Annotated in this window: 47 protein-coding genes (2 of these 47 running past the window's edge); 41 read left to right on the top strand and 6 right to left on the bottom strand. The window is 29.4% G+C overall.

Going from position 1 to position 57,671, the window contains the following annotated elements; genetic code table 11:
* Positions 1-143: the final stretch of a Na+/H+ antiporter NhaC family protein gene (locus tag G594_RS0103020; protein ID WP_027097206.1), read on the top strand. It extends 1,141 nt beyond the left edge of the window; the window shows 143 of its 1,284 coding nt (coding positions 1,142-1,284); its start codon lies beyond the left edge, outside the window; its stop codon occupies positions 141-143.
* A 38-nt stretch (positions 144-181) separates the two neighbouring features.
* On the opposite strand, the gene ispF is transcribed toward G594_RS0103020, so the two are convergent.
* Positions 182-652: a 2-C-methyl-D-erythritol 2,4-cyclodiphosphate synthase gene (ispF, locus tag G594_RS0103015; protein WP_027097205.1), complete on the bottom strand. Its 471-nt coding sequence runs from the start codon at positions 650-652 to the stop codon at positions 182-184.
* A gap of 381 nt (positions 653-1,033) precedes the next feature.
* On the opposite strand from ispF, the gene G594_RS0103005 reads away from it, so the two are divergent.
* Positions 1,034-2,065 (top strand): anti-sigma factor domain-containing protein, encoded by a 1,032-nt coding sequence (locus G594_RS0103005; protein ID WP_027097204.1) that lies wholly within the window; start codon positions 1,034-1,036, stop codon positions 2,063-2,065.
* Positions 2,052-2,813: a 23S rRNA pseudouridine(2604) synthase RluF gene (gene rluF, locus G594_RS0103000; protein ID WP_242829691.1), complete on the top strand. Its 762-nt coding sequence runs from the start codon at positions 2,052-2,054 to the stop codon at positions 2,811-2,813. Before G594_RS0103005 ends, rluF begins: the two co-directional genes overlap by 14 nt.
* Before the next feature lie 96 nt (positions 2,814-2,909).
* Here rluF and G594_RS0102995 read toward each other — a convergent pair whose 3' ends face one another.
* Positions 2,910-3,800, bottom strand: a complete 891-nt coding sequence (locus tag G594_RS0102995) for a polysaccharide deacetylase family protein (RefSeq protein ID WP_034865808.1) — start codon at positions 3,798-3,800, stop codon at positions 2,910-2,912.
* A 219-nt stretch (positions 3,801-4,019) separates the two neighbouring features.
* Here G594_RS0102995 and G594_RS18260 point away from each other — a divergent pair, with 219 nt between their 5' ends.
* The 7 genes from G594_RS18260 (at position 4,020) to G594_RS0102960 (ending at position 17,873) form a co-directional block, all read left to right on the top strand.
* Positions 4,020-4,754 carry a DUF3298 and DUF4163 domain-containing protein gene (locus G594_RS18260; RefSeq protein WP_051195895.1) on the top strand — a complete coding sequence of 245 codons (735 nt, stop codon included), beginning with the start codon at positions 4,020-4,022 and terminating at the stop codon, positions 4,752-4,754.
* 20 nt (positions 4,755-4,774) lie between these two features.
* The gene (locus tag G594_RS0102985; protein ID WP_027097201.1) at positions 4,775-6,151 is read left to right on the top strand and encodes an aldehyde dehydrogenase; all 1,377 of its coding nucleotides are present in this window, start codon (positions 4,775-4,777) and stop codon (positions 6,149-6,151) included.
* A 15-nt stretch (positions 6,152-6,166) separates the two neighbouring features.
* Positions 6,167-7,024 carry an ROK family protein gene (locus tag G594_RS0102980; RefSeq protein WP_027097200.1) on the top strand — a complete coding sequence of 286 codons (858 nt, stop codon included), beginning with the start codon at positions 6,167-6,169 and terminating at the stop codon, positions 7,022-7,024.
* A 108-nt stretch (positions 7,025-7,132) separates the two neighbouring features.
* The gene (locus G594_RS18255) at positions 7,133-15,511 is read left to right on the top strand and encodes a glycoside hydrolase family 94 protein (RefSeq protein WP_051195894.1); all 8,379 of its coding nucleotides are present in this window, start codon (positions 7,133-7,135) and stop codon (positions 15,509-15,511) included.
* A 117-nt stretch (positions 15,512-15,628) separates the two neighbouring features.
* Positions 15,629-16,444 carry an SGNH/GDSL hydrolase family protein gene (locus G594_RS0102970; RefSeq protein WP_027097199.1) on the top strand — a complete coding sequence of 272 codons (816 nt, stop codon included), beginning with the start codon at positions 15,629-15,631 and terminating at the stop codon, positions 16,442-16,444.
* A gap of 18 nt (positions 16,445-16,462) precedes the next feature.
* On the top strand, positions 16,463-17,227 hold the full coding sequence (locus G594_RS0102965) for a Cof-type HAD-IIB family hydrolase (protein WP_027097198.1): 765 nt from the start codon (positions 16,463-16,465) through the stop codon (positions 17,225-17,227).
* A gap of 91 nt (positions 17,228-17,318) precedes the next feature.
* Positions 17,319-17,873 carry an AAA family ATPase gene (locus G594_RS0102960; protein ID WP_027097197.1) on the top strand — a complete coding sequence of 185 codons (555 nt, stop codon included), beginning with the start codon at positions 17,319-17,321 and terminating at the stop codon, positions 17,871-17,873.
* A 125-nt stretch (positions 17,874-17,998) separates the two neighbouring features.
* On the opposite strand, the gene G594_RS0102955 is transcribed toward G594_RS0102960, so the two are convergent.
* Together G594_RS0102955 and G594_RS0102950 are read right to left on the bottom strand one after the other, a co-directional pair.
* Entirely contained in the window at positions 17,999-18,223 is a 225-nt protein-coding gene (locus G594_RS0102955; RefSeq protein ID WP_027097196.1) for a hypothetical protein, read from the bottom strand.
* Between the two features lie 60 nt (positions 18,224-18,283).
* Positions 18,284-19,093, bottom strand: a complete 810-nt coding sequence (locus tag G594_RS0102950; RefSeq protein ID WP_027097195.1) for a Cof-type HAD-IIB family hydrolase — start codon at positions 19,091-19,093, stop codon at positions 18,284-18,286.
* Between the two features lie 109 nt (positions 19,094-19,202).
* Between G594_RS0102950 and G594_RS0102945 the strand changes: the two genes are divergently transcribed.
* Complete coding sequence (locus G594_RS0102945) at positions 19,203-20,795, top strand: peptide chain release factor 3 (RefSeq protein ID WP_027097194.1); 1,593 nt, start codon at positions 19,203-19,205, stop codon at positions 20,793-20,795.
* 120 nt (positions 20,796-20,915) lie between these two features.
* Here the strand turns inward: G594_RS0102945 and G594_RS19510 are convergent, their stop codons facing one another.
* Positions 20,916-21,344, bottom strand: coding sequence for a hypothetical protein (locus G594_RS19510; protein ID WP_051195893.1), 429 nt, complete (start codon positions 21,342-21,344; stop codon positions 20,916-20,918).
* Between the two features lie 769 nt (positions 21,345-22,113).
* Between G594_RS19510 and G594_RS0102935 the strand changes: the two genes are divergently transcribed.
* The 30 genes from G594_RS0102935 to G594_RS0102790 all read left to right on the top strand — a co-directional run bounded on the left by G594_RS0102935 (position 22,114) and on the right by G594_RS0102790 (position 55,599).
* Complete coding sequence (locus G594_RS0102935) at positions 22,114-22,791, top strand: YveK family protein (RefSeq protein ID WP_027097193.1); 678 nt, start codon at positions 22,114-22,116, stop codon at positions 22,789-22,791.
* An 11-nt stretch (positions 22,792-22,802) separates the two neighbouring features.
* Positions 22,803-23,462 carry a CpsD/CapB family tyrosine-protein kinase gene (locus G594_RS0102930; RefSeq protein WP_051195892.1) on the top strand — a complete coding sequence of 220 codons (660 nt, stop codon included), beginning with the start codon at positions 22,803-22,805 and terminating at the stop codon, positions 23,460-23,462.
* 12 nt (positions 23,463-23,474) lie between these two features.
* Positions 23,475-24,239, top strand: a complete 765-nt coding sequence (locus tag G594_RS0102925) for a tyrosine-protein phosphatase (protein WP_027097191.1) — start codon at positions 23,475-23,477, stop codon at positions 24,237-24,239.
* A gap of 47 nt (positions 24,240-24,286) precedes the next feature.
* Complete coding sequence (locus tag G594_RS0102920; RefSeq protein ID WP_034865859.1) at positions 24,287-26,152, top strand: polysaccharide biosynthesis protein; 1,866 nt, start codon at positions 24,287-24,289, stop codon at positions 26,150-26,152.
* Between the two features lie 48 nt (positions 26,153-26,200).
* Complete coding sequence (locus G594_RS0102915; RefSeq protein ID WP_027097189.1) at positions 26,201-27,472, top strand: DegT/DnrJ/EryC1/StrS family aminotransferase; 1,272 nt, start codon at positions 26,201-26,203, stop codon at positions 27,470-27,472.
* An 18-nt stretch (positions 27,473-27,490) separates the two neighbouring features.
* Entirely contained in the window at positions 27,491-28,132 is a 642-nt protein-coding gene (locus G594_RS0102910) for a sugar transferase (protein ID WP_027097188.1), read from the top strand.
* Positions 28,133-28,154: 22 nt separating this feature from the next.
* Entirely contained in the window at positions 28,155-29,126 is a 972-nt protein-coding gene (locus G594_RS0102905; protein ID WP_034865807.1) for an ATP-grasp domain-containing protein, read from the top strand.
* 30 nt (positions 29,127-29,156) lie between these two features.
* Entirely contained in the window at positions 29,157-30,371 is a 1,215-nt protein-coding gene (locus tag G594_RS0102900; RefSeq protein ID WP_027097186.1) for a glycosyltransferase family 4 protein, read from the top strand.
* Positions 30,372-31,505 carry a glycosyltransferase family 4 protein gene (locus tag G594_RS0102895; protein WP_027097185.1) on the top strand — a complete coding sequence of 378 codons (1,134 nt, stop codon included), beginning with the start codon at positions 30,372-30,374 and terminating at the stop codon, positions 31,503-31,505. It abuts the gene before it with no gap.
* Between the two features lie 490 nt (positions 31,506-31,995).
* Positions 31,996-32,862: an ATP-grasp fold amidoligase family protein gene (locus G594_RS18245; RefSeq protein ID WP_051195891.1), complete on the top strand. Its 867-nt coding sequence runs from the start codon at positions 31,996-31,998 to the stop codon at positions 32,860-32,862.
* Positions 32,863-32,866: 4 nt separating this feature from the next.
* On the top strand, positions 32,867-33,391 hold the full coding sequence (locus G594_RS0102885) for a serine O-acetyltransferase (RefSeq protein ID WP_051195890.1): 525 nt from the start codon (positions 32,867-32,869) through the stop codon (positions 33,389-33,391).
* 4 nt (positions 33,392-33,395) lie between these two features.
* On the top strand, positions 33,396-34,619 hold the full coding sequence (locus tag G594_RS0102880) for a glycosyltransferase (RefSeq protein WP_027097183.1): 1,224 nt from the start codon (positions 33,396-33,398) through the stop codon (positions 34,617-34,619).
* A complete protein-coding gene (locus tag G594_RS0102875; protein WP_027097182.1) occupies positions 34,619-35,764 on the top strand; it encodes a hypothetical protein in 1,146 nt (381 codons plus the stop codon). Before G594_RS0102880 ends, G594_RS0102875 begins: the two co-directional genes overlap by 1 nt.
* Positions 35,761-36,789, top strand: a complete 1,029-nt coding sequence (locus tag G594_RS0102870; RefSeq protein WP_027097181.1) for a glycosyltransferase family 2 protein — start codon at positions 35,761-35,763, stop codon at positions 36,787-36,789. The genes G594_RS0102875 and G594_RS0102870 overlap by 4 nt, the downstream gene beginning before the upstream one ends.
* Complete coding sequence (locus G594_RS19505; protein WP_081663527.1) at positions 36,789-37,544, top strand: polysaccharide deacetylase family protein; 756 nt, start codon at positions 36,789-36,791, stop codon at positions 37,542-37,544. Before G594_RS0102870 ends, G594_RS19505 begins: the two co-directional genes overlap by 1 nt.
* Positions 37,513-38,682, top strand: a complete 1,170-nt coding sequence (locus G594_RS18235) for a glycosyltransferase (protein ID WP_051195889.1) — start codon at positions 37,513-37,515, stop codon at positions 38,680-38,682. Before G594_RS19505 ends, G594_RS18235 begins: the two co-directional genes overlap by 32 nt.
* A 2-nt stretch (positions 38,683-38,684) precedes the next feature.
* On the top strand, positions 38,685-39,608 hold the full coding sequence (locus G594_RS0102855; RefSeq protein WP_027097179.1) for an ATP-grasp fold amidoligase family protein: 924 nt from the start codon (positions 38,685-38,687) through the stop codon (positions 39,606-39,608).
* Complete coding sequence (locus G594_RS18230) at positions 39,601-40,335, top strand: aspartate/glutamate racemase family protein (RefSeq protein ID WP_051195888.1); 735 nt, start codon at positions 39,601-39,603, stop codon at positions 40,333-40,335. The genes G594_RS0102855 and G594_RS18230 overlap by 8 nt, the downstream gene beginning before the upstream one ends.
* Positions 40,336-40,347: 12 nt before the next feature.
* A complete protein-coding gene (locus G594_RS0102845; RefSeq protein ID WP_081663524.1) occupies positions 40,348-41,643 on the top strand; it encodes an oligosaccharide flippase family protein in 1,296 nt (431 codons plus the stop codon).
* Positions 41,644-41,663: 20 nt separating this feature from the next.
* Entirely contained in the window at positions 41,664-42,719 is a 1,056-nt protein-coding gene (locus G594_RS0102840) for a nucleoside-diphosphate sugar epimerase/dehydratase (RefSeq protein WP_027097177.1), read from the top strand.
* 42 nt (positions 42,720-42,761) lie between these two features.
* On the top strand, positions 42,762-43,964 hold the full coding sequence (locus G594_RS0102835) for a capsular polysaccharide biosynthesis protein CapF (RefSeq protein ID WP_027097176.1): 1,203 nt from the start codon (positions 42,762-42,764) through the stop codon (positions 43,962-43,964).
* A 25-nt stretch (positions 43,965-43,989) separates the two neighbouring features.
* A complete protein-coding gene (wecB, locus tag G594_RS0102830; protein ID WP_027097175.1) occupies positions 43,990-45,159 on the top strand; it encodes a non-hydrolyzing UDP-N-acetylglucosamine 2-epimerase in 1,170 nt (389 codons plus the stop codon).
* Positions 45,160-45,233: 74 nt separating this feature from the next.
* Positions 45,234-46,466, top strand: a complete 1,233-nt coding sequence (locus G594_RS0102825; protein WP_034865853.1) for a nucleotide sugar dehydrogenase — start codon at positions 45,234-45,236, stop codon at positions 46,464-46,466.
* A 240-nt stretch (positions 46,467-46,706) separates the two neighbouring features.
* On the top strand, positions 46,707-47,813 hold the full coding sequence (locus tag G594_RS0102820; protein WP_027097173.1) for a phosphotransferase enzyme family protein: 1,107 nt from the start codon (positions 46,707-46,709) through the stop codon (positions 47,811-47,813).
* A gap of 124 nt (positions 47,814-47,937) precedes the next feature.
* Positions 47,938-48,822: an LCP family protein gene (locus G594_RS18225; RefSeq protein ID WP_051195887.1), complete on the top strand. Its 885-nt coding sequence runs from the start codon at positions 47,938-47,940 to the stop codon at positions 48,820-48,822.
* Positions 48,823-48,984: 162 nt separating this feature from the next.
* Complete coding sequence (locus G594_RS18220) at positions 48,985-50,934, top strand: glucosaminidase domain-containing protein (protein WP_051195886.1); 1,950 nt, start codon at positions 48,985-48,987, stop codon at positions 50,932-50,934.
* Between the two features lie 56 nt (positions 50,935-50,990).
* Entirely contained in the window at positions 50,991-51,842 is an 852-nt protein-coding gene (locus G594_RS0102805) for a hypothetical protein (protein ID WP_027097172.1), read from the top strand.
* A gap of 291 nt (positions 51,843-52,133) precedes the next feature.
* Positions 52,134-53,024: an ATP-grasp fold amidoligase family protein gene (locus tag G594_RS0102800; protein ID WP_027097171.1), complete on the top strand. Its 891-nt coding sequence runs from the start codon at positions 52,134-52,136 to the stop codon at positions 53,022-53,024.
* A gap of 279 nt (positions 53,025-53,303) precedes the next feature.
* The gene (locus G594_RS18215; RefSeq protein WP_034865850.1) at positions 53,304-54,614 is read left to right on the top strand and encodes a UDP-glucose dehydrogenase family protein; all 1,311 of its coding nucleotides are present in this window, start codon (positions 53,304-53,306) and stop codon (positions 54,612-54,614) included.
* A gap of 25 nt (positions 54,615-54,639) precedes the next feature.
* Complete coding sequence (locus G594_RS0102790) at positions 54,640-55,599, top strand: N(5)-(carboxyethyl)ornithine synthase (protein ID WP_027097170.1); 960 nt, start codon at positions 54,640-54,642, stop codon at positions 55,597-55,599.
* Positions 55,600-55,638: 39 nt separating this feature from the next.
* On the opposite strand, the gene G594_RS0102785 is transcribed toward G594_RS0102790, so the two are convergent.
* Positions 55,639-57,671 carry the 3' portion of a cohesin domain-containing protein gene (locus G594_RS0102785; protein ID WP_027097169.1) on the bottom strand. The gene runs 805 nt beyond the window's last position, so 2,033 of the gene's 2,838 nt are visible here — the last part of the coding sequence; its start codon lies beyond the right edge, outside the window; it ends in the stop codon at positions 55,639-55,641.

The raw sequence follows: 57,671 nt of genomic DNA, 5'->3' as shown, positions 1-57,671 counted from the left end.
CTTACGGAGCACAACTTATTTCAGCATCAGGATTAGCTATGATATCACCATTTGCAATAATAAGATATTCGGTTTATCCATATTTAATGGGTATTTGTGCTTTAGTATCAATTTACCTTTACTGGAGAAAAAGAAATGAATAAATAAATAATAAGAGAAATTGCAAATGCAATTTCTCTTATTATTTATAAAGAAGGCAAATGCTTTGAGAAGATATTCCAAGTCCCTCTCCTGTAAATCCAAGTCCTTCTTCAGTTGTAGCTTTTACATTTATTTGATCAATGTCTATGTTTAAGGCATTAGCAATATTTTTTCTCATTAATTGGATGTGAGGTGCCATTTTGGGTTTTTGTGCTATAATTGTTGAATCTATGTTGGAAATTTTATAACCATTTTCATATAAAAGCTTTCCTACTTCTTTTAACAAAGCTATACTTGATATTCCCTTATATTTAGGATCAGTATCAGGAAAGTGTTTTCCTATATCGCCTAAAGCAGAAGCACCCAATAAAGAATCCATTATAGCGTGCAATAATACATCAGCATCTGAATGACCAAGTAATCCATATTCATATGGAATTTCAACACCGCCAAGAATAAGTTTTCTATCAGTAACTAATTTGTGAACATCATATCCAAGTCCAATTCTCATATAATCATCTCCTGTAAAAAATGTATATAAGAATTATATCATTATTGAACCTTTTTTACTCTAATATTTACATTAGAATTTCTTTCTTCTGTTAAAAAAAGAAATTTAAAATATCTAACAAAGGAAAAAGATTTTGTAGTAATAAGGAATCTGATATAACTTACTCTCTTACGCTTATAGATAAAATCAACGTAAATAACATTTCCTTTCATAGATAAACCTCACTTTCAAATTATATGGGTTCAGTAAAATATATTTGCAAAACCTTTGATATATACAGAGTAGGTGTAGGTTTTTATATGGTATAATACATTATATGTGAGGTAGTATAATTTGATAATATGGCTTAAATTGTCGTATTGCCATGAAAGGATGATAAGCATGGAGGAGTTTAATAGAAATAAATATATTTTTTCAAGTAGCCCAGCTATTATTGAAGTTGGCGAAGAAGTAAGAAGAATAAGAGAAAAGCAAATATCATTTATGCTTAAGGAATTATTTTTATATAAAATACTTGTAAAAGACTTGGTTAATATATTTCCAACATATAGAGATAGAAATTTAATTTTGAATATAGCAAGTTATATATATGAAGACTATGAACTTTTTGAGAAAGTTCAAAAGAAAAGAGAGTTACCAATAGCAATGGTGGCTAAGAGAACGCGAGTATCGAGAACATTTTTGGAGATATGGCAGGATTATATACTAGTTTATGTAATAATTCTTTCTAATCCTAATTATAAGTACATACAAGATTATATACGAATAGAAGAGAGAAGTAAGACTACTGCATTAGTTCCAAAAGAGAATAAAAATAATGATATAAAAAAGGGAATAGTTCTTAAAGTAAATAAAAGAAGTGTCATTGTATTTACAAGTGCAGGGGAATTCTTGAAGTTAAAAAAGGAAGGCGATTTAAAAGTAGGACAAGAATATAGAGGGAAAGAGAAAAAAGGAATTAGAAATTATAAGTTACAAATATGCATAGGAGCTGTATTTTTAATTTTTATTTTGGCAGGTGGAATTTATCAATATACTAAGGCTGTGAGGACTGTTGTTATAGATACAACATCTCAGTTAAAGTATGAACTTAATAGATTTAATAAAGTAATATATACTTATTCACCAACTCAAAAGGGTAAAGACCTTATAAATGCTGTAAATCCAAAGTATAAAAATATAGATAAAGCTTTAGAAGAAAGTATAAGGTATGCTAAGGAAAATGATATGATACCAAATCAAAGTATATTAATTACTATAAGTGGAGAAGCTTTAAAATATGGACTGTTAGAGGATACAGCAAGGTATGTTAAGGAAGAAAAAGTAAGGGTATTAGTAAATAATTCGGGTAAGGAACATAATATTAAAGAGATGGTAAATGATGAAAAGGAATCGAAGGATGAACAGAAATAATAATGTAATAGTACATAATGATAGAAAAGAAGAGATAAGATTAAATAAATACATAAGCGAGACTGGAATTTGCTCTAGAAGGGAAGCTGACAAGCTTATAGAAAATGGGAAGGTAACAATAGATGGAGTAAAGGCCACTATGGGTATGAAGGTAGGAAAAGGGCAAATAGTTAAAGTAAATGGGAAAGATATAACCAAGGAAGAGGAACTTGTCTATATAGCATTAAATAAACCAGTAGGTATAACTTGTACAACTGAGCATAAAGTAAAAGGAAATATTGTTGATTTCGTTGGGCATAAAAAAAGAATATTTCCTATAGGAAGATTAGATAAAGATTCCCAAGGATTAATTTTATTAACTAATGATGGAGATATAGTTAATAAAATTTTACGTGCAGGAAATAATCACGAAAAGGAATATGTGGTAACTGTTAATAAGGCAATTACTGATGATTTTATTAAGAAGATGTCATCTGGGGTTAGAATTCTAGGTACTGTTACGAAGAAATGTTTTGTTAAAAAAGAGGGAAGCAAGGTATTTAGAATAATATTAACTGAAGGAATGAATAGGCAAATAAGAAGAATGTGTGAAGTCTTTGGGTATAAAGTAGTTAAACTTGAAAGAGTTAGAATAATGAATATTCATTTAGGAAATTTAAAGAATGGTAATTGGAGAGATTTAACTATAAAGGAGTTAGAAGGTATAAATGATCTTATAAAAGATTCTCAAAAGGTTTATAAAGAATAGTAGGCAAGGAAAATAGTTTTATAGTTTCCTTACTTTCATATGAATGGAGTGAATATTTGCTTTCTGTGACTTAAAGTAAATATCCACTCCACTTTTTTATTTATTTGTATTAATTAATCTACTTTTAAATCTTTCCATTGTATATCTAGAACTTACATAAATTCTATCCAGTTTTACAGGAGTATCATCTCTATCAGAATAACCTAAATTAGTAGTGAAAGCTAATGAATAGCCAGCCTCCTTTACAGCTTTAGTGCTATCTTCATTTAAGTCACCATATGGATAAGCCACAGATAGAACTTTCTTACCAGTAATAGATTCTATCTTTTCTTTTGAGTCTTTTAGTTCTTTTAATTGTTCTTCGTAAGTAAGTTGATCTAAATGACTGTGGGTTGCTGTATGGCTCTCTATATCTATTCCATAGTCAGACATTTCTTTAATTCTTTCACTTGATAAGTAGTAACTACCTTCGTCAATTACAGAAGTAATAACAAAAATTGTTGCTTTCATATCTAATTCTTTAAGTATTGGAAAAGCATTTGTATAGTTGTCCATATAACCATCATCAAAGGTTATGAGTATGCTTTTCTCTGGTATTGATTTTTTATTAATAATATAGTCATTAAACTCACTAATAGTTAGGGTAGTGTATCCTGAATCTTTAATAAATTGAAGTTGCTCTCTAAGTCTATCAGGAGAAATAATAACTTCATTTTTCTCTGAAGGCTCTACTGAGTGATAATACAGGACAGGAACCCCACGATTATCGTTAATAAGTGTTAAACCTTCAAATCTATTAATTTCTACTGGTTCAATTTTAGGTTCCTCTTGTTCTTCATTTAGTTGTAAATCTTCAATGTTTTCATTACTTGCAATGTTTTTTTCTTCTTTTTCTCTAATGTAAATAGCAAATATAACTCCTACTAGAATTATTATAAGTGCTATTAAGATAATATTTTGTAGCTTTTTATTGGAAAATTTTCTCATAATATTCACCTTTAAAAATATATTTGTTGTATATGAATTTTATCATACCAAGATATGTAAAGTAAATAATCAAATGAAAATATAGAAAAAAATGGATACTATCCACATTGTCCACATTTAGGTGTGGATAAGTTGTTAAGAAAATGTGAATTATAATGTTGATAAATGTAGAAAAAAGAGAATACTATATAAAAAAGCACGAAAGGAATGATTTTTGTTATGAGTAGTAAAGTTTTGTTAAGTTTTTCTTTAATAGTTATCAACATTATAAACAGTTTTTGTCCACAGGTATTGTTGGCAAGTGAAACGTCGAAAAATGAAGAAGAAGTTAGAATTGTGGATAAAGTTATAAAAGAGAAAGATGATTACGTGGATGTGGATGTAATTATACCTCAGATAAGTGGTATATCTAATAAGAGTAAAGAAGCTCAGATAAATAAAGAAATAGAAAATTGGACTCTAGAATGGATTAAGGACATTAGACTGATTGCAAAAGAAAATTTCGATACAAATGTTAAACCATTGGGGCCTTATGAAGCAAATGCTAGATATGAAGTTAAGAGTACTAGAAACCCATTAAGTTTTTATATAGATTACTATCAATTTACAGGTGGTGCTCATGGAATCACCACAAGAAAGTATTATAATATCGATAAAAGAAGTGGAGAGATTTTAAAGCTTAATAATTTATTTAAAGAGAAATATGATTATGCAAGTTTGATAAACAAGCAAATTCAAAGCGAAATAGATAAGAATAAAGATATGTACTTTACAGGTAAAGAGGGATTTCAAGGAATAAAGGATAATCAAGGCTTTTTCATAGAAGGAAGTAATTTAGTAATATTTTTTGCACAATATGAAATTGCACCATATGCTGGAGGAATGCCTGAATTTAGGATTCCTTTAGAAATATTTAAAAAGGGCTATGTCTATGATAAAATTAATAGTAAATAGTTAGGGTGAAAGGAAATAATATGAATAATATAAAAGATATTATATTAAAACAAAAGAATTATTATTTATCCGGGAAAACAAAAGACATTAATTTTAGAATAGATAATCTAAAAAAGTTAAAAAGATTAATAAAAGAGAATGAAGAAATTATTTTAGATGCTTTAAAAAAGGATTTAGGAAAATCAAATTTTGAAGGATACATAACAGAAATAGGAATGGTGTATGAAGAAATAAACATCATGATTAAAAGTATAAAAAAGTGGTCTAAAAGAGAAAGAGTGAAATCTTCAATTAATTATTATCCTAGTAAGTGCTATGTATATAAAGAGCCTTATGGAGTAGCATTAATTATAGGACCATTTAATTATCCTTTTCAGTTAATATTATCACCTTTAATAGGAGCAATTGGGGCAGGAAACTGTGCAGTTATAAAGCCTTCTGAGTATTCTGTTAATACATCTATGTTGATTGAAAAGATAATCAATAATAATTTTAAGGATGAATATATTAAGGTAGTTAATCCAATGGGAGGCAAAGAGGTTGTTTCTGAATTATTAGAGCAACCTGTAGACTATATCTTTTTTACAGGTAGCGTAAGAGTAGGAAAGATAGTTATGGAAAAGGCCTCTAAGTCTTTAATTCCTGTTACTTTAGAGCTTGGAGGTAAAAGTCCATGTATTGTAGATAAAGATGCTAATATAAAGATGAGTGCAAAGAGAATTGCTTGGGGGAAATTTTTAAATGCTGGTCAAACATGTGTGGCACCAGATTATCTTTGTGTACATAAAGATATAAAAGCAGAATTTTTAGAAGAGTTAGTTAAGGAAATAGAAAAGCAATTAGGAAAAGAACAAAAAGAAAGCCCTGATTATCCAAGAATAATTAGTGAAAGAGAAGTTAGAAGACTTTCTGAGTATTTAAACGAAGGAGAACTATTCTATGGAGGAGAAGTATCTATAGAAGAAAAATATATATCTCCAACTATATTGGTTAATATAAAAGAAAAGTCAAAAATACTTGAAGAAGAGATATTTGGACCGATTTTCCCTGTATATGAATTTAATAAATTAGAAGAGGTAATGTATAAGGTTAATAATGGAGATAAGCCACTAGCATTATATTATTTTTCTGAAGATAAAAATAAAATTGAATATGTGTTAAATAATACATCATCAGGTGGAGTTACAATAAATGATACTGTAATACATGTTGCATCAACATATCTTCCCTTTGGTGGAGTAGGTAATAGTGGCATAGGTTCTTATCATGGAAAGGCTAGCTTTGATACATTTAGTCATAGAAAGTCTGTTTTAAAAAGAGGAACATTTATGGAATTGCCTTTTAGGTTTGCTCCATATAATGATAAATTAAAGCTAATAAAGAAAATATTAAAATAAAGGGGTTTTTGATTTATGAAAAAATATTTAGCTTTTGATATTGGTGGAACAAGAATTAAATGGGGAATATTAAATGAAGAAGGAGCTATTTTAGAAAAGTCTAGCTTTGATACAAGTACAGAAAGTGAAGAATTATTTTTAGAAAATATAATAAAAATAGCTTTAGAAAGAAAAGATGAAGTTGAGGGTGTAGCTCTAAGTATGCCGGGATTTATTGATTCTATAAATGGTATACCAAAGGTTTGTTATGCAATAAGATGTATTGAAGGAAAGTGCATTACTAAGATAATAGAAGAGAAGACTGGTCTAAAGACTTCAGTAGAGAATGATGGAAAATGTGTAGCTTTAGCAGAAAAGTTTAATGGAAATGCTACTGAATGTTCTGATTTTGTGTGTGTTACTATTGGAACAGGCATAGGTGGGGGAATCTATATAAATAATAAATTACTTAGAGGAAGTACATTCCAAGGTGGGGAGTTTGGATTTATGAGATGTAATGAAAAAGGAATGTATAGTAATACAGCATCAACTTTAGCATTGATAAAAGAATATATGAAATATAAGAATTTAGATAAAGCAGTAGATGGACAAGTTGTATTTAATGATGGAGAAAAAGATTCTAAGGTAAAAGAAATTATAAATGAATGGTATGGATTAATTGCTACAGGAATATATAATTTAAGTGCCACTTTAAATCCAGAAAAAATACTTATTGGTGGAGGAGTAAGTGAAAGAGAAGAGTTTATAGAAGAAGTAGTAAATGCATTGGAAAAGATAGAAGCTTGGAATGATGTTAAGTGTGTTATTGAAAGATGTAAGCATAAAAATGATGCTGGAATGATAGGAGCTGTTTATAATTTACTTAATGAGTAACAAATAATTGGTTAGGAAGCTTTGCTTAGGCAAGGCTTCTTTTCTTTGGAATTAAATATAAAATCTTGGGAAAACTATTTTAAGAATTATTTGTAAGGAGTGAAGACCTTGAGAGGTAGAGAAGTTTTAAGTGAACTAAATAATGGTTTTTCTAAGATAAAAAATAATTATAAATATATTAAATCTTTGTCAAAGCAGGGGGAAGAGGTCTTAAGTTCTGGTGAATGGCTATTAGATAATATATATCTAGTAGAAAAGGAGTATAAGTCAATAAAGGAAAATATGCCTCATGATTATTTTTATAATTTACCTTATTCAGATAAAAATTTAGATGGTAATGTTCAAAGAATATATTCTTATGCTAAAGAATTTATCAAGAAGTATGAAGGAATAGTTACTGAAGATAAAGCAATAAGCTTTATACAAAGTAAGGACGAAAAGTTTACTATGGGAGAACTTTGGGCATTTCCAATAATGCTACGAATAGCTATTATACTGGAATTATCAGATGTGACTGATATGCTTAAAAATGTTCAAAATGAGAAGAAATTAGGAAAGGATATTGCTTACAATATTATAGATTCTATAAATAAAAATGATTTAGAAAATATATTAGCTTATATTAATGAACATTATGAAAATATAGAAGGATTGTTTAAAGATGAGTTATTAAAAGTATTAAGAGATAATTCTATAGAAGAGAAAAGAGTATATGATTTAATCGAACAAAAATCTAGTGGATCTAGTGATAAGGAATCAGTAAAAAAGTATTTTATAGAAGGAAGCATTGAGCAAAATATAAGTACATATATAAGTGCATTAAGAAGTATAGAGAGTATAAGTTGGAAGAATTTCTTTGATTCTACATCAATAGTAGAAAAAAAGTTGCAAACAGACCCCTATGGAACATATGAAAAAATGGACTTTAAGTCTAAGGATTATTATAGACATAGTATAGAAAAATTAGCTAGAAAGTTTCAGGTAGATGAAATAACATTAACGGAAAAAGCACTTTATCTTGCAACTAGAGCTAAAGAGGAGGGAAAGAGAGCTTATAGGACTCATGTTGGATATTATATTATAGATGATGGAGTTAAAGATATATCAAATGAGTTGAATTTACATGTTAAAGTAAATAATAAGTTTTCAGAAGGGCTATACATTACTATAAACATAGTATGTACCATGATGATTGTTTCATCAATTTTAGCATTCAGTTACATTCTAGGAGCACATTTTTCTACAGGACAACTGATTGTATCTGCTTTACTTATGATAGTTCCAGCTAATGAGATAGTTGTAGCTCTTATTAATTGGTCTGTTAGCAAGTTAAAGCCAATAAGACATGTTCCTAAGATAGATTTATCAGAAGGAATTCCAGATAATAAGAAGACAATTATAGTAATACCAGCTATATTACCTAATGCAAAGAGAACTGAAGAGTTAATGAAACAGCTTGAAGTATCTTACCTAGGTAATAAGGATAAAAACTTATACTTTGCTTTGTTAGGAGATTTTAAAGATAGTAAGATTGAAAAAACTTCAGATGAAGAAGAAATAATAGAAGCTGGATTTAAAGAAGCATTAAGAATGAACAATAAGTATTTTAGTGGTGAAAAGCACTTTTTCTTTTTAAGCAGAAAAAGGATATATAACTCAAAAGAAGGGGTATATATGGGTAAGGAAAGAAAAAGAGGCAAACTTATGGAGTTCATGAATCTCCTTAGAGGGGAAGAAAACCATACTTTCAGTGTAATGAGTAGTTATATAGGAAGCTTAAAGGATATAAAATACATAATTACATTAGATGCAGATACTTTTATGCCAAGAGATTCAGCTATTAAATTAGTTGGAGCAATGAGTCACATTCTTAATAGAGCATGTGTTAAAAATAATTTTGTAAAACATGGATATGGGATTATGCAACCTAAGGTAAGTATATCTTTAGAAAGTAAAGATAAGTCTGATTTCTCTAGAATTTTTGCTGGAGAAGGAGGAATCGATGGATATTCAATTGCTTATTCAGATACATATGAAGATTTATTTGGGGAAGGCAGCTTTACAGGTAAAGGAATAATAGATATAGATGCCTTTAAAGAAGTTCTTGAAGGAGAAATTCCAGATAATACTGTATTAAGTCATGATTTGCTAGAGGGAGCTTATGCAAAGTGTGCTTTGGTTACAGATGTAGAATTTATTGATAATTATCCATCTAGTTACGAATCAAGCTGTAAGAGAATACATAGATGGGTAAGAGGAGATTGGCAAATTTTTAAGTGGTTATTTTCTAAAAAGATATCAGTATTATCTAAGTGGAAGATATTCGATAATTTGAGAAGAAGTTTATTAGCTCCAGTTTTACTTTTGTCTATAATATTAAATCTTACATTTTTAAATGGAAGCAATCAGATAACATTTTTATGCTTTTTAGGAGCTATAGTACCATTAGTATTTACAGTAACAGATTTTGTTGTTACTCCTAAGAATATGATTAGAGGTACCTTTAAAAGTATGCAACAAATACTTTTAATAATTAGTTTTATACCATATCAAGCCTATCTTATGGCTGATGCTATACTAAGAACTATTTATAGAATGACAATATCTAAAAAGCATAGGTTACAATGGCAAACAGCAGAAGATGCAGAAAGAACAACTAATAATTCATTAAGTTCTTATTCAAAGAGAATGTGGTTCTCTATTTTTTGTGGAATATTAGTAGTTGTATTAGCCTTAGATGAAAGATTTTTAATAAGTATAATAAATTTACCTTTAGCCGTTTTATGGATAGTAAGTCCATACATAGCCTACTATATAAGTATTCCTGTGAAAGGGGAAGTGTTTAAGCTTAAAGATGAGGATAAGGAATATTTAAGAGATAATACAAGAAGAATATGGGCATATTATCAGGATTTTGTTAATGAAGAAAATAATTTTCTTGCACCAGATAACTATCAAGAACAACCATATAAAGGGGTAGCTCATAGAACTTCTCCTACTAATATTGGGATGGGCTTAATTAGTAATGTTGTAGCCTATGACCTAGGTTATATAACTTTAGGAGAAGTTATTGATAGGATAGAGTTAATTTTAGATGGAATGAAAAAACTAGAAAAGTGTGAAGGACACTTTCTTAACTGGTATGATACCCAAAGCTGTGAACCACTATGGCCAAGATATGTTTCCACAGTAGATAGTGGGAATTTATTAGGATATTTGTGGGTTATTAATACAACCTTAGAGGAATATAAAAATAATCCTTTAATAAGACTTCAAGAAATATTGGCATTAAGGGATTCTCTTAAAATAATTGGGTTAGAAGGTTTAATTAATAAAGAGTCACTAAATAAGATGGAAGTAAAAGATTATATTCCAACCTTGGAGAAACTTCTGTTGAAGTTAGAAGAAATTGATATAGAAAATGAAGAAGATAATGAAAAAATATATTGGATAGGAAAAACAAAAAAAGAAATAAAGTTGAAAATATCATATTATCAATACTTTTTAGATGGAGTAGAAAAATTATTAGATAATAAGTCAATAAAGAAAGCACCATCTATAGAAGAATTCCTAAATCACTTAGATGAGATTTTAGGTTCCTCTGGAGAGGAGTTTAAGGAGGCTATAGAGGATAAGGTAAATAGCTTAAAGGTACTTAAGGAAAGAATGGATAACATCATGTTAGATATTAATAATATGATGAATGATATGAACTTTAAGTTTTTATACAACAATGAAAGAGGCTTGTTTGCTATTGGATATAACTTAGAGGAAAATTCATTGGGAAATTCCTACTATGATTTGTTGGCATCAGAATCAAGAGCTACTTCATTTATTACAATAGCAAGAGGAGAGGTTCCTAGTTCACATTGGTTTAATTTAAGTAGAGCTATGACTAATGCTTTTGGTGGCAAGAGCTTAGTTTCATGGAGTGGAACTATGTTTGAGTATTTCATGCCAGCATTAATAATGAAAAGTTATCCTAATACCTTATTACAAATGACATATGATTCAGTAATAAAGGCACAGAAAAATTTCACAAAGACAAAAGAAATACCTTGGGGAATTTCAGAATCAGCATATTATCAGTTTGATGTAGCAGATAATTATCAATATAAGGCTTTTGGTGTGCCTGGAATAGGACTTAAAAGAGGGTTAGAAGATGAGTTGGTTATTTCTCCATACTCAACATTAATGAGTTTACCTTATTCTAAAGATATAGGAATTAGTAATCTTAGAGAATTAGAGAAAAAGGGCGCTTATGGTAGATATGGTTTCATTGAAGCTATAGATTATACTCCTAATAGAGTGAGTAAAATGGATAGTGGAGAAGACAGTAATGATAGTAAAGATGTTAGATGCTATATGGTACATCATTTAGGTATGTCTTTGATGGGGCTAGATAATATTTTAAATAATAACGTATTTCAAGAGAGGTTTCATAGAATTCCAGAGGTTAAGGCAACAGAATTGTTACTAAAAGAAAAAATTCCAGAGAAGATTACCTTTGAACATGAACAAGATTTAAATATAAAGAAGGAAATACTAGAAAGAGAGAATTTTGTACCTAGAATATATGAGGGAATAAAGAGAGAAAATCCAGAAGTATTACTTTTATCAAATGGAAGTTATTCTACTATGGTAACCCTATCAGGAAGTGGATATGGTAAAAAGGATGGAATGACAGTTTATAGATGGAAGGGAGACAATACTTCAGATAGTAGTGGTATGTTCTTCTATATTAAAAATTTAAATTCTAATGATTACTGGAGTGCAACATATGAACCATGTAAATATGGTGGGGAAGATTACAATGCAGAATTTACTTTGGATAAAGCAAAATATAGTAGAAGAGATGGCTCTATTAAAACAACTATGGAGGTGGTTGTATCTCCTGAGGATGATGTTGAAGTAAGAAAGATTACTTTAAAAAATACAGGAGACAAAGGAAGAAGTCTTGAAGTTACAAGTTATATGGAGGTAACACTTCAATCCTTTGAGGGAGATGCTGTTCATCCAAGTTTTTCAAATTTATTTATAGGAACAGAGTTTAATGATGTAGGAAAATGTCTTTTAGGAAATAGAAGAGCTAGAGTTAAGAATGGTACTGTACCTTATATATTCCACAAGGCTATTACAGCATCAGAGATGGAAGGTGCAATTACCTATGAAACATCGAGAGTTAATTTTATAGGTAGAAATAGAGATTTAAGAAATCCTAGTGCAATGGATAATGATTCAGCCTTATTAAATACAGTAGGAATAGTCCTTGATCCTATTATGAGTATGAGAGTTAGATTAAGGCTTGAACCAGGGGATGTTAAGGAAGTTTATTATATAACTGGAACAACAAATGATAAAGAAGAAGCTTTAGCTCTTGCAGAAGAATATGGAGAAGTTACCAAACTAGATAAGGTGTTTAATTCATATAATAAAGCTATTCAACTTGAATTAAAAGCTTTGGGAATAAAGTCCTCACAAGCAAATGTTTATCAAAGCTTAGCTTCATATATATTATTCCTTCACAGTGGTAGAAGAGATAGGGAAGATTACATAAAAAATATTAGTAAACATCAGCAAGATTTATGGGCTTATGGAATATCTGGTGATTTACCTATAGCTATGGCGGTAGTTAAAGGTAAAGAGGATATGGATTTGGTTAGAGGGATGATAAAGATGCATTATTATTGGAAGATGAAAGGTTTAAAGGTAGACCTTCTAATTTACAATGATGAAGAGGCATCTTATGAGCAACCAATGCAAAAGAATATCATAAGTGCAATAAACTTATCTAAAGAAGGAGATATTCTTAATAAAACAGGTGGAATATTCCTTCATAATAAGTCTACTATGGGTGAAGATATAAAAGACTTTATTATAGGAATATCAGCACTATATGTAGATAGTGAAAAGGGATCTATAATAACTCAAATTAAAGAAGTAGATACAAGTGAAGAAGTAGAATTCCTAAGACATAAAGAGTTAGTTGAAAAGAGTAAGATAAATGTACAAATCAATAAAGAAGAAAAAATAGATTATGGTGAGAAAATTCTTAGGAATATAGAAGAACTACCTGAAAACAGTGTTTCTAGAAATGATGATTTAAGTAAAAAATTAGATTTTTGGAATGGATATGGAGGATTTGATCCAGAAGATAAGAGTTATGTTATAAGGTTAAATAACTATAACAACACTCCTGCTCCATGGATAAATGTAGTTTCAAACGAAGACTTTGGATTCCATATATCAGAAGTGGGTTCAGGATATACATGGTGTGGAAATAGTAGAGAAAATAAAATAACTCCTTGGAGTAATGACTGGGTAATAGATCCTCCAGGAGAAGCTCTTTATATTAGAGACAATAACAGCGGAGTGTATTTCTCTATAGCTCCTAAACCAGTTAGAGATGGTGGAGAGTATATTATTAAGCACTCTTTTGGATATTCTACATTTACTCATACAGCCTATAATATAAAAGGTGAAATGCAGATTTTCTGTCCTAGGGGAGAAAAGTTAAAAATACAAAAGATTACTTTAGAGAATCTATTAGATAAGGAAAGAGAAGTGTCAATATACTATTATGCGCAACTAGTATTAGGGGTATTTAATTATGGAAGTGCAAAATATATTTCTACAGAGCTAGAAGAAAATTATATTTGTGGTCAAAATCCATATAGTCAATATTTTGGAAATATGAGAGCATACTTAACTATTTTAGGTGGAGAAACCTTATCTTTTACAGGTGATAGAAAAGAGTTCCTTGGAGTAGGTGAGGATATATCTTCTCCTAATGCTTTAAATTATAAAAACTTATCTAATAAAACAGGAAGTATATATGATCCTTGTTTAGCAACTGAAACTAAGATTAAATTAGCTCCAAAGGAAAAAAAGGAGATAATTATACTATTTGGTCAAGATGAAAGTAAGGAGAATATATCAAAATTAATAGATAAGTATAAGAATATTGAAGAATGTCACAAAGCCTTAGATGAAGTAAAGCAATATTGGTCAAATTTCCTAGGAAATATACAAGTAGAGACAAAAGATAAGTCTATGGATTACTTGATTAATGGTTGGTTGCTATATCAAACTTATAGTTGTAGATATTTAAGCAGAACTGCCTTCTATCAATCAGGAGGAGCCTATGGTTTTAGAGATCAACTTCAAGACTCTATGAATTTAGGAATTGTTAATCCTAATATAGCTAAGGCTCAAATAATAAGGAATGCATCAAGACAATATCTAGAAGGAGATGTACAACATTGGTGGCATCCTGTTGTAAATAGTGGAATAAGAACAAGATTTTCTGATGATTTATTGTGGATGCCATATGCTACAGCTCAATACATAAAAAGAACAGGAGATTATAGCATATTAAATGAAAAAGCACCTTATCTTCAAGATGAACCATTAAGAGAAGGAGAAGATGAAAGATATACAATTGTAAATAACTCGCCTACTGAAGGTACTATTTATGAACATTGTATTAGAGCTATAGAAAAGGGATTGAAATTTGGTGAACATAATATACCTTTAATGGGTAGCGGTGACTGGAATGATGGAATGAGTACTGTTGGTAATAAGGGCAAAGGTGAAAGTGTATGGCTTGGATGGTTCCTTTGCGATATATTAAATGACTTCCAAGATATATGTAAGTATATGAAGGACGAGGAAAGACTAAATAGATATTCTGAAATGAAGGAGTTTATTAGAGAAAATATTGAAAATAATGCTTGGGATGGTGGATGGTACAGAAGAGCATACTTTGATGATGGTACTCCACTTGGCTCAAGAGACAATGAAGAATGTCAAATAGATTCATTAGCAGAAAGCTGGTCATTAATTTCAGGTGCTGGTAAAAATGAAAGAGCCGTTGAAGCAATGGAGGCTGTAGATAGGAACCTAGTTAGAGAAGATAAGGGAATGATTCTGTTATTAGCACCACCATTTGAAAAATCATCATTAGAGCCTGGATATATAAAAGGTTATGTTGCAGGTGTTAGAGAAAATGGAGGTCAATATACTCATGCAGCGGTATGGGTAATCTTAGCCTTAACTAAACTAGGATTGGGAGATAAGGCTTGGAAGTATTACAACATGATTAATCCTATTAACCATTCAAAAACTGAACTTGAATGTAGAACATATAAGGTTGAACCATATGTTATGGCAGCTGATGTATACATTAAAGAACCTCATGGTGGAAGAGGAGGATGGAGTTGGTATACTGGAGCTTCAGGATGGATGTATAAGGTAGGTATTGAAGATATTTTAGGATTAAAACATGTAGAAGGAAAAGGATATAAGGTAGAACCTTGTGTGCCAGCAGATTGGACTGAATATAACATTAAGATTAATAATGAAAAAGAACATTATGATATTAAGGTTATAAGAGGTAAAGAAAACAAGATAAGAATAGATGGCAAGGAAGTGGATATAATTCCTAAAGAAGCAGGTGCTTTAAAGGTAGAAGTTGAATTTAAGTAATAAAGGTAATAGGGTAATAGAGTAAGGAGAAGCTGCTTAGGTAGCTTCTCTTTTCTTTCATTGTTTACAGGGGATAGAAAAATGTGTAAAATATAATTGGTTAGGTGGTGAATTTTGATGAATAATAGTAAAAAAGGGTTAGGAATTATTATTGTATTATTTATTGTCCTAATAGGGGTCTTAATTCTTGGGATTCTTAAAGAAAAGAAAATGCAAAAAGATAGTGAGAGCGTAACTTCAGAATGGGTTGCGTCAAAAGATAATAATACTAGTAAAGAAGATAAGAAGGAAGAAGAAAAGCCTTCAGATGAAGAAAAAAAAGAAGATCAAGAAGCACCAAAAGAAGAAAATAAGGGGCTTTATAGCAAGTTGAAAAATAAGTCTGATGTAAGAATGCTCGTATTAGGTGATGGATTGGCCCTTAGTCAAGGAAGAAATACTACAGCTGGTATGTGGGATAAAGAAATTGCAAATTGGATGACTAATACATATGGTAGCAAGGTGGAATTAGTTTCTCTTGCAAGAGCTGGTGCAACATCAGGAGTAGGTTATGAAGTGGCTACAAATAATGATATAAGTAATTACGATTTAATCATTATTTGCTTTGGACAAAATGATAATAATAAGCTAACTAATATTAATACTTTTAATGCTAACTATCAGGGAATAGTAAATAAGGTAAAAGAAAAAAATCCAAATGGTACAATTTTACCTATATTACCAAGTACATTAGTTGGAGATAACGCATATAGAGTTGCTATACAAAATATTTCGAAAAATAATACTCTTAATGCAATTGATGTAAGTAATGAGTTTGCAAACTCTAGTGTAGCAATAAATCAGCTTGTAGGTAATGGTGGATTACCTAATGATAAAGGTTATGGATTATATATTAAGGCTGTAACTAAGTATATAGAAAGTTCAATGAATTAATTAACGGGGGAACAAAGGATGAAGCTATTTGTAACTGATTTAGATGGAACTTTAGTTGAATATAACAATATAACAGATGAAAATCTTAAAGGAATTAAGAAACTAAATGCTTCAGGAGAGCTTTTAGCAGTTGCAACAGGTAGAGCTTATAATAGTTGTACTTTTTTAAAAGACAAGTATGGAATAAAAGTAGATTATTTAATTCTTTTAAATGGTGGATTAATAATAGACAAGGATGGTAAGGTAGTTCATCATAAAGAAATACCTTATAATACAGTAAATAGTATTATAACTGATGTAAAAAGTGATGATTCTGTAATATCTGTGGAAACAGGATATACTTCTTATGTAGTTTATGGAAGATATAAAGAAGATATAGATTGGAACGGTTTAGAATATGAAGCTTTAGAAAATATAAAGGATGAAAACTTGTCTTTAATTTCTCTTTATTATCCAGAGTCAGATATAGAAGAAGTTGAGAAAATATGTAGATTCATTAATGAAAAATATTCAGATGAAGTAGTTGCATATAGAAACACTTACTTTATTGATGTGGTTCCTAAGGGGTGCTCTAAAGGAGAAGGTGTAAACTATGTAAAGGAAAGAGAAAGTATAGATACTAAGGATACATATGCTATAGGGGATTCTTATAATGATATACCAATGTTTAAAGAAGCAGGAAATAGTTTTACATTTGAAACGTCAGAGGATGGAGTAAAAAAGGAAGTTAAGTACATTGTTAATAGTGTTGCAGAAGCTATAAAAAATTATTGCTTAAAGTAGTATAAAGATAACCAATTTTTATTTGTTGTTTTTTGGAATGATTTTTGATAAAATAGACTATGTTTTTCAAAAATGTAATGGAGGGTTGGATATGCCTGTAAGAATAGCAATACTAGGTGGACCTAGATGTGGAAAGACTACTTTGATGCAACAATTATATGTAGATTTAAAAATTAGAGATATTAATGTAGGTGCAGCTTCAGAATATAGCACTGATTATTTAAGAGATAAAGGTATGATTGAAAATATAGCTGAACAATATGGGATATACCTAGGTCAGCTAAAGTTAGAACAAGAGCTAGAACAATTTGATTATGCAATTACAGACTATGCAACTTTTGTACCATATATATATGGAAGATTTATGCTTGGTGATAAAGAAAGAAGCAAGAAAGAAATTGAAATCTTAAAGGATTTATATGTTCTTGCTTTAAGAGATTTACCTAAGTATGACCATGTATTCTTTGTTCCAAGAGAATTTGGTTACACAAAGGATGGAGTAAGATGGCAAGATGAAGAAATGGCATCTGCAGTAGATAATGCAATACTTAATTTCTTACAATCAGAAAATGTTAAGTATGATGTTATAACTGGCAATACAAAAGAAAGAGCAGAAGCAATATTAAAGAAAATTAATTTAGTATAATAAAGATTTTGATGAAACTCCACTTTATAGTGGAGTTTTTTATATTAAAAAAGAATCTCGGCATAAGCCGAGATCTTTCCTTATCCTTTTTATATCTATTAACTAGGTTATCTTTTTATATTATCCTAGTCTTCATAGTTATGATTATCATCTATTATATCGTCACCTTCATCAAAAAGACTCTCTGTATAATCAAATTCTTGCCATGCTATATTATTTACAGCTATATCATCAACGGCAGGATTAGGAAGAGGTGTGGAATCTCCATTAGGAGCATAGCTTCTTATCTCATCTTCAGTTGGATGATAGTCTGTTCTTACTTTAGGTAAATATGCTTTTTTCTTGCTCATAAAGTATCCCTCCTTAAATTTATATAAATAGTTTTACCTTAAGGAGAGAAAAAAATGCAGTTAAATATTTAAAATCTTTTTATAAAGTGCATCTGCTATTCCATCTTCTTCATTAGAAAGAGTAACATAGTCAGCTTTTGATTTTACATATTGAGAAGCATTTCCCATAGCAACTCCTATACCAGCAAATTGGAGCATATCTATATCGTTATCTCCATCACCAAAGGCAATTACTTCATTTTTTGAAATACCTAGGTGATTGCATAAGGCTTTTAGAGCACTAGATTTGCTACAATTTTTGTTCATAAATTCAAAAATAAAAGAAGCTGTTCTTAATGCATTATATTTTTCAAAGTACTCTTTAGGAATTTTTTTAACTGCCTCATCTAGCTTTTCTTTTTCATCTAAAATCATTGCTTTTATAATAAAGTCAGTATCATTTATATCATTTTCTATATCTATAATTTTAACATCTATATTATTATGCAAAATTTCAGCTTCAGTATATTTGTTCTTTTTGGGTGCAATGCAGCATTTATCAGTAAAACCATGAAATTTAACACCTAAAGATTTAGAAAGTTTATAAATATCTTTAAAATCCTTTCCTGTTATCCCATTTCTAACTATGGGTTCTAAAGTTTTTGTATTATAAATAGAAGATCCATTATAAGTAATAACATATTCATCATAATTTATTAAATCTAATTCTTCTAAATAATTCATAACTCCTTGAAGAGGCCTTCCAGTAGTAATAACTATTTTTATTCCTTTATCTTTAGCTAGTTTAATAGCTTTTTTTGTTTCTTGTGATATTGTATTATCACCTTTTAATAAAGTTCCATCCATATCAAGAGCAATTAATTTAAACATAATAACCTCCCAAAACCAACAAATTCTATGTCTATTATACAGTAAAATGTGGTATAATCTAAAGATGTGTAAAAATATACTTAATGTTAATATAGAGGAGGCATAAGCTTTGGCTGATTATATAAATGAGATTAAAAAAAGAAGAACCTTTGCAATTATTTCTCACCCAGATGCAGGTAAGACTACACTTACAGAAAAGTTCTTATTATATGGAGGAGCTATAAGACTTGCAGGTTCTGTTAAAGCAAGAAAAGCATCTAAGCATGCTGTGTCAGACTGGATGGAGATAGAAAAGCAAAGAGGTATTTCTGTTACATCATCAGTTATGCAATTTAATTATGGTGGACATTGTATCAACATACTAGATACTCCTGGACACCAAGACTTCTCAGAAGATACATATAGAACTCTTATGGCTGCAGATTCAGCAGTAATGGTTGTTGACGCAGCAAAAGGTGTGGAAGATCAAACAAGAAAGTTATTCCAAGTTTGTTCTTTAAGAGAGATGCCTATTTTCACATTTATAAATAAGATGGATAGAGAATCTAGAGATCCATTTGAATTATTAGAAGAAATAGAAAATGAATTAGGCATAAAGACATACCCAATGAATTGGCCTATAGGTTCAGGTAAAGACTTTAAGGGTGTATATGAAAGAGATAATAAAAGAATTATTGCTTTTAATGGTGGGGATCACGGACAAACAGAAGTAGAAGCTATTGAAGGTAATGTAGAAGATGATAAGTTCAGAGAAATTCTAGGAGAAGCTCTTCATGATAAGTTAATGGAAGATATAGAACTTCTAGATATTGCTGGGGATGATTTTGATATAGAAAAGGTTAGAAGTGGAGAATTAACTCCTGTATTCTTCGGGTCAGCATTAACTAACTTTGGTGTAGAACCATTCTTAGAACATTTCTTAGAAATGACTACATCACCACTATCAAGAAATTCAGATATAGGAGAAATTGATCCATTTGATGATAAATTCTCTGCATTTGTATTCAAGATACAAGCTAATATGAACAAGGCTCATAGAGATAGAATTGCATTTATGAGAATTTGTTCAGGTAAGTTTGAAAAAGGTATGGAAGTTATGCACATGCAAGGTGGTAAAAAAATTAAACTTGCCCAACCTCAACAATTTATGGCTCAAGATAGAGAAATAGTTGAAGAGGCATATGCAGGGGATATTATAGGGGTATTTGACCCAGGTATATTTGCAATTGGTGATACTTTATGTTCTCCATCAAAGAAGTTTAAGTTTGAAGGTATTCCAGCCTTTGCTCCAGAACACTTTGCAAGAGTTAGACCAGTAGATACTATGAAGAGAAAACAATTTATAAAAGGTGTTACTCAAATAGCTCAAGAAGGTGCAATCCAAGTATTTAAAGAACTTCACATAGGAATGGAAGAAATAATAGTTGGAGTTGTTGGTGTACTTCAATTTGAAGTTTTAGAATATAGACTTAAGAGTGAATACAATACAGATATTAAGATGGAAAGACTTCCTTATAGATATGTAAGATGGATTGAAAACAAGGATTTAGACCCAGATACTTTAAATCTTACTTCAGATACTAAGAAGGTTAAAGACTTTAAGGATAGAAACCTTCTTATATTCCCAAATGACTGGGGAATATCCTGGGCTTTAGACCATAATAAAGGAATTATTCTTTCAGGTGTAGGAAAAACAGAGTAATAGAAGGTACAAGGTAAGAAGGTACGAAAAACTTCACTAGAAAGCTAGTGAAGTTTTTTTGTTACAATAAACTGTGCGTAGTACTGCTTTTTATTTCATACCTAGTACCTTCTTAGCTATCTAAAGCTGATTTGTTACATAGTAATAATAATATCTTATAGCATCATCTACTATTTCTCCAACAGGCATATTAACATCTAGACTAAAGCCCTTTAATTCATTTAATATTTTTACAGTTGATTTTCTAAGAGCGTAGCTTCTCTTACAATCAAAAGCTTCCTTATCGTTATTAATTACTCCTACAGTAAAGTTGTTAAAAACAGTATCATTTCTAGATTTATCAGATATGGATTTTTCTTTAAGTTGATTAGTGGCGTTCTTTTCAGTTTCATTTGATAATAGTGCTTCATCATCAGGTTCTTGAAAGTTAAAAGTCATAACAGTTCTTGCAGTTGGATCTCTGAAAATTTTTTCCTCCTGATCCCAAACATTATCTAATATTTCTACATCTTCAGAACAAATATCACTGTTCTGTTTTTTCTTGACCATTGCACCAACTCCTTTATGGAAAATATTTACAATATAATTATAATAAATAATATGTCTTATAACAATAAGATTATTTATTTAATGAAAGAATATATTTTTTAAAAGAAGTAAAGAATATTTATTCTTTTAAAAGATTAATAATAAAAACAATATTTTAAAAATAAATAATTTCTAGAGCTATAAAAAATCTTTAATTAAAGTTTTTAAATGAAAAAAGAAAAATTGCTTTAAGAGTTATAGTTTTAAAAACGCTATCATTAAAATTTATTTTTCAAATCCAAATCTTATAAAATCATTCAAGTTAAATTAAGTTGAAATTATCTTTTGAAGTTTTAGAAGAGTATACGGAAAAAATATAAATGAATATACATTTTTCTTGGTAAAAAAGATAATAAAAAATGAATGACAAGAAAAAAAGATTCGACAAGAATAAATAAAGATGTGAATAAGTTTTCATTTACAAAGTAGCTGGTCTAGATAAGTTTGAAGATATTGTAAATGTGCGAAAGAATATTTATTTATAAAAATCTTTGTCGAAGAAAAAATGGAGGGATTGATTGAATTTTTATGATTATAATTTAAAATAGAATATGGAATAAGAAATAATGTTAAATGTTCGTTGTTGTAATGAATAATTAGTAAAACAACTGGAAATATATTTATAATAAAGATTATATATTCTTTATTAACAAATGTAGTTTGGGATGGTAAAATAAATAATGTATGTATATTCGACAATATAATGTTAAAATTTATGGAGGAAAGTAGAATGAATGAAGAAATCATCAAAATTGAAGATATAGTAGATGGGCTGAAAAAGAGATGGCAATTAATAGTTACAATAACTCTTATAGCAACAATTATATCTGCTGTTGTAAGCTTTTTTATAATAAAACCTAAATATGAAGCATCAGCAAAACTATTTGTTGGTAAGGAAGCTACAACAGAAAATTATAATAATAGTGATATAACAATGTATCAACAATTAGTAAAAACATATACAAGCCTTATAAAAACAGAGGATTTAGTTGGTAAGGCATTAAAGGATAATAATATAGATTTAGATCCTAAGATAGTAGTATCGGAATTATCTGCAGAACAAATAACAAATACTCAATTAATGCAGGTTAAGTACATAAGTAAAAATAAAGAAGAAGCAGCTAATGTAGTAAAAGCAGTAACAGATGAATTTATTAAAGAATCATCAGCATTAATAAAGAATGCAGATGTAAAGATAATTGAAAGTGTAAAGCTACCTGAAAATTCAGTAAGTCCCAATAAGAAAATGAATATAGCAATAGCTATGTTACTAGGTTTAATGGTTGGAGTTGGACTAGCATTATTATTAGAGTTTATGGATAACACATTTAAGGACAAAGAGTCCTTAGAAGATATTATAGGAGTACCTGTTTTAGGTGCTATTCCAGATCAAGAAAAGGTTAAATAAAGGAGAATTATATGTTTATAGTAGAAAAGAAACCTAATTCTATAGCTGCAGAAGCTTATAGAACATTAAGAACTAATATACAATATTCATCTTTTGATAAAGAGATAAAAACTATGGTAGTAACAAGCTCTGAGCCTGGTGAAGGAAAGTCAACTACAGCAGGTAATATGGCTTTATCCTTTGCCCAATCAGAAAAAAGTGTTATTTTAATAGATTGTGATTTAAGAAAGCCTTCTCTTCACAGAAAATTTAAGATATCTAATTTAGTTGGTCTATCTGATGTATTAATAGGAAAAGAAAAAATGAATGATGCAGTAAATGAATATAGTGAGAATCTTCATATTTTAACATCAGGTAAATTACCTCCAAATCCTTCAGAAATGCTGGGATCAAAAGCAATGGGAAGACTTTTAGAAGAGCTAAAGAGCAAGTATGATATAATTATACTAGATAGTGCTCCGTTACAAGCTGTAACAGATGCTCAAATCCTTTCTACTAAGGTAGATGGAACAATTTTGGTAGTTAGAGCAGAGAAAACAAAAAGAGATTCAGTACAACAAGCAAAAGCACTTTTAGATAAAGTAGGTGCTAATGTATTGGGAACTGTACTTAATGGTGTTGAAAACACTAGAAAAAAATATTACTACTATTATGGAAATGAAGGTAAGTAAGAGGGCGATTAAATGATAGATATACATTCACATATATTACCTGGAATTGATGATGGTTCAAAAAATATAAATATGACCTTACAGATGATAAAAATGGCAGAAAAGAGTGGAACAAAAGATATAGTTGCCACTCCTCATTTTTGTAGGGGGTATGGAGAAACACCTTATGATGAAGTTAAAAACTTAGTAGGGGAGTTTAATAAGCTTGTAAAAGGAGAAGAGTTAGATATAAACATACATTATGGTCAAGAAGTTTATTATTCAGAACAAATAATAGATGATTATAAAAGTAGTCTTATAGGTACCATTAATAACTCAAGATATATGCTAATAGAGCTTCCTATGAGAAGCTTTGATAGCGAAACATTAGAGGTCATATATGAACTTCAAGTAAAGGGAGTAATTCCAATACTTGCACATCCAGAAAGATATAGACCAATAATAGAGAAACCAGAGAGAATTAATAAGTTTATTAAAGAAGGATTCTTGTTTCAAATGAATGCTGGAAGCATTGAAGGTCAGTTTGGAAATAGTGTGAAGAAAACTGCAGAGATATTATTAGCTAATAATATCTATAATTTTATTGGTTCTGATGCACATAATGATACAAATAGATGTACGGGAATAGCTAATGGAATAGACTTGGCTAAAAAGAAAAGTAAAATTAATGAAGAACTTTTTAGAGAAAGTGGCAGAAGGTTATTAAATAATGAAGATATAGAGTTTATAGGAGAAATGGTAAAAGAAAAAAAGGGGATTTTCTCGTTTTTAAAGTGATTTAATTAAGCATAGGGGGTATAACATTGCAAAATAAAAAAGCAAAAATGTTGACGTTGGTAATAGTGGACCTGTTACTAATATTTTGTTCATATTTTGTAGCTTTTATATTTAGATTCAAATATACGGACATTAGTATAGCAGAAATTGTAGTAATGTATGAAAGTTATATAAGCAAAATATTTTTAATGTCTTTAATATTTATAGGGATATTTATGGCGTTTAAACAATATAAAAGTATTTGGTCTATTGCAAGTATAGATGAATTTTTAAGAGGAATTATAGCAACAGGGTTAGCTACTAGTGTGGTTTTAGTAATATCTTGTTTAGATAAAAGAAGAATTCCGCTAATGGTTACAATAATGGCTGGAATTATGATAATGGTATTTTGCAACGGTATAAGAATAGGTTGGAGAGTAGTAAGAAGAACTTTAATCTTTATTACAGATAGAAGTAATGGAAATTGTAAAAGGGTTTTAGTAGTAGGCGCAGGTGGCGCAGGTGCTCTTGTTGCAAATGAATATAAGAAAAATCCGCAATATAAGAAAAAAGTAGTAGCCTTTGTAGATGACAGTTGGGCTAAAAAAGGAATTTATGTTTCAGGAATAAAAGTTCTTGGTGATAGATATGATATTCCTACAGTAGTAGAGGAACAAAGAATTGATGAAATAATAATAGCTATATCAGAATTAAATGAAGTAGAATTAAAGAGAATTTTAGATGAATGTAAGAAAACAACTGCTCAGGTAAAAATAATGCCTGGAGTTTCAGAAGTAATAGATGGAAAGTTCTCTGTTAAAAAAATCAGAGATGTAGATGTAGAAGACCTACTAGGAAGAGAGCCAATTAAGTTGGATTTTAGTGGTATTTCTAGTTATATAGAAAACAAAGTAATTATGGTAACTGGTGGAGGAGGCTCCATAGGATCAGAGTTATGTAGGCAAATAGCAAGATTTAATCCAAAAGAACTTATAATATTTGATATTTATGAAAATAATGCTTATGACCTACAAAATGAACTTTTAAGAAAATACAAAGATTTAAATTTAAAGACCTTAATAGGATCTGTTAGAGATAGAAAAAGGTTAAATAATATATTTAAAGAATATAGGCCTCAAGTTGTATTTCATGCAGCAGCCCATAAACACGTTCCTTTAATGGAAGATAGTCCAGGAGAAGCTATTAAAAATAATGTATTAGGAACTTTAAACACAGCAGAGCTTGCTAGTGAATATGGAGTAGAAAGATTTGTATTAATTTCTACTGATAAAGCGGTAAACCCTACTAATGTAATGGGGGCTACTAAAAGATTGTGTGAAATGGTTATACAGTCTATTGATAAAGAAAGTGACACAGAATTTGTAGCAGTTAGATTTGGAAATGTATTAGGTTCAAATGGGTCAGTGGTTCCTTTATTTAAAAAGCAAATTGCAGAGGGAGGGCCTGTTACCTTAACACATAAAGATATAACAAGATATTTTATGACAATACCAGAAGCATCACAACTAGTTTTACAAGCTGGAGCCTATGCAAAGGGTGGAGAAATATTTGTTTTAGATATGGGACAACCTGTTAAGATATATGATTTAGCAGAAAACTTAATTAGGTTATCTGGATATATTCCAAATGAAGAAATAGAAATAAAAGTTACTGGTTTAAGACCAGGTGAAAAGCTATATGAAGAGCTTCTTATGGATGAAGAAGGATTAAGTGAGACACCCCATAAGAAGATATTTATAGGAAGGCCTGGAGAATTCAAACTTGAAAAAGTTAAAAGTAATATAAATGAGCTTTTAGATGTAGTTAAGATAGGAAATAAGGAAAAGTTAAGAGAAAAACTACAGGAGGTAGTACCTACTTATAAAAATCCTGATGAGGATAATGAAGTAGCTGCTACTAAAGAAGTTTGGTAATTACAGGAATATAAATATTTGAATTAATATGAAAGGAGACAAAAGTAGATGTTTGTTTCTAAGAATCATAAGTTTAAAAAGTTTGATAATAAAGTTTGGTTAAGTTCACCTACAATGCATGGAGCTGAACTTGAATATGTTACTGAAGCATACAATACTAATTGGATGTCTACAGTGGGAGCTAATATAGATGAAATCGAAAAATTAATTTGTGAAAAAGTTGGATGTAAGTATGCAGTAGCACTTTCAGCAGGAACAGCTGCATTACATATGGCAATGAAGTTAGCAGGGGTACAGAATAATCAAAAGGTTTTTTGTAGCGATATGACTTTTGATGCTACAGTTAATCCGGTTGTATATGAAGGTGGAATCCCAATTTTTATTGATACAGAATATGATACATGGAATATGGATCCAGTAGCATTAGAAAAGGCTTTTGAATTATATCCAGAAGTAAAGGTGGTTGTAGTTGCTCATCTATATGGAGTGCCAGGAAAGATTGACGAGATTAAAGAAATCTGTGATAGACATGGTGCAGTTATTATTGAAGATGCTGCTGAATCTTTAGGAGCAACATATAAAGGAAAAGAAACTGGAAGTTTTGGGACATACAATGCTATTTCTTTTAATGGAAATAAAATTATTACAGGATCATCTGGAGGTATGCTATTAACTGATGACTTAGAGGCTGCCAATAAAGTGAGAAAGTGGTCTACTCAAGCAAGAGAGAATGCTCCGTGGTATCAACATGAAGAATTAGGGTACAACTACAGAATGAGCAATGTAATTGCAGGGGTAGTAAGAGGTCAGATTCCATATTTAGAAGAGCATATTGCACAGAAAAAAGCAATTTATGAAAGATATAAGGAAGGATTTAAGGATCTTCCTGTAATTATGAATCCATTTGATGAAGAAACATCAGAACCTAACTACTGGCTTAGTTGTATGTTAATAAATCCAGAAGCTATGTGTAAACAAGTTAGAGGTGAACAGGAAGTTTTATATATTCCTGAACATGGGAAGAGCTGTCCAACAGAAATTTTAGATACATTAGCAAAATACAATACTGAAGGACGCCCAATTTGGAAACCAATGCATATGCAGCCAATCTATCGTATGAATGGATTTGTAACTAGAGAAGGTAATGGAAGAGCAAAGACAAATGCATATATATCGGGTGGTGCAATTGGACAGAATGGAAAACCATTAGATGTTGGAATGGATATTTTCCAAAGAGGATTATGTTTGCCTAGTGATAATAAAATGACTCATAATGAGCAAAAGCAAATTATTGAAATTATTAAATGGTGTTTTGAGTAAAATTTGGAGAGTTAAATAATGATAAGATATAAAAAGAAAATTTATGAAAAATATATAAAAAGAATTATTGATATAATTTGTTCTAGTATTGCATTGATTCTTTTATCACCAATTATGTTAGTTATAGCACTTCTTGTTAGAATTAAGTTGGGGTCGCCTGTAATTTTTTCACAAGAAAGACCGGGGTTGAATGAAAAGACTTTTCGCTTATATAAGTTTAGAACAATGACTGACCAGAAGGACGAAAATGGAAAGTTATTACCTGATGATGTTAGGTTGACTTCTTTTGGGAAAAAAATGCGATCAACAAGTTTGGATGAGCTCCCAGAATTGGTTAATATTTTAAAAGGAGACCTTTCAATTGTAGGCCCTCGTCCTCTATTGCTTAGTTATTTACCTTATTATACAGAAGAAGAACGTTTGAGGCATTCTGTAAAACCTGGTTTAAGTGGATTGGCACAGGTCAGTGGACGAAATTTTCTTGAATGGGATAGAAGATTGGAAAAAGATGTTGAATATGTGAAAAATATTAGTTTTTTGTTGGATGTTAAGATAGTAATAAAAACAGTTCTTCAAGTTTGCAAACATGAAGGTGTTGCTGTAGACACTAGACAGGTGGAAACAAATTTTGCTGAAGAAAGAATAAAAATTAGAAATTAAATATTAGTTGGGAGATTATGTTATGGAAATAAATGTTCTTATATTAAGTTGCGGAACGCGAAATAAGATAGTCCAGTACTTTCGTAAGGAAATCAAGGGAATTGGTAAAGTGGTATGCACTGATATGAGTAATATTGCCCCTGCCTTGTACGAAGGGGATAAGTATTATATAGTACCACGTATGACAGATCCAGAATATATGAATGTGATTTTTGATATTTGTAGAAAAGAAAATATTACAGCTATTTTTAGTTTAATTGATCCAGAACTCAGTTTGTTAGCAGCAAATAAAGAGAAATTTATGGAATTGGGAGTTACTGTTATTGGTTCTTCTTTTAGTTTGTGTGAAATGAGTCTTGATAAAATGATGATGTATGAATGGATGGTTAATCATGGATATAAAACAGCTAGAAGTTATATAGATAAGGATCTATTTCATAGAGATGTAGCTGCTGGTCATATTTCTTATCCTGTGTTTGTTAAACCGGTTAGGGGAAGTGCATCAGTCGCAATTAATAAAGTTGACAATAAAGAAACGATAGAATTACTTTTTGCTCATGAAGATAATTTAATGATTCAAGAATATTTACCTGGACAAGAAATTGGTGTGGATGTATATATTGACATAATTACAGGGGAGATTATATCAATTTTTACAAAGAAGAAAATTATTATGAGAGCTGGAGAGACAGATAAAGCAGTTTCTTTTAAAGATAAAAAACTTTTTGAGATTATAGAGCAATTTGTATCTGATGCAGGTTATCGTGGACAAATAGATATAGATGTTTTTGATATAAATGGCGAATATTATATATCTGAAGTAAATCCAAGATTTGGTGGTGGTTATCCACATGCTTATGAAAGTGGTTGTAATCATATAGAAATGATTATTAAAAATCTGCAAGGAAAACCAAATTTGAAAAATATAGGTGATTATGATGAAGGAATTTATATGATGAAGTACAATGAAGTGATGATAAAAAATAATAAATAGTATTTAATTATTTGAGTTGTAGGAGGAGATATGGCAAAACGTATAATGATAATTGATCATTTCAGTCAAACACCAGAAGAACCTGGTAATAATAGATTTATATATTTGGCTACTATACTTTCTAGAGAGGGATTTGATGTTGAAGTCGTTACAACAGATTTCTCACATAAAAATAAAAAGACGAGAATAAGAAATAAAAAGTCTCTTTTAGAAGTGCCATATAAATTTCAAATGCTTCAGGAACCTGGATATTATAAAAATGTTTCATTAAGGAGGTTTTATAGTCACTATATTTTTGGAAAGAATCTTAAAAAATATTTAAAAACGGTAAAAAAGCCTGATTTGATTTATATTGCAGTTCCATCGTTGAATGTGGGTTCTGTTTGTGTTAAATATTGCAAAAAGAATAAGATTCCTTTAATTACAGATATTCAAGATTTATGGCCAGAAGCTTTTAAATTAGTTTTTAATATTCCTGTGTTAAGTTATATAATATTTGCACCGATGATGCATATTGAAAATAATATTTATAAGGAGTCTAAACGAATTGTAGCTGTTTCTGAAACATATAAATTAAGAGGCCTGAAGAATTGCATTAATGATTCAAATGGTATGTGTGTTTATTTGGGTACAGACTTAGAAGAATTTGATAAAAATGTTAATAATATAATAGTTAAAAAAAATGAAGATGAATGTTGGATTACTTATGTAGGTACACTTGGTATAAGTTACAATATTAAAATAATTATTGATGCTCTTGATGCTTTGTCAGACCGTTTACCTCAAAATGTTATATTTAAAGTTTTTGGGGATGGTCCGCAAATGGAACAGTTTGAAAAATATGCCATTAAAAAGGGGGTAAGGGCAGAATTCAAGGGAAGGATAGATTATCCACATATGGTTGCTTATTTATCTAAGTCAGATATTGCAGTAAATCCTATTGCAAAAGGGGCTGCACAAAGTATTATAAATAAACATGCAGATTATGCAGCAGCAGGGCTTCCGGTTGTGAATACGCAAGAATGTGAAGAGTACAGAAGCTTAATTAATAAGTATAAATGTGGTATTAATTGTGGCGTTGATTCTATTTCAGATGTGGCGGATGCCATTGAAAAACTAATAAATGATAAAGAATTGCGCAAAAAAATGGGGTGGAATTCCAGAAGAATGGCAGAAGAGCGATTTAATCGAAGTTATACGTATATGAAGATAGTTGATGAGATTGAGAGGGTTTGTAGGAGATAGATGAAAAAGTTATTAATTATGGCATCTTTATTTTGGCCACAAAAACATGGCGGTGGTCCAACAATAAGTATATGGAATTTGGTACATGCAATTAAAGATCAATTTGATATTTATGTAATCTCTAAAAATCATGAATTAAATGATAAAGAGCGACTTCCTGGAATAGAAGATGGTTGGAACAAGTTCGAATTTGGAAATGCTTATTATACACGTTATGGACACCATTCTGTAAAAGAAATAATAGAATTGATTAATGAAGTAAAACCAGATATTATTTATCAAAATAGTTTTTTTAGTTTTGATGATTTGTGGCCAGTACTTCTGTATAGAAAAACACATCCAGAAGTAAAAGTTATAGTAGCACCAAGAGGTGAATTTTATCCGGAAAGAATTAAAGTAGGACACTTAAAAAAGAAGATATATGGTAGATTACTTAAATTGTCGGGATTGATTAAAGATGTTTTTTTTCAAGGAACTGCTGAAGAAGAATGTGTGCAGATTAAAGAATTTCTAGGCGTACATTTAGAAAAGATATATAATATTCAAAATATTTCTATTATGAAGCAAGAAAATGAAAATATTGAAAAAAAAAGAGGTAAACTTGATTTGGTATATATTGCTCGTATACATCCAACTAAAAATACGCTAAAGGCGTTAGAGTATCTTAAAGAACTGGAAGGAAATATTACATATGATATTTATGGAGCGATTGAAGATGGAAAATATTGGGATGAGTGTTTGAGAGTGATTAGAGAATTACCAAGTAATATAAAAGTATCATACAAAGGCATAATAAATCATGACAGTGTGGCAGAAACTTTAATTAAATATCATGCATACTATATGCCAACGGATGGAGAAAATTTTGGACATTCTATAGTAGAAGCAATGTTAATGGGGCGTATTATTATAATTAGTAATCATACACCTTGGACAGATGTAAATCAATATGGTGGTTATGCGATTCCAGTAGAAGACAAGAATAAGTATGTGGAAATACTTAATTACTTGTGTGATATAGAACAAGATATATATGAAAAAAGATGTAATTCTATTCGATCATTTATTATTAATAGATTAAATATTCAAGAAACAATAGAAAAATATATAAAAGCATTTGATAAAGAAAAATGATTAGTAAATTTTTTATGCTTTTGTATAACTCAATAAGATATGTAAGGAATATAGATTAACGAAATATTTTATATGTTGATAGATGTAGTAGAATAAAAAGGATGTATTGAGTATATAAAAAAAGTTCAGTCTGTAGTAATGTGGAAATAAACGTAAGAGGAAAGTTTGATGTAAAAAACAGGGAAAAGTGTTTTTTTGATACCACATTTATAATTACATCTAGATATAAAATTGAAATTTGTAATAGAATTATTTTTTACTACTAACTTAATAGTATATGATGATGACCATAAATTTAAAAAGGTATAAGTATAAAATGATAAATTTCAAACTGATTCTGTTACAATAATTTTGAAGTATTGTGATTGGGGATAATTGTGTTACTTCTGTGAGAAGTATTGTAAAAGAAAAAAATGAAATAATATAATAAAAAAGAGAAATATAATGACCATCTCTATTCATTTGAGTGGTGGACAGGAGGCAAATTAATTTGAAGTGTAGGATTCTTTTAAAAGTAATTTTTACCAAAATATTTAAAAAATTTCCTAAACTAATAACTGACGAGAAACACTCTAAATTATTATTTTGGATAATGTTTGGGTATATTCCTGATTTGAAACATCCGAAAACAATGAATGAATATATTTGTGCTTCTAAGATAAAAGATGATAAGCTTGAATACTGGAAGTATACAGATAAGTATGAAGTTAGAAAATATGTTGAAAAAACGATAGGTAGTAAATATTTGAATAATGTTATTGGAATTTATGATTCTTTTGATGAAATTAATTTTGAAGATTTGCCAAATAAGTTTGCACTAAAAGCTACCCATGGATCATCATACAATGTGATTGTAAAAAATAAGAATAAATTGAATAAATTTGCCGCAAAAAAAAGTTTTGATAAATGGTTAAAAGAAAATTTTTATTATAAAGATAGAGAGAAAAACTACAAAAATATTAAACCAAGAATAATGTGTGATGTTTTTCTTCAACCACAAGATGGTGAATTAGAAGAATATAAGTTGTTTTGTTTTAAAGGAAAAGTTGGCTTCATTCAACATAATAAAGAAATAGGTAAAAATAGATATTCTAATATATTTTCTCCTGAATGGGAATTGCTTGGTGTAAAATATGGATATAGTGGTTTTGAAAATGATAAAAAACCGAATAATGGAGATGAACTTGTGTTTTTAGCTGAGAAATTGGCTAAGCTTTTTGAGTTTGTAAGAGTAGATCTTTATAACGTGGATGGACGAATTGTTTTTAGTGAGTTGACATTTCATTCGGGGGGAGGGTTGATTCCTTTTAACCCTAAGGAATATGATAGAAAGTTTGGAGAGTTATTAGGATTATAAAGCTATGGAAAGAATAAATAGAAATAATAAAGTAGTATCTGCAATGATTCACTATATTCAACATTATAACCCAGAAAAATATTGGAAGATGAGGGGAGTTGTAATTTCTCCATCAAGAGGTGGAATACACAAACTTATACAGATTATATATCTTTTTAGAATAAAAAGAATGGATGCATTTAATAATGCATCTATGGGAACGGATATTGGGTTCGGAGCTCATTTTGAAACTCCTCCGCATTTGCAACATGGATTAAACGGAATAATAATATCTCATTATGCACATATTGGGAAAAATGCATGGATTGCTCAGCAAGTTACTATTGGACAAGCTATTGATAGAAATGTTGCACCTACAATAGGTGATAATGTAATCATAGGAACAGGGGCAAAAATCTTTGGAGATATTAAAATTGGCAATAATGTTACAGTGGGAGCGAACGCAGTAGTCACGCATGATATACCGGATAATTGTGTTTGTGGAGGTATTCCTGCAACAGTAATAAAATATAAAGAAAAGATGGAATAGTATTATGAAAATTCTTTTGTTAGGTTCTTTGATTTCTTCTGAAGAAGTAGAAAAATTTAATAATAATAGTAAAGAAAAAGCTTCTGTAGCTCCAATTAATTATGAAACTATGTTAGCAAAGGGGTTAATTGAAAATGGAGTGGATCTAGAGGCGTTGAGTGTACCGCCAGTTGCGGCATATCCCCATAGTGTATATAAAAAAATAGATGCAAAGAATGAAATTGTAGAGAAAAATATTCTTGTTCAGTGGATACCATTTATTAATATTCAAGGGATAAAACAATATACAATTCAAAAAAGCACAAAAAAATTTTTGAAAAAATGGTTAGATGAAAATAAATATGTTAAAGATAAAATTGTTATTATGTATTCGATTTATCCACCATATTCTAAACCAGCTATAGATCTTTGTAAAAAATATGGATGTCATTTAAGTACCGTGATTACAGATTTACCTGAATATATGTATTCGTGGAAAAAAATGAAGGGAATTAAAGGATTATATTCAAAAAAAATATCGAAACAGATGTTAAGTTTGCAAGATAAATGTGATAGTTATATTCTTTTTACAAAACCAATGGCTAAACGAATGAATATTGAAAATAAACCGTATCTTGTATCAGAAGGATTTAGTGATTTCAGCATTTTTAATGAGATTGGCAATGTAGAAAAATATAAAAAGAAAACAATTGTATATGGTGGAAATTTGAGCAATCTTTATGGAATAAGAAATTTAGTAGATGGTTTTATGCTTACAGATCTTAATGTAGAGCTTCATCTATATGGTTCTGGTAGAGATTCTTCTTATATAGAAAATTGTGCACAAAAAGATAATAGAATTAAATTTAAGGGAATGGTAAAAAGAAAAGATTTGTTAGAGGCATTAAAAAAAGCTCATCTTCTTGTAATTAACAAACCTACTAATGATGATTATAGTAACTATTCTTTTTCATCAAAAATTTTAGAATATATGTCATCAGGTACACCTATATTAACAACTAGAGTTGGGGGAATGCCTAAAGAATACTATGAATATTGTTATTTTATCGATGATGAGAGTCCAGAAGGAATTGCGGAAGCAATCAAAAACACAATTACATTAAGTGGAAGTTTATTGAGAGAAAAAGGCATGGATGCAAGAGATTTTACAAATAATAAAAAAAATCACAAATCGATGACAAAAAAAATTGTTCGATTTTTGAATGAACAAATTTATGGAGAGAGATAATGAAAATAAAATATACATCTATTATAGCGTTAATTCTTTTTTTAATATTTTTAGGGGTTGCTGGATTAGAAAATTATTTTGTGATTATTGCGTTAGCTGTTATTTCACTGATTGGTATTTCAAAGAATGACTTGAAGAAGGCGGTTGGAACTCTATTACCTATTCTCGTTATTCATACCATAATTTATTATTATAATTATTCTACCATTTCATTAGATTGGGTAGCAAAAAATCTAATTAATCCTGTTATATTATGTTTTTTAGGATATTGGATGACATTGAATATGAAATCAGATAAAGGACCAGCAAAGGTTATGATAATAGGTCTATTTATGCATGGTGCTTTAAATGTTTTACTATATGTAATGAATCCAGCATCAATGGTTGACCGCTCATTAGTTAATATTTGGGGAGGATCAATAACGGCTACTTTACAAAATATATTATTTATTCCTATTGTAAGCTTATTATTTTATGGGCTATATATTGTACATAATAAAATAGAAAAAGTTTTTATTATTGTAGCAATATTAATTGCTATATATTGTACATTTATTTCCGCTTCTCGCACCTTACTTTTCTTAATTGTTATTAGTTTTTTTATTGTTATGATTCTAAATTTCAAAAAGAATAAATATAAAAATTTGAATATATTAATTTCGATGTTTCTATTAATAATTATTTTGTATGTAGTTTATGAATTTGATTTAATGGGAGTGAGAACATGGATTGAATCATCAAGTTTAGTTGGAAGAATATTAGGAGGAATAAATAGTAAAGACAGTGTATTAGAAAATGTACGATGGGAAATGAACCTTAAAGTTCTTGCCTCCTTATCAAGTAATCCATTTGGAAAAATTACAGTAGTTAATTATGCTCATAATTTATTTCTTGATATTGCAAAATATACGGGGATAATTCCGGCACTATCAATATTTGTGTGGTGTATAACTGAGATAGTAAAATATTATAAACATGTAAAGGTATCATCAAATGAGTGGGATATTAATCTATTTTCAATATCAGTGTGTTTAATGATTGTATTTTTTTTGGAGCCAGTTTTAGAGGGGATACCAATTATTTTTGGCGCTTTTTGTTATTTGTGTGGAATAATGAAAGCTAGAAGAGGGATGTATATCAAATGAAATGTGTAAATATTGGAAGTGATTATCAAATGAATAAGCCAATAGTTTCTATAATAATGCCTGTATACAATACAGAGAAATTTATAGAGGAAGCTATAAAGAGTGTTATTAATCAAAAATATCGTAATATTGAATTAATCTGTGTAAATGATAAAACTCCAGATAGAGCAATTGAAATATGTAAAAATTATCAAAAAAAATATTCAAATATAAAAATAATTGAAAATGAAGAGAATATGGGTTTGGAATTTACTAGAAATCGCGGGATGGAGGAAATGACAGGTAAATATGTAATGTTTTTAGATTCTGATGATACTATTGATGATAATATGGTTGAAAAGATGGTGAATATTGCGGAGAAAAATGAATCACAAGTAGTACTGTCAGCATATTCAATGATAATTGATGGTAATGATAAACCCGTTCTTGCAAATATTTCAGATATGGAATGCTTAAATATATCAGATTTCTCTAAACTATTATTAGATAAATTGGAATGGAGAATATTGTGTTGTGTGGGATCTAAGTTATATAGAGCAGACGTAATAAAAAAAAATCATTTAAGATTTGATAGAAAATATAAGTATAATGAAGATGGGGGATTTATTCTTTCATTTTTACTTTTATGTAATAAAGTGAGTTATATAGATGAACCTTTTTATAAATATCAAATCAGAAAAAGTGGCTCTATAATGTCTTCCTATAGGCCTGAAGTTTTTTCAAGTATTATTAAAGTAAATGAGTTATTACGAAGAATATTTATAAATAATGGTATATATAATACAAAACAAGAGTTGTATTACAGAAAGCTTTTTTTTCTAATATTAGATAGTTTAAGGAACGAGGCGAAATATGGTGATTTTGATAGCTATAATGAAACGTTGAAGACAATAAGAAACTATGAAGACTATGAAAAAATGCAGAAGTCACTAATTAAATCAAATATTTTAGGAATAAAGCAGAAAGGAGTATTAATTTGTATGCGATTAAATTTATATAATATATTATATCGCATTATCAAATAATGAAGACTAGAATGAGAAATTATCATTATATATTTTGGACAAAGTATTATGAATTTATATTTAATTCAGGAAGAAAAAATAATTTGAATGATATTTATATGTTTCACTCAATTTGTGATGGAGAAACAAATCCTAAAAAATTTGAATCAAATAAAATCTCTTTTGAATTATTTATTAGAGAAGAGTTGAAGTATAAGAAAGCTGTTTCTATAGAAAATATTGTTCGGGAGAAAAACAGTGGAAAATTTGCAATATCATTTGATGATGTTTTTTTAAATTTTTTCACAAATGCGTATCCTATTTTGAAAAAATATCAGATTCCGTTTACATTATTTGTTTCCACTGGTCTTTTAGATACGCCTGAATATTTAACGAAAGAAGAATTGAAAATTTTGTCACAAGATAAATTATGTACTATTGGAGCACATACAGTAAATCATGTTAGATTACGAACTACTAAGGATTCCTATAATGAAATAGTAGCATCAAAGAATGAATTAGAAAAAATTATTGGAAGAAATATACTATATTTTGCTTATCCATATGGAAGTATATTCGCTTGCTCAAAAAGAAACATACGAGAAGTACGTAAATCAGGTTTTTCAGCGGCTTTTTCAACAATAAGAGGAAGTATTCCTTTAAATATAGAGAAATATAGGTTTTTTTTACCTAGGAAAAATGGAGATCATTATGTAAAAAAACTTGAAGAAAGGGGGGGGATATATGAATCCAACAATTGTAGCAGTAGGATATAATAGACCAGATATTTTAAAAAGATTGTTGCATTCTATAGAAAATGCAAAATACAATACTAATAATGTTAACTTAATTATAAGTATTGATAAGGCTTCTAATGAAATGGAAGTAGTTAAAGTAGCAGAAGAATTTATATGGTCACATGGTAAAAAAATAATCAGAAGATTTCCTGAGAGACAAGGATTACGAAAACATATTTTACAGTGTGGTGATTTAACAGAAAAATATGGGGCAGTAATTATTCTTGAGGATGATTTAATAGTATCAACTAATTTTTATGAATATACAATTGCTGCATTAAATTACTATGAAAATGAAAAATGTATTACAGGAATTTCACTGTATAGTCATGAATGGAATGGATATGCCAGAAAAAACTTTGTTACAGTTGCAGATCAATTTGATACCTATTTAGGTCAATTTAGTATTACATGGGGACAGTGTTGGACAGATAAATGGTGGAGACAGTTTAAGCAGTGGTATAAAGACCATGAAGACAAATTAGAAGAAAATTATAAAATACCGTCAAATATAAATCGTTGGTCAGATAAATCTTGGGGAAAATATTTTGTGAATTATATAGTAGAAACAAATAAATTTTATGTAATTCCAAGAGTATCTTACAGTACAAATTGTTCTGATGTTGGTGAACATGTGAGAGTTGCAGATAATGTTCATCAGGTTAGGTTGATGACAGGGAATGTTGAATCGTATTATTTTGCGCCAGTAAATCAAGCACAGAAATATGATATTTTCTTTGAAAATCTTAAATTAGAAAATCAATTTGAAAAAAAAATTTGTGACGAAGGAATAGTTATTGATTTAGCTGGATATGGTCGTAAGCAAAATGGAAAAAGATATTTGCTTACAACATTGGAGCTTCCATATAAAATTTTAAAAAGCTACGGCCTACAATTAAGACCATATGAAATGAATATTATGTATGATATTCCGGGGGAAAATATTTTTTTATATGATACAAAGAGAGCCGAAAGGAAAAGAAATAAGAAGAAAAATTTAATACATGTTATTCGTTATGAAGTGAGAGGATTTTCTGTCAGAGATTTTATACCTTATATTACTTTCTTGGTTAAACAATCGTTAAAAATTAAATTTAGCAAAAAAGGAAAAATATAGATATGAATAAAAAAAAGTTAAAAAATAATAAAAATATTTTGAAGTTATATACAAATTATAAAAAGACAATGTGTATTTTACTTACACATTTTTCACCTGTCATTGCAACAAAATATGTTTATAAATATAACACAGGGAAAAAGCTAGATTTAAGGAATCCCAAAACATTTAATGAAAAAATACAATGGTTAAAGTTATTTGGTGATCAGAAATTAATGATACGGTGCGCTGATAAATATGAAGTTAGATTTTATGTTGAAGAAAAAGGTTGTCCTAATATACTAAATGAACTTTATGGGGTATATAATGATGTAGAAGATATTGATTTCGAAAAGTTACCACAATCATTTGTCTTAAAAACTAGCGATGGATGTGGTACTAATATTATTTGTCATGATAAAGAATTGCTTGATGTAGAAAAAACTAAAAAACAATTAAGTTATTGGATGACTCATAAATATGGATGGGAAACTGCTGAAATCCATTATTTAAAAATTAAACCTAAAATAGTTTGTGAAAAAATTATTGAAACAGTTGATGGTACATTACCGAATGATTTTAAATTTTTTTGTTTTAACGGGGAACCTAAATTTTTTTATTATGGGTATGATAGAGAAAATGGATTTAAGAAACTTCATTGTGACTTAAATTGGAACATTATTAATATTACTAGGGAAAAAGCAACCTTATCTCCAAATGATATTATTATACCAGAATGTTTTGATGAAATGATAAAATATGCGAGAATTTTATCTGAAGGAATTCCATTTGTTCGTGTTGATTTTTATGATAGTAAAGGACAGGCTGTTTTCGGTGAAATGACATTTACACCAACAGCTGGAATGTCGGAAATTTATAATGAGGAAGCAGCAAAATGGATGGGAGAAATGATAGAGTTGTATAAAGAGGAAAAAATAAATGTTTGATATTGGAATTATTGGGGGAATGGGTCCAGCAGCCACAGCCGAATTATTTAAGAGAGTTGTTCTTTATACATTTGCAAAAAATGACCAAGATCATATTAAGATGTGTATTTTAAATGATACTACAATTCCGGATAGAACGGAATACATCTTAAATAATGGAGAATCACCATTATCTAAGCTGTTAAATAATATAGAAATCGCTAAAAATATAGGATGTAAATATTGTGCAATTCCATGTAATACAGCGCACTATTTTTTTCAAGAATTTGAAAGCATAGAAGGAATAGAATTTATTAACATGGTTAAAGAAACGTGTCAGTATGCTGCAGATATATATTCTAAAAAAGTAATTTGTGTGTTAGAAACACTTGGTACAATTAATGGAGATATATACAAAAAAATAGGTGGTGAATTTGGAAATATAGTATATCCGTCTTCACAGACAAATGATTATGTTATGAATATTATTAGATTAATCAAAGCTGGAAATCAGGATTTAGAACAATTATCAAGCAACATGGTTAAGTTGTTGAAAAAAGAGTTCTACTTTGAGAATACGGTGTTTGTGTTGGCATGTACTGAATTGTCATTATTGTTGCCATACGTTAAAGGTGATTTCATTGATGCAATGGATGTATTAGCTGGAATAATTTTATCAAAAAGCAAAAAAACTTTTAATACAGAGACTTTTAAATTATGTAGTAGCTATTTTAATAACATAAATTAACAAATTAAAGGAATGATTGTAATGATGAAATTGAAAATTAGTAAAAGTCGTTTTTTACAGAATACGAGTTGGATTGTAGGAGCAAATATTGTTCAAATGATAGTATCATTTGTTGTTGCTATGATATCAGCACGTTATTTAGGGCCATCAAACTATGGTATTATAAATTATGCAGGGGCTATAGTATCCTTTTTTACATCAATTGCAAGTCTAGGTATGGAAGGTGTTTTAGTTAATGAGTTCACAAGCACAAAATATAAAAACACTGAAGTTCTTGGAACATCTTTAGTGATGGGGTTAGTATCTAGTGTATTGTCTAGTATAGTTGTAGTGATTTTAGTTGGGACATTAAAACATTGGGATTCAACAATAATTATGGTTACGTTTCTGCAATCTTTAACACTTGTATTTAAAGCCTTTAATGTTTTTGACTATTGGTTTCAGTCAAAATTATTATCAAAGTATCCATCCATTATTAGATGTATTTCATACATGGTAATGTCGATGTACAAGATTTTTTTATTAATTACAAATAAAAGTGTTGTGTGGTTTGCATTTTCGTTAGGCGTAGATACATTATCTATTGCTTGTGGATTAGTTATTTATTATTTTTTAATATCAAAAGAAAAAATTTTGTTTAATGTAAATATTATTAAGCCAATATTGGTCCAGAGTGCTCCATTCATAATTTCAGGTATGGTTAGTGTAATATATACACAGATTGATAAGATTATGATTGAACAAATTCTTTGCGATAGTACACAAACAGGATTGTATTCAGCAGCATTAACTGTTTGTTCTACATGGATGTTTTTACCACAGGCTTTTATTACATCAGCAAGACCAGTTATTCTTGCAATGAAACACAATAATGATGATAGATATTTAATTAGGTTAAGACAATTATATTGTTTCATTATTTGGGGATGTATAGCTGTAGTAGTTTCTATAACACTATTTGCACCATTAATTATATACACATTGTATGGAACTGCATATATAGGAGCAGTGAAAACATTGCAAATTGTGATTTGGTATACAATTTTCTCTATGATAGGAACTGCAAGAGGTATTTGGATTATCTGTGAAAAAAAGAATAAATATGTATGGCGATATATGATTGTTGGATCTGTTATCAATGTTGTATTAAACGCTACTTTGATTCCTATTATGGGGATAAATGGAGCTGCATTAGCAACTGTTATTGCACAGTTTACATCAGCTATTATAGCACCAATATTTTTCAAAGAAACAAGAATACATACTAGATATGTGTTAGAATCATTTATATTTAAGGGGATAAAGTAAATGATAAGGAGATAGATAAAATGACTTTATTTAAAAACAAAACACTATTAATTACTGGAGGAACTGGTTCATTCGGAAATGCGGTTTTGAATCGCTTTCTTAGAACTGATATTGGAGAAATTCGTATTCTTTCTCGTGATGAGAAAAAACAAGATGATATGCGTCATGCGTTTCAGGCTAAAATGCCAGAAGTAGCAAATAAAATTAAGTTCTTTATTGGAGATGTTCGTGATCTTGCATCTGTTAAAAATGCTATGCATGATGTAGATTATATATTCCATGCAGCAGCTTTAAAGCAGGTTCCGTCATGTGAATTTTTTCCTGTAGAGGCAGTGAAGACGAATGTTTTAGGAACAGAGAATGTTCTTACAGCTGCTATTGAGGCGGGGGTTGAAGATGTTGTTTGTTTATCTACTGATAAAGCAGCATACCCAGTTAATGCTATGGGAACAAGTAAGGCAATGATGGAAAAAGTAATTGTTGCGAAATCAAGAACAGTAAAACCTGAAAAAACAAAGATTTGTTGTACTCGTTATGGAAATGTGTTATGTTCTAGAGGCTCTGTTGTACCATTATGGATTGATCAAATTAAGGCAGGAAATCCTATTACAATAACAGACCCATCTATGACTCGTTTTATTATGAGCCTAGATGAAGCTGTTGATTTAGTATTGTTTGCTTTTGAAAATGCTACTAGTGGTGATATACTTGTACAAAAGGCTCCAGCTTGTACAATTGAAGTGCTTGCAAAGGCAGTTACAGGTTTATTTGCACCTGATCATGAGATTAGGGTAATTGGAATTCGTCATGGAGAAAAGATGTATGAAACACTTCTTACAAATGAAGAGTGTGCAAATGCTATTGATATGGGTGATTTTTATCGTGTACCATGTGATAAGCGTGATTTGAACTATGATAAATATTTCAAAGATGGAGATAAAGAGCGTAACACTCTTACAGAATTTAATTCAAGTAATACAGAACTTTTAAATGTGGAGCAAGTAAAAGAAAAATTATTATCTCTTTCTTACATAAGAGAAGAGCTTGCTAAGTTGGAACAAGAAAAAAATAAATAATTTATAGTAAGATAAAAATTTTTATTATAGATTGGAGAAATTATGAAGATATTAGTAACAGGAGCTAAAGGCTTCGTAGGAAAGAATTTGGTATCCAATCTTTACAATATCAAAGATGGAAAGAATCGCACCAGAAATTTGGAAATTGATGAAATTTTTGAATATGATATTGAAACAGAACCTAGTTTATTGGATATATATTGTAAAAAATGTGATTTTGTATTTAATCTTGCAGGAGTAAACCGTCCAAAAGATCAGTCAGAGTTTATGGCAGGAAACTTTGGATTTGCATCTACTTTATTAGATACTTTGAAAAAAAATAAAAATAATTGTCCAGTTATGCTTTCTTCATCTATTCAAGCTACTTTAATTGGCCGTTATGGTACTTCTGATTATGGAAAGAGTAAATTAGCTGGAGAAGAGTTATTCTTTGATTATAGTAAAGAAATAGGGGCAAAAGTTCTTATTTATCGTTTTCCTAATCTTTTTGGAAAATGGTGCAGACCCAATTATAACAGTGTAGTAGCTACTTTTTGTAATAATATTGCTAATGATATTCCTATTCAAGTAAATGATAGAAGTACAGAGTTAGAGCTTCTTTACATTGATGATTTAATAGAAGAAATGTTAGATGCATTGGAAGGAAAAGAACATCATTGCGAGTTTGATGGAGTAAATGCACTAGGAAGTGAAGATGGAAGATATTGTTATGTTCCAACTACACATCATGCAACTTTAGGAGAAATTGTTGATTTATTAGATTCTTTTAAAAGTCAGCCAACAAGCCTTGTTATACCAGAGATTCCGAATAATTCATTTGCAAAGAAGTTATATTCTACTTATCTTTCTTATTTACCAAATAAAAAGGTTAGTTTTCCTTTGAAAATGAATGTAGATGATAGAGGTAGCTTTACAGAACTTTTAAAATCTGATAAGTGTGGACAAGTTTCGGTAAATATTAGTAAGCCAGGAATTACAAAAGGAGAACATTGGCATAATAGTAAGTGGGAATTCTTTATTGTGGTGAGTGGACAGGGACTTATTCAGCAAAGAAAAATTGGAACTGATGAAGTGATTGAGTTTAAGGTGAGTGGAGATAAAATAGAAGCTGTACATATGTTACCAGGATATACTCATAACATTATAAATATTTCTAAAACAGAAAATCTTGTAACTGTGATGTGGGCAAATGAATCTTTCGATCCAAATCATACAGATACTTTCTTTGAAAAAGTAAATTTGTAAAACTAATTAAGTTGAGGTGAAAGAAATGGAAAACAAAGTTTCGTTTAAAAACAATGGTAAATTAAAGCTTTTGATTATTGTAGGTACAAGACCGGAAATTATCCGTCTTGCTGCAGTTATCAAAAAGTGTCGTAAATATTTTGATTGTTTATTAGCACATACAGGACAGAACTATGATTATAACCTAAATGGAGTATTCTTTCATGACTTAGAATTAGATAATCCAGATTATTATATGAATGCAGTTGGTAATGACCTTGGGGAAACTATGGGGAATATTATTGCAAAAAGCTATCAGTTAATGGTGGATGTAAAACCAGATGCTGTGTTAGTTTTAGGCGATACAAACTCATGTCTTTCTGTAATAGGAGCAAAGAGACTACATATTCCAATCTTTCATATGGAAGCAGGAAATCGCTGCAAAGATGAATGCCTTCCAGAAGAAACAAATAGAAGAATTGTTGATATTATTTCAGATGTAAATATGGCATACTCTGAACATGCAAGAAGATATTTGGCAGACTGTGGTTTTCCAAAAGAGCGTACCTATGTAACAGGATCCCCAATGGCAGAAGTGTTACATGATAATCTTGAAAAGATTGAAACTTCAGATGTACATGAAAAACTTGGATTAGAAAAAGGAAAATACATTCTTCTTTCTGCTCATAGAGAAGAAAACATTGATACAGAAAAGAACTTTTTATCACTATTTAATGCTATTAATCAAATAGCAGAAAAATATGATATGCCAATTTTATATTCATGTCATCCAAGAAGTAAAAAGAGATTAGAAGAAAGCGGTTTTAAACTAGATAAACGTGTTATTCAACATGAACCTTTAGGATTCCACGATTATAATTGTTTACAAATGAATGCTTTTGCAGTTATTTCAGACTCTGGGACATTACCAGAAGAATCTAGTTTCTTTACTAGTGTAGGTCATTCATTCCCAGCAGTATGCATAAGAACATCTACAGAAAGACCAGAAGCATTGGATAAAGGATGTTTTGTTCTAGCAGGAATTGACGATAATGGATTGCTGCAAGCAGTTGAAACAGCAATAGAAATGAATAGAAGTGGAGATTATGGAGTTCCTGTACCAGACTATGTAGAAGAAAATGTATCTACTAAAGTTGTAAAGATTATTCAAAGCTACACAGGTGTTGTAAATAAGATGGTATGGAGAAAGTTTTAATATCTGAGAAGAGTTTTATATCTACAAAATATAATTAATGAGAGGGAAAGATAGTTATGAAAGATTTTAAAGATATAAAGATTGCGGTAGCAGGCACTGGATATGTAGGTTTATCTATTGCAACATTACTATCGCAGCATCATGAAGTAGTTGCTGTAGATATTGTTCCTGAAAAAGTTGAATTAATTAATAATAAGAAATCACCAATTCAAGATGATTATATTGAAAAATATTTAGCTGAAAAAGATTTGAATTTGGTTGCAACATTAGATGCGGAGTCAGCATATAAAGATGCAGATTTTGTTGTTATTGCAGCGCCTACTAATTATGATAGTAAGAGAAATTTCTTTGATACATCTGCAGTAGAGGCTGTTATTCAGCTAGTTATAGAACATAATCCTTATGCGATTATGGTAATTAAATCTACAATTCCAGTAGGATTTACAGCCTATGTTAGAGAAAAATATCATTGTGATAATATTATTTTTAGTCCGGAATTCCTTCGTGAATCAAAGGCTTTATACGATAACTTATATCCATCAAGAATTATAGTTGGAACTGATATTAAAAATGATCGTTTGGTAAAAGCTGCACATACCTTTGCAGAATTACTTCAAGAAGGAGCAATTAAAGAAGATGTTAATACATTATTTATGGGATTTACTGAAGCTGAAGCTGTTAAACTGTTTGCCAATACATATTTAGCACTTCGTGTTTCTTACTTTAATGAATTAGATACCTATGCAGAAATGAAAGGTCTAGATACACAACAAATTATTAATGGAGTATGTTTAGACCCTCGTATTGGTTCTCATTATAATAATCCTTCTTTTGGTTATGGCGGATACTGTTTACCAAAAGATACAAAGCAACTTCTTGCTAATTATGAAGATGTACCACAAAATATGATGTCTGCTATTGTAGATTCAAATAGAACACGTAAGGATTTTATTGCAGATCGTGTTCTTCAATTGACAGGAGCTTATGAAGCAAATGATAATTGGGATGCATTAAAAGAAAAAGAAATTACCGTTGGTGTTTATCGCTTGACGATGAAGTCGAATTCAGATAATTTCCGTCAATCATCAATTCAGGGAGTTATGAAACGTATAAAGGCTAAAGGAGCTACAGTAATTGTATATGAGCCAACATTAGAAAATGGTTCTACATTCTTTGGTTCAAAAGTTATAAATGACCTAAATGAGTTTAAGGAAATGAGTCAAGCGATTATTGCAAATAGGTATGATGATGTGTTGGATGATGTGAAAGAAAAAGTTTATACAAGAGATATTTTTAAAAGAGATTAGAGTATTCAGAGATATATTGTTAGGGTTATTTCTATTAATATATCTTATATATAGACCTGTGATTATTCACAGGTTTATTTTGTGTTATAGATATTATAAACAATATAATCATTAGAAGATTAGCATCTTATAAAAATGAATTGTTTCATGTAGTATATTACTTGATTTTAAGGAGTAAAAAAAGTAAAATATACTTATGTAAACATTTTACAAAGAATTAAAAGTGAAAGGGAGTTAGCTATGAAGGGGACGTATAGCTGTAAAGAGTTAGCTGAAAAATTTAAATTTGGTGGGGAACTTATAAATTCAGAAAGGCATATATGTGGTCATATAAATGATACTCATATATTAAAATTTAAGCAATCTGATGGAACTCTAAAGAAATATATACTTCAAAGAATTAATACAGATGTTTTTCCGGCTGTTGATGAACTAATGAATAATATAGATGGTGTTACTAAGCATATTTCTAAGAAAGTTCAAGAAGAAGGGGGAGACGTAACAAGAGAAGGGTTACGTTTAGTACCAACAGTAGATGAAAAGTTATATTATAGAACAGAAGAAGGGGACTGTTTTAGAGCTTATCATTTTATAGAAGGTGCAACAACTTATATGATGGTAGAAAATCCAATGGATTTTTATAAATGTGGAAAAGCTTTAGGAAAGTTCCAAAGTCAGCTTTCAGACTTCCCAGCGGATACTGTATATGAAATAATACCAGATTTTCATAATACGAGAAAGAGATATAATGACTTTCTTGAAGCTGTAAAAAATGATCCATGTGATAGAGTTAAAGGTGTACAAGCTGAAATTGATTTTATTATGACTAGAGAAAAAGAAACTGGAGTTTTAGTAGATTTATTAAATGAAGGAAAACTTCCTCTTAGAGTTACTCATAATGATACAAAGTATAATAATATAATGATAGATGATGAAACAGGGGATGCAATCTGTGTAATAGATTTAGATACAGTTATGCCAGGTTTATCATTATATGATTATGGTGATTCTATACGTTCAGGAGCAACTACTGCGTTAGAAGATGAAGCAGATTTATCAAAGGTTCACTTTGATATTAACTTATTTGAATTATTTACAAAAGGTTTCCTAGAATCCTGTGGAGAAACTTTAACTGAAACAGAAATTGAATACTTACCTTTTTCAGCTAAGCTTATAACTTTAGAGCTTTCTATGAGATTCCTTATGGATCATATAAATGGGGATAAGTATTTCCAAATTCATAGACCTAATCATAATCTAGAAAGAGCTAGAAACCAATTAAAACTTGTAGCTGATATGGAAGAGGCTATAAATGATATGAAGGATATAGTTAATAAGTATATTTAGGTGAATTTTAAAGATTTAGATTAATAGTCTAAATCTTTTTGCTTTATTAATTAATAAGTAATATATTATCAAGCTATATATGGTATAATTTGTTATTATGAAATATCAAATTGGAGGAGAATGCATGAAGAAAAGAAATAAGATTTTAATAATAATTGGAATAATTTTTATATTAATTTTAGGAGGTGCTTTCGGAGCTTACAAATATATAAATAGAATAAAAAATGTTAAATTACAAGGCTCTGACGAAGAGTTAAAAATATCACAAGAAACTCAGGAAAAAAGTAAGAAGGAAAATATCGAAAATATATTATTGCTTGGTGTAGATAAGGAAGAGAATGCAACAGATACTATAATGGTATTATCTTTGGATAAAGATGATAATACAGCTAAACTTACATCAATAATGAGAGATACTTATGTAAATCAAGGTGATGGAAAGGTTAATAAAATAAATTATGCATATCATTATGGTGGAGTGGAAGGAACCGTTTCAACCTTAAACGAATTATTTAACTTAGATATTAAAAAGTATGCATTAATAGATTTTGATGGCTTAGTAGAAATAATAGACTATTTAGGTGGAATCAATTTAAATATTACAGAGCAAGAACGTCAATTATGTGGTGCTAGTAAAGCTGGAAATGTTGTACTTAGTGGTAAAGAGGCATTGGCATTTTCAAGAATAAGAAAAATTGATAGCGATTTTGTTAGAACTGCAAGGCAAAGAGAAGTAATGTTTGCTATATTCAAGAAGTGTAAAGATATACCATTAACAAGCTATCCTTCAATAATTGCAGATTTGTCTTCAAAGGTTCAAACAAATTTATCTACTATGGAAATGTTATCTATGGCAAAATATTTATTGACTTTAAATACAAACAATCTTGAAGATTTTAGGATTCCAATAGATGGAACTACAAAAGATAATGCAAGTGGTATTTATTATTTATATTGGGATAAAGAAGCTAATACTAAAGCTTTACATGAATTTATTTATGGAAAATAAAGTGATGATAAAGAGATATCGTATATTTACTAAGATATCTCTTTATTTTTTCTCGATTTAAAGATAAAGTTAATAGTATTTAAAAATTTAGAACATTTATCTTGTAAAATAGTGTTATAATTTATATTATAAAATAAGAAAAATAATAAAGGGGAAAGTTAGATGGGTATTAGAAAAAGAATTTTATCATTATCCTTAGTAGCACTAATGATAGGTGCAATTTTACCAAATATAAAAGTACAAGCATCAGATATAAAAGATGGACCATTATATAAAAAAGAATATGAAGAAGTTGAAACATATAATTCATACGGTAACTTAAGATTATATAGTAATTTTAAGACTTCTAGTTTGTTAGATGAAAGAGAAGAAGTAAGAGAAAGTAGGCTAGCTAATTCAAAGATTAGAAAATTAGTTTTACAAACTAATTCTAATTATGAAGTAGCGTTAGCATATAGTGATGGAAATTATTCTTATGTAAATAATTTTGATGACTTAGAAGAAGCTATTAATGAATGTAAATCTATTGAAAAAGAAATAAATGAATCAGAAAATATAATACCAGTTGTAATAGATAAAAGTGGACAAGTTACTTACGCTACAAAGTCTGTTGCAAGAGTCAGAAAATATGTTAATGGGAAAATTGTATCAGGTACTAGTGATATTTATACTGATTCATCCATGAGAAATGTCTATACATATGTAAGTCATGATTATATGAGTGAAGTGCCTTTAATAACTACTAGTGGACAAGCTGCGAAAGTATTAATAGGTGGATACGAAGGTTGGATGAAGTATACTAATAAGGATGACTATGCAAATAAAACTGCAGATGTTGTAATATGGCCATTAAATCAGGTTACAACACCTAGTTATTATATAGTTCAGGATGGAATATTAAAGCATTGGGCTGGTACAAGCCTAGATGGTGGAAGTGGTACCATGCTTTATGTAGGAAGTGCGCCTGATTTTTTAGAGCCTGGGAAAAAGTATGCAAGCTATGATGGAAATTATTTTTACTATGCGGATAATATTCAAGATGCAATTTGGGATTTAACGCTAGATTTAAAGGAGAATACAAAGAAGAGAGCAGTTAATAATGGAAATCCTTATTACTCTTACTTTAATAACCTTTCATTTAGAAGTAAAAGTAATTACACAGCAGATGATATAAATAGATATATAACAGCTCATACTGCTTCAGATAGTAAGCTTAGAGACTTGGGAGCTGCATTAAAAGAGGCAGAAAATACTTATGGAGTAAATGCACTACTAACATTAAGTGTTGCTATAAATGAATCGGGATGGGGACAATCAAGAATAGCAAAGGATAAAAACAATTTATTTGGTATGGGTGCTATAGATTCAGATCCATATAATGGAGCTTATAGTTATCCGAGCACAAGAGAAAGTGTTCTAGACTTTACCCAAAACTTTATATCTAATGGATATGCTAATCCAAGAGATTGGAGGTATTGGGGATCATTTTTAGGCAATAAAAATCTTGGCGCTAATGTGAAATATGCCTCTGACCCATTCTGGGGAGAAAAGGCAGCTAGTTTTGCAATGCAAATAGATTATTATTTATCAGGGAATAACGTAAAGAATTTAAAAGATGAAAATTATTATCAACTTATTAAATATGTGGGAACAAATAAAGTTATAGGAGCTGACGGAACTGAATTTTATGATATAGCAACTACAAACGTTTCTGTAGGAGGTAGTAGTACGATAGGGACAAGCGTAGTTGGAACAAATGCTATACAGGCTACAGGTAAAAAAGTAACTATTAATGGTGAAGAGTATATAGAAATATATGCAGATAGAAATCATAGTAAATATGATGGGAATTTTAATGGAACATATAATTGGAGTAAGCTTGGATACACAAAAAATAAAAATATAGTATTCCTTAATAAAGGCAAAACTGGCTTTAAAGAGGGAGATATAAACTTTGATGATGAAATAGATATGAAAGATTTATCATTAGTTTCAAACCTGTATAATTCTAAAAAAGGAGATTCAAATTGGAATAATAATTGTGATTTAAACAATGATGGCATAATTGATATTTATGACATAGTTAAGGTTGCAAATAAAATAACAGGATAGTCAAGTAGACTATCCTAATTTTATGAAAAGCTATTTATATTAAGGGAAGTGAGAAGTTGAAGAAGTTAAAGAGTATAATTACTTTAATCATAGTAGCATTAATAGTTATATTTAATAGTATACCGGTATATTCAGCAGAAGAATCCATTGTTAAGGTTTCTGTTAAAGGTGAACTTGAAAAGGGAAATAATATAGATATTGTAGTTGACCTAAGTAACCTTAAAAATTTATATTCAGCTTTAGTTGATTACACTTATGACAATACATTAATTAAAGTAAAGGAAATAGTGTTAAATGAAGAGATAAAGAAACAATCAGTTATGCCACTATTTGGTGAGCTAAGTCTAAATGGCAATAGAGCACGTTCTGGATTTACATTTCAGGGACCAGATAGTATGGGGTTAAATGGAGAGTATAATTTTGTAACTATAAAAGCTGAAGTTTTAAAGAATGGTGAATTGGAGTTATCTGCTGATAATATAAAATTGCAGCTTGTACAAAAGACTGAGAATGATATGATTGACCTTCCTTTTATGCTAAGTTTACCAGAAAAAGAGGTAATAGAAGTAAAACCTACACAATCACCAGGAAAATCAGAACAGGACAACAATAACTCATCTACGAATAGTTCTAATGATATTATAATTGGTGGCAATAGTGAGAATAATGATAAGAAACAGAATGTAACCATTGATGAAGACAATGATAAGATTAAGGAAGAACCACAAGATAAAAATGAACTATTAGCAGAAAAGGAGAATAATGATAGTAAATTAGATACAGGTATAAGTAGTAACGTTGAAGAAAATAAGAATAATTCGGTATTATTTATTATAATTATTTTTATTATTTTAATAATTGGTGGATATATATTATTTAAATTATATAAAAATAAAAAGCTGAAGTAGTATAATACTTGATTTTATACTAATTAAGGAAAAAAGAATTTGGAGTATTAGTACATGATGATAGATAATTAAGAAGCAGACTTATCAAAAAACTTTTTTATATTGACTTATTTGGGTTATATATAGCACACATAATTTTAAGTATTAGGTGTGCTATTTTTTTATTGATAAAAATATGTGGAAAAAAATAATGTATTTTGTAATAAATTTGTAAATGCTTTACTTGTATTTTGTAGTAACATACTAATAGATAAAGCGCTAAAATTTTAATAAAAAAAGGAAGAAAGAGTAATGAACAAAATTATTAAGGCATTAAAAAAACCAAAGATAGCAATAATAAATATTATGAATTTAAAGTTTTTTAGATTGTTGCCAGATAAAATATTTATCAAGATTGAATATTATTTAGTTATGAATAAAAAGTTGAATTTAGATAATCCTAAAACCTTTAATGAGAAGTTACAATGGTTAAAGATAAATGATAGAAAAGATATTTATACTAAAATTGTAGATAAATATGAGGTTAGGGAATATATTAGTCAGAAGATAGGGGAAGAATATTTAATTCCGTTAATAGGTGTCTGGGATGAGTTTGATGAAATTGATTTTAGTAAGCTACCTAATAAATTTGTATTGAAGCCTACGCATACATCAGGTAATGTATTTATTTGTAAGGATAAGTCTAAAATAGATTATAAAGATTTAAAAAGGAAAGTAAATAAATGGATGAAGAGAAGATATTATTGGGTACATAGGGAATGGCCATATAAAAATGTTAAACCAAGAATAATATGTGAAGAATATATAAGTGATAAAGATTCGACTCCAGATGATTATAAGGTTATGTGTTTTAATTCTAAAGCAAAATTAATTGAAGTTCATATAGATAGATTTAAAAATCATAATCTAGATATATATGATAATGAGTGGAATAGGGTTGCTCTTGCGGAAGATGGTCCTAGTTCTAATAATGTTTATGAAAAGCCTAAAGAATTTGATAAAATGATAAAGATGTCTGAAAAGTTGTCATCAATATCATGTCATGCTAGAATTGATTGGTATATTGTAAATGGAAAATTATATTTTGGAGAAATAACATTATATGAGGCATCAGGATTAGATCAATTTAATAATCCAGAAGATGATTGTACATTAGGGGAATGGATTAATCTATATAATTAAATAAGGATAATAGGGCATATATAATTTTAAATTATATATGCCCTATTATTTAAGTTTGTAGTGAAGGATTTGAATATTAATTTGTAGGATTGAAAAGATTTTTATAATATAAATTATACATATCATTATGATGGTACAAATGAATAAATTAATAAAAAAGCTTTATATGATTTCATATAAGGTAAATAGTCTTTAAAAGTATAATGTGGTATAATTATATATAAAGTTAATAAAAGGAAGTATTTTTGTATTAAATAGTATTAATTGGAGGGATAATATATGAAAATAGCAGTTGCAGGAACAGGATATGTTGGACTTGTTGCAGGAGTGTGTTTTGCTGAGGTTGGACATAATGTATTATGCGTAGACGTAGATAAAGATAAAGTTGAATTGATGAAATCTGGAGTATCACCAATTTATGAAGCAGATTTAGAAAAGTTAATGCAAAAAAATTATGCTGATGGTAGGCTAAATTATACTACTGACTATAAGGCGGCTTATAAAGATGCTGATGCAATATTTATAGGGGTAGGAACACCAGAGCAACCAGATGGGTCTGCTAATTTAAGTTATATAGCAACTGTTGCTAGACAAATTGCAGAAAACATTGAAAAGGATTGTTTAGTTGTAGTTAAGTCTACTGTTCCAGTAGGTACTAATGACAAAGTAGAACAATTTATAAAAGACTTTTTAGTTAATGATGTAAAGGTTGAGGTAGCATCAAATCCAGAGTTCTTAGCTCAAGGTACAGCAGTACATGACACTTTACATGCGGCAAGAATAATTATTGGTACAGAAAGTAAATGGGCAGAAGATATGTTGATGAAGATATATGAACCATTTAATTTACCAATAGTATCTGTTAATAGAAGAAGTGCTGAAATGATTAAGTATGCATCAAACGATTTCCTAGCGCTTAAGATTTCATATATGAATGATATAGCAAATCTTTGTGAGTTAGTTGGAGCGAACATTCAAGACGTAGCAAAGGGGATGAGTTATGACGAACGTATAGGAAGTAAATTCTTAAATGCAGGAATAGGATATGGTGGTTCTTGCTTCCCAAAGGATACTAAAGCGCTAGAGTATTTAGCAAGACAAAATGGATATGAATTAAGAACAATAAAAGCTGCTATAGATGTTAATGAAAGTCAAAAGACAAAATTATATAAAAAGGCTTGCAAGAGACTTATAACATTTGATGGATTAAAAGTTGCGGTGTTGGGATTAACATTTAAGCCAGGCACTGATGATTTAAGAGAAGCACCATCTTTAGAAAATGTACCATTATTATTACAAGGTGGAGCAAATGTTTATGCATATGACCCAGTAGGAGAAGAAAACTTTAAAAAGAAGTACCCAGAGGGAATAATTGATAAAGGTAGCATAACATATGTTAAGACTCCTCAAGATGCATTAAAGGATGCAAATATATGTTTTATATTTACTGAATGGAAAGATATTAAGGCCGTTAAACCAGAAGAATATAAAAATCTTATGAGAACGCCTTTAGTATACGATGGAAGAAATATTTATGATGTTAGCAGTATGGATGAGCTTGAAGTAGAGTATTATTCTGTTGGAAGATAAAATTTGAATGAAGGTGGGATAGCTTATGAAAACTGTAGGCTTTGTTATTAGCACAAAAGAAAATGAAAAAAGAAGAGCAATTGTATTAGATGATTTGAAAAAAGTCAAGAATATTAATAAATTATATTTTCAAGAAGGATATTTCAAAGAGTTTAATATTTCTGATGAAAAGATAATAGAATTAGGCGCAAATGTTGTAAGTAAGGAAGAAGTATTGAAACAAGATATAATTTGTGATCCTAAAGCTGGTGACGGTGAATATCTAACGGATTTAGATAAAGGTAAAACTATATTTGGATGGATACATGCTGTGCAAAACAGGGATATTACAGATAAGTTTCTAGATAAAAAACTTACTGCAGTAGCATGGGAAGATATGTATGAATTGGGAAGACATACTTTTTGGCGCAATAATGAAATAGCAGGTGAGGCAGCAATAATGCATGCTTACAGTATTTATGGAAAGCAACCGTATGAAACTAATGTTGCTCTTTTAGGTAGAGGTAATATTGCAAGAGGTGCATTGACAACTTTAGTTTCTTTAGGAGCTAAAGTAGAAGTGTTTGATAGAAGAATGGAAGAGCTTTTACGTAGAAGAATTAATGAATTTGATGTTATTGTAAATGGAATACTATGGGATACAGAAAGAAATGATCATATAATATATAAAGAAGATTTAAAGAAAATGAAAAATGATTCCATGATTATAGATATAAGCTGCGATAGAAATGGTGGAGTAGAAACTAGTATACCAACAACTATACAGGATCCTGTATATTATGTAGAGAATGTTCTTCATTATGTAGTAGATCATACTCCTAGCATATTATATAAAACAGCATCTAAGTCAATTAGTAATGAAGTTGTTAAGTACTTAGACTTTTTAATTGAAGAAAAAGATTGTACTGTATTAGAAAAAGCAACAGCAATAAAAGAAGGAAGAATTATAGATCAAAGAATAAATAAATTTCAAAATAGATTATAAAATAAACCAGGTTCTTGAAAGAACCTGGTTTATTTTATATTAGTTTATTAGAGTACCATTAATAATATCTATATTGTCTATATTAACATAGGAATTAGATCCTGTATTAGCAACTTCAATCTTAACTGTATGACGATCATTAGATAAACCAGTTTTTTCAAAGAATAATTTTTGATTTACAGTAGATGCAGAATAAGTATCAACAGAATATTTAACACCATCTACATAAATATTAGCAATACCCTTATATTTGTTTGCTAAACCATACCATCTAAAACCAGTACCTTTGAATGAGAAGGATATAAAATCCCCTTTTTTATTAGAAAATTTAGAATTTCCTCCACTGTAAGATGTTGAAGCTTCGCTAGACCAATTTCCTGAATATTTAATTAAAGAATTATTTTCTTCATAAGTGTTTATAGCTACAGGTATTAAGTTCCCACCTATAATATCAAGCTTATCAATATTAATATAAGAACCATTGCTCATACCAGTAACCTCAATTCTTACTGTATGAGTACCGTTAGTTAGTCCAGTTTTTTCAAAGAATAATTTTTGATTTACAGTAGATGCAGAATAAGTATTTACAGAGTATTTAACACCATCCACATAAACATTAGCAATACCTTTATATTTATTAGCTAGTCCATACCATTTAAAACCAGTACCATTAAATGAAAAAGTAATTGTACCACCTTTTTGATTTGAATATTTTGATTTTCCCCCACTGTAAGAAGATAAAGACTCGCTAATCCAGTTACCTGAATATTTAATTAAAGAATCATCTTCTTCATAAGTTTTTGCATCAGAGAGTATAGAGCCATTAATAATGTCTATATTATCAATGTTGATATATTTTCCAGGTGTAGTGTCTGAAACTTCAATTTTAACTGTGTGTTTACCATTTTGTAAACCGTTTTTTTCAAAGAATAGCTTGTTATTAATAGTAGTAGAGGAATAAGTATTCACAGAGTATTTAGTACCATCTACATAAACATTAGCAACTCCCTTATGAATATTAGCTAGTCCATACCATCTAAAACCAGTACCATTAAACGTAAAGTTGATTGATGCACCTTTTTGATTAGAGTATTTAGATACTCCAGCACTATAAGAATTCATAGATTCAGTATTCCAACTACCAGAGTAATAAATATAAGGATTATTTTCTTCATAAGTGTTTATAGCTACAGGTACTAAGTTTCCACCTATAATATCAAGTTTATCAATATTAATATAAGAACCATTACCCAAACCAGTAACTTCAATTCTTACTGTATGAGTTCCGTTGGTTAATCCTGTTTTTTCAAAAAATAGTTTTTGGTTTACACTTGTAGATGAGTAAGTGTCAACAGAATACTTAACTCCATCTACATAAACATTAGCAATACCTTTATATTTATTAGCTAGTCCATACCATTTAAATCCAGTACCGTTAAATGAAAAAGTAATTGTAGCCCATTTTTGATTAGAATATTTTGATATTCCTCCACTGTAAGAAGATAAAGCTTCAGAAGTCCAGTTACCTGAATATTTAATTAAGGAGTTATTTTCTTCATAAGTGGTTGAATCAGATATTAAAGAACCGCCTAATATATTAATTTTATCAATATTTATATATTGTCCATTACCAGATTTAGTGACTTCTATTTTAACTGTATGCTTACCATTTGGTAAATCATTTTTTTCGAAGAATAATTTTTTATTTATTGTAGATGTAGAATAAGTATCAACAGAATATTTAACACCATCCACATAAACATTAGCAATTCCTTTATATTCATTAGCTAGTCCATACCATCTAAAGCCAGTACCATTAAAAGTAAAGTTTATGAACGCATCTTTTTCGTTTGAATATTTTGAACTACCACCACTATAAGAAGGTGATGATTCAGAAATCCAATTGCCAGAGTAATTTATAAGAGGGTTATTTTCTTCATAATTATTAATTATAGGTATTAAAGAACCACCAATAATATCAATTTTATCAATATTAATATGTTTTCCAATACCGGTGTTGGTAACTTCTATTTTTACTGTATGTTCGCCTCGTGTTAAACCTGTTTTTTGGA

It is taken from the genome of Clostridium paraputrificum AGR2156 (assembly GCF_000424025.1).
In the GTDB taxonomy this organism is placed as follows: domain Bacteria; phylum Bacillota; class Clostridia; order Clostridiales; family Clostridiaceae; genus Clostridium; species Clostridium paraputrificum.
This window is presented reverse-complemented; position numbering and strand designations above follow the sequence as displayed.

Excerpts from the sequence above, each read along its gene's own strand:
- ispF (WP_027097205.1), bottom strand. The coding sequence starts at position 652 with ATGAGAATTGGACTTGGATATGATGTTCACAAATTAGTTACTGATAGA.
- G594_RS0103005 (WP_027097204.1), top strand. The coding sequence starts at position 1,034 with ATGGAGGAGTTTAATAGAAATAAATATATTTTTTCAAGTAGCCCAGCT.
- rluF (WP_242829691.1), top strand. The coding sequence starts at position 2,052 with ATGAACAGAAATAATAATGTAATAGTACATAATGATAGAAAAGAAGAG.
- G594_RS0102995 (WP_034865808.1), bottom strand. The coding sequence starts at position 3,800 with ATGAGAAAATTTTCCAATAAAAAGCTACAAAATATTATCTTAATAGCA.
- G594_RS18260 (WP_051195895.1), top strand. The coding sequence starts at position 4,020 with ATGAGTAGTAAAGTTTTGTTAAGTTTTTCTTTAATAGTTATCAACATT.
- G594_RS0102985 (WP_027097201.1), top strand. The coding sequence starts at position 4,775 with ATGAATAATATAAAAGATATTATATTAAAACAAAAGAATTATTATTTA.
- G594_RS0102980 (WP_027097200.1), top strand. The coding sequence starts at position 6,167 with ATGAAAAAATATTTAGCTTTTGATATTGGTGGAACAAGAATTAAATGG.
- G594_RS0102970 (WP_027097199.1), top strand. The coding sequence starts at position 15,629 with ATGAATAATAGTAAAAAAGGGTTAGGAATTATTATTGTATTATTTATT.
- G594_RS0102965 (WP_027097198.1), top strand. The coding sequence starts at position 16,463 with ATGAAGCTATTTGTAACTGATTTAGATGGAACTTTAGTTGAATATAAC.
- G594_RS0102960 (WP_027097197.1), top strand. The coding sequence starts at position 17,319 with ATGCCTGTAAGAATAGCAATACTAGGTGGACCTAGATGTGGAAAGACT.
- G594_RS0102955 (WP_027097196.1), bottom strand. The coding sequence starts at position 18,223 with ATGAGCAAGAAAAAAGCATATTTACCTAAAGTAAGAACAGACTATCAT.
- G594_RS0102950 (WP_027097195.1), bottom strand. The coding sequence starts at position 19,093 with ATGTTTAAATTAATTGCTCTTGATATGGATGGAACTTTATTAAAAGGT.
- G594_RS19510 (WP_051195893.1), bottom strand. The coding sequence starts at position 21,344 with ATGGTCAAGAAAAAACAGAACAGTGATATTTGTTCTGAAGATGTAGAA.
- G594_RS0102935 (WP_027097193.1), top strand. The coding sequence starts at position 22,114 with ATGAATGAAGAAATCATCAAAATTGAAGATATAGTAGATGGGCTGAAA.
- G594_RS0102930 (WP_051195892.1), top strand. The coding sequence starts at position 22,803 with ATGTTTATAGTAGAAAAGAAACCTAATTCTATAGCTGCAGAAGCTTAT.
- G594_RS0102925 (WP_027097191.1), top strand. The coding sequence starts at position 23,475 with ATGATAGATATACATTCACATATATTACCTGGAATTGATGATGGTTCA.
- G594_RS0102920 (WP_034865859.1), top strand. The coding sequence starts at position 24,287 with ATGTTGACGTTGGTAATAGTGGACCTGTTACTAATATTTTGTTCATAT.
- G594_RS0102915 (WP_027097189.1), top strand. The coding sequence starts at position 26,201 with ATGTTTGTTTCTAAGAATCATAAGTTTAAAAAGTTTGATAATAAAGTT.
- G594_RS0102910 (WP_027097188.1), top strand. The coding sequence starts at position 27,491 with ATGATAAGATATAAAAAGAAAATTTATGAAAAATATATAAAAAGAATT.
- G594_RS0102905 (WP_034865807.1), top strand. The coding sequence starts at position 28,155 with ATGGAAATAAATGTTCTTATATTAAGTTGCGGAACGCGAAATAAGATA.
- G594_RS0102900 (WP_027097186.1), top strand. The coding sequence starts at position 29,157 with ATGGCAAAACGTATAATGATAATTGATCATTTCAGTCAAACACCAGAA.
- G594_RS0102895 (WP_027097185.1), top strand. The coding sequence starts at position 30,372 with ATGAAAAAGTTATTAATTATGGCATCTTTATTTTGGCCACAAAAACAT.
- G594_RS0102885 (WP_051195890.1), top strand. The coding sequence starts at position 32,867 with ATGGAAAGAATAAATAGAAATAATAAAGTAGTATCTGCAATGATTCAC.
- G594_RS0102880 (WP_027097183.1), top strand. The coding sequence starts at position 33,396 with ATGAAAATTCTTTTGTTAGGTTCTTTGATTTCTTCTGAAGAAGTAGAA.
- G594_RS0102875 (WP_027097182.1), top strand. The coding sequence starts at position 34,619 with ATGAAAATAAAATATACATCTATTATAGCGTTAATTCTTTTTTTAATA.
- G594_RS0102870 (WP_027097181.1), top strand. The coding sequence starts at position 35,761 with ATGAAATGTGTAAATATTGGAAGTGATTATCAAATGAATAAGCCAATA.
- G594_RS19505 (WP_081663527.1), top strand. The coding sequence starts at position 36,789 with ATGAAGACTAGAATGAGAAATTATCATTATATATTTTGGACAAAGTAT.
- G594_RS18235 (WP_051195889.1), top strand. The coding sequence starts at position 37,513 with ATGAATCCAACAATTGTAGCAGTAGGATATAATAGACCAGATATTTTA.
- G594_RS0102855 (WP_027097179.1), top strand. The coding sequence starts at position 38,685 with ATGAATAAAAAAAAGTTAAAAAATAATAAAAATATTTTGAAGTTATAT.
- G594_RS18230 (WP_051195888.1), top strand. The coding sequence starts at position 39,601 with ATGTTTGATATTGGAATTATTGGGGGAATGGGTCCAGCAGCCACAGCC.
- G594_RS0102845 (WP_081663524.1), top strand. The coding sequence starts at position 40,348 with ATGATTGTAATGATGAAATTGAAAATTAGTAAAAGTCGTTTTTTACAG.
- G594_RS0102840 (WP_027097177.1), top strand. The coding sequence starts at position 41,664 with ATGACTTTATTTAAAAACAAAACACTATTAATTACTGGAGGAACTGGT.
- G594_RS0102835 (WP_027097176.1), top strand. The coding sequence starts at position 42,762 with ATGAAGATATTAGTAACAGGAGCTAAAGGCTTCGTAGGAAAGAATTTG.
- wecB (WP_027097175.1), top strand. The coding sequence starts at position 43,990 with ATGGAAAACAAAGTTTCGTTTAAAAACAATGGTAAATTAAAGCTTTTG.
- G594_RS0102820 (WP_027097173.1), top strand. The coding sequence starts at position 46,707 with ATGAAGGGGACGTATAGCTGTAAAGAGTTAGCTGAAAAATTTAAATTT.
- G594_RS18225 (WP_051195887.1), top strand. The coding sequence starts at position 47,938 with ATGAAGAAAAGAAATAAGATTTTAATAATAATTGGAATAATTTTTATA.
- G594_RS18220 (WP_051195886.1), top strand. The coding sequence starts at position 48,985 with ATGGGTATTAGAAAAAGAATTTTATCATTATCCTTAGTAGCACTAATG.
- G594_RS0102800 (WP_027097171.1), top strand. The coding sequence starts at position 52,134 with ATGAACAAAATTATTAAGGCATTAAAAAAACCAAAGATAGCAATAATA.
- G594_RS18215 (WP_034865850.1), top strand. The coding sequence starts at position 53,304 with ATGAAAATAGCAGTTGCAGGAACAGGATATGTTGGACTTGTTGCAGGA.
- G594_RS0102790 (WP_027097170.1), top strand. The coding sequence starts at position 54,640 with ATGAAAACTGTAGGCTTTGTTATTAGCACAAAAGAAAATGAAAAAAGA.